The sequence below is a fragment of the Rhodococcus mengyinensis genome (genome assembly GCF_048381435.1).
GTDB classification, from domain to species: Bacteria; Actinomycetota; Actinomycetes; order Mycobacteriales; family Mycobacteriaceae; genus Rhodococcus_F; species Rhodococcus_F opacus_D.
Genome location: NZ_JBLWIT010000145.1, coordinates 188,392 through 246,062 on the forward strand (window position 1 = coordinate 188,392; position 57,671 = coordinate 246,062).

The 57,671-nt window shown below is 68.0% G+C and carries 46 protein-coding genes and 1 tRNA gene (2 of these 47 only partly in view); 16 read left to right on the forward strand and 31 right to left on the reverse strand.

Translation table 11 applies throughout. The features are described from left to right. The 4 genes from ACNJ7E_RS37330 to ACNJ7E_RS37345 form a co-directional block, all read right to left on the reverse strand. A protein-coding gene (locus ACNJ7E_RS37330; RefSeq protein ID WP_280781467.1) for a DUF501 domain-containing protein crosses the window boundary here: on the reverse strand, positions 1-261 show its start. The gene continues 294 nt to the left of window position 1, outside the view; the window shows 261 of its 555 coding nt (coding positions 1-261); its start codon is at positions 259-261; the stop codon falls past the left edge of the window. After that, the gene (locus tag ACNJ7E_RS37335) at positions 258-983 is read right to left on the reverse strand and encodes an FtsB family cell division protein (protein ID WP_418342205.1); all 726 of its coding nucleotides are present in this window, start codon (positions 981-983) and stop codon (positions 258-260) included. Before ACNJ7E_RS37335 ends, ACNJ7E_RS37330 begins: the two co-directional genes overlap by 4 nt. A gap of 33 nt (positions 984-1,016) precedes the next feature. Further along, the gene (gene eno / locus ACNJ7E_RS37340) at positions 1,017-2,303 is read right to left on the reverse strand and encodes a phosphopyruvate hydratase (RefSeq protein ID WP_280781465.1); all 1,287 of its coding nucleotides are present in this window, start codon (positions 2,301-2,303) and stop codon (positions 1,017-1,019) included. Between the two features lie 196 nt (positions 2,304-2,499). After that, on the reverse strand, positions 2,500-3,270 hold the full coding sequence (locus ACNJ7E_RS37345; protein WP_418342206.1) for a lytic murein transglycosylase: 771 nt from the start codon (positions 3,268-3,270) through the stop codon (positions 2,500-2,502). 244 nt (positions 3,271-3,514) lie between these two features. On the opposite strand from ACNJ7E_RS37345, the gene efeU reads away from it, so the two are divergent. From efeU to efeB, 3 genes are read left to right on the forward strand one after another with little or no spacing between them, the layout of a single operon-like run. Next, positions 3,515-4,441, forward strand: coding sequence for an iron uptake transporter permease EfeU (gene efeU / locus ACNJ7E_RS37350; RefSeq protein ID WP_280781463.1), 927 nt, complete (start codon positions 3,515-3,517; stop codon positions 4,439-4,441). A 16-nt stretch (positions 4,442-4,457) separates the two neighbouring features. Further along, a complete protein-coding gene (efeO, locus tag ACNJ7E_RS37355) occupies positions 4,458-5,597 on the forward strand; it encodes an iron uptake system protein EfeO (protein ID WP_418342207.1) in 1,140 nt (379 codons plus the stop codon). A gap of 2 nt (positions 5,598-5,599) precedes the next feature. Next, positions 5,600-6,880: an iron uptake transporter deferrochelatase/peroxidase subunit gene (gene efeB / locus ACNJ7E_RS37360; RefSeq protein WP_418342208.1), complete on the forward strand. Its 1,281-nt coding sequence runs from the start codon at positions 5,600-5,602 to the stop codon at positions 6,878-6,880. A 37-nt stretch (positions 6,881-6,917) separates the two neighbouring features. On the opposite strand, the gene ACNJ7E_RS37365 is transcribed toward efeB, so the two are convergent. The 26 genes from ACNJ7E_RS37365 to ACNJ7E_RS37490 all read right to left on the reverse strand — a co-directional run bounded on the left by ACNJ7E_RS37365 (position 6,918) and on the right by ACNJ7E_RS37490 (position 42,240). Next, entirely contained in the window at positions 6,918-10,874 is a 3,957-nt protein-coding gene (locus tag ACNJ7E_RS37365; RefSeq protein WP_418342209.1) for a diguanylate cyclase domain-containing protein, read from the reverse strand. 395 nt (positions 10,875-11,269) lie between these two features. Beyond that, entirely contained in the window at positions 11,270-12,109 is an 840-nt protein-coding gene (locus ACNJ7E_RS37370) for a glycoside hydrolase family 16 protein (RefSeq protein WP_418342210.1), read from the reverse strand. A gap of 55 nt (positions 12,110-12,164) precedes the next feature. Beyond that, positions 12,165-14,273, reverse strand: coding sequence for a hypothetical protein (locus tag ACNJ7E_RS37375; RefSeq protein ID WP_280781458.1), 2,109 nt, complete (start codon positions 14,271-14,273; stop codon positions 12,165-12,167). Continuing rightward, complete coding sequence (locus tag ACNJ7E_RS37380) at positions 14,266-15,063, reverse strand: glycoside hydrolase family 16 protein (protein WP_283331439.1); 798 nt, start codon at positions 15,061-15,063, stop codon at positions 14,266-14,268. The genes ACNJ7E_RS37375 and ACNJ7E_RS37380 overlap by 8 nt, the downstream gene beginning before the upstream one ends. Positions 15,064-15,094: 31 nt before the next feature. Beyond that, entirely contained in the window at positions 15,095-15,766 is a 672-nt protein-coding gene (locus ACNJ7E_RS37385; RefSeq protein WP_280781456.1) for a DUF998 domain-containing protein, read from the reverse strand. 2 nt (positions 15,767-15,768) lie between these two features. Next, complete coding sequence (locus ACNJ7E_RS37390) at positions 15,769-17,013, reverse strand: hypothetical protein (RefSeq protein WP_418342211.1); 1,245 nt, start codon at positions 17,011-17,013, stop codon at positions 15,769-15,771. After that, entirely contained in the window at positions 17,000-18,373 is a 1,374-nt protein-coding gene (locus tag ACNJ7E_RS37395; RefSeq protein ID WP_280781454.1) for a lipopolysaccharide biosynthesis protein, read from the reverse strand. The genes ACNJ7E_RS37390 and ACNJ7E_RS37395 overlap by 14 nt, the downstream gene beginning before the upstream one ends. Before the next feature lie 2 nt (positions 18,374-18,375). Next, on the reverse strand, positions 18,376-20,151 hold the full coding sequence (locus tag ACNJ7E_RS37400; protein WP_418342212.1) for an alpha/beta fold hydrolase: 1,776 nt from the start codon (positions 20,149-20,151) through the stop codon (positions 18,376-18,378). After that, a complete protein-coding gene (locus ACNJ7E_RS37405; protein WP_283354521.1) occupies positions 20,135-21,445 on the reverse strand; it encodes a glycosyltransferase family 2 protein in 1,311 nt (436 codons plus the stop codon). Before ACNJ7E_RS37405 ends, ACNJ7E_RS37400 begins: the two co-directional genes overlap by 17 nt. Continuing rightward, positions 21,442-22,392 carry a glycosyltransferase family 2 protein gene (locus tag ACNJ7E_RS37410; RefSeq protein ID WP_280781451.1) on the reverse strand — a complete coding sequence of 317 codons (951 nt, stop codon included), beginning with the start codon at positions 22,390-22,392 and terminating at the stop codon, positions 21,442-21,444. Before ACNJ7E_RS37410 ends, ACNJ7E_RS37405 begins: the two co-directional genes overlap by 4 nt. A 6-nt stretch (positions 22,393-22,398) precedes the next feature. Continuing rightward, complete coding sequence (locus ACNJ7E_RS37415; protein ID WP_280781450.1) at positions 22,399-23,244, reverse strand: glycosyltransferase family 2 protein; 846 nt, start codon at positions 23,242-23,244, stop codon at positions 22,399-22,401. Between the two features lie 289 nt (positions 23,245-23,533). Next, complete coding sequence (locus tag ACNJ7E_RS37420; RefSeq protein WP_418342213.1) at positions 23,534-24,400, reverse strand: nucleoside triphosphate pyrophosphohydrolase; 867 nt, start codon at positions 24,398-24,400, stop codon at positions 23,534-23,536. 4 nt (positions 24,401-24,404) lie between these two features. Further along, positions 24,405-28,052, reverse strand: coding sequence for a transcription-repair coupling factor (gene mfd, locus ACNJ7E_RS37425; RefSeq protein WP_418342214.1), 3,648 nt, complete (start codon positions 28,050-28,052; stop codon positions 24,405-24,407). A gap of 119 nt (positions 28,053-28,171) precedes the next feature. Next, positions 28,172-30,607, reverse strand: a complete 2,436-nt coding sequence (locus ACNJ7E_RS37430; protein ID WP_418342215.1) for a glycosyl hydrolase — start codon at positions 30,605-30,607, stop codon at positions 28,172-28,174. A gap of 32 nt (positions 30,608-30,639) precedes the next feature. Continuing rightward, entirely contained in the window at positions 30,640-31,605 is a 966-nt protein-coding gene (locus ACNJ7E_RS37435) for a DUF1839 family protein (RefSeq protein ID WP_418342216.1), read from the reverse strand. Then, a complete protein-coding gene (locus ACNJ7E_RS37440; protein ID WP_283354516.1) occupies positions 31,602-32,552 on the reverse strand; it encodes an amino acid--[acyl-carrier-protein] ligase in 951 nt (316 codons plus the stop codon). The genes ACNJ7E_RS37435 and ACNJ7E_RS37440 overlap by 4 nt, the downstream gene beginning before the upstream one ends. Continuing rightward, positions 32,549-33,757 (reverse strand): acyl-CoA dehydrogenase family protein, encoded by a 1,209-nt coding sequence (locus ACNJ7E_RS37445; RefSeq protein ID WP_418342217.1) that lies wholly within the window; start codon positions 33,755-33,757, stop codon positions 32,549-32,551. The genes ACNJ7E_RS37440 and ACNJ7E_RS37445 overlap by 4 nt, the downstream gene beginning before the upstream one ends. Beyond that, positions 33,754-33,996 carry an acyl carrier protein gene (locus tag ACNJ7E_RS37450; RefSeq protein ID WP_418342218.1) on the reverse strand — a complete coding sequence of 81 codons (243 nt, stop codon included), beginning with the start codon at positions 33,994-33,996 and terminating at the stop codon, positions 33,754-33,756. The genes ACNJ7E_RS37445 and ACNJ7E_RS37450 overlap by 4 nt, the downstream gene beginning before the upstream one ends. Then, positions 33,993-34,430, reverse strand: coding sequence for a holo-ACP synthase (acpS, locus tag ACNJ7E_RS37455; protein ID WP_280781442.1), 438 nt, complete (start codon positions 34,428-34,430; stop codon positions 33,993-33,995). The genes ACNJ7E_RS37450 and acpS overlap by 4 nt, the downstream gene beginning before the upstream one ends. Positions 34,431-34,669: 239 nt before the next feature. After that, positions 34,670-36,514, reverse strand: a complete 1,845-nt coding sequence (locus ACNJ7E_RS37460) for a putative bifunctional diguanylate cyclase/phosphodiesterase (RefSeq protein WP_280781441.1) — start codon at positions 36,512-36,514, stop codon at positions 34,670-34,672. Positions 36,515-36,528: 14 nt separating this feature from the next. Next, complete coding sequence (locus ACNJ7E_RS37465; protein ID WP_317568131.1) at positions 36,529-38,658, reverse strand: Rv1355c family protein; 2,130 nt, start codon at positions 38,656-38,658, stop codon at positions 36,529-36,531. Further along, the gene (locus ACNJ7E_RS37470) at positions 38,655-39,431 is read right to left on the reverse strand and encodes a hypothetical protein (RefSeq protein WP_418342219.1); all 777 of its coding nucleotides are present in this window, start codon (positions 39,429-39,431) and stop codon (positions 38,655-38,657) included. The genes ACNJ7E_RS37465 and ACNJ7E_RS37470 overlap by 4 nt, the downstream gene beginning before the upstream one ends. Before the next feature lie 194 nt (positions 39,432-39,625). Next, entirely contained in the window at positions 39,626-40,051 is a 426-nt protein-coding gene (locus tag ACNJ7E_RS37475) for a hypothetical protein (RefSeq protein ID WP_418342220.1), read from the reverse strand. After that, positions 40,048-40,512: a GyrI-like domain-containing protein gene (locus tag ACNJ7E_RS37480; RefSeq protein ID WP_378470549.1), complete on the reverse strand. Its 465-nt coding sequence runs from the start codon at positions 40,510-40,512 to the stop codon at positions 40,048-40,050. The genes ACNJ7E_RS37475 and ACNJ7E_RS37480 overlap by 4 nt, the downstream gene beginning before the upstream one ends. Before the next feature lie 357 nt (positions 40,513-40,869). After that, positions 40,870-41,511 carry a ScbR family autoregulator-binding transcription factor gene (locus tag ACNJ7E_RS37485; protein ID WP_105413256.1) on the reverse strand — a complete coding sequence of 214 codons (642 nt, stop codon included), beginning with the start codon at positions 41,509-41,511 and terminating at the stop codon, positions 40,870-40,872. 114 nt (positions 41,512-41,625) lie between these two features. Then, entirely contained in the window at positions 41,626-42,240 is a 615-nt protein-coding gene (locus tag ACNJ7E_RS37490; protein ID WP_241961821.1) for a TetR/AcrR family transcriptional regulator, read from the reverse strand. Positions 42,241-42,478: 238 nt separating this feature from the next. On the opposite strand from ACNJ7E_RS37490, the gene ACNJ7E_RS37495 reads away from it, so the two are divergent. The 8 genes from ACNJ7E_RS37495 to ACNJ7E_RS37530 all read left to right on the forward strand — a co-directional run bounded on the left by ACNJ7E_RS37495 (position 42,479) and on the right by ACNJ7E_RS37530 (position 48,918). Then, positions 42,479-42,549: transfer RNA gene (locus ACNJ7E_RS37495), tRNA-Gln, on the forward strand. Between the two features lie 75 nt (positions 42,550-42,624). Continuing rightward, complete coding sequence (gene glmU / locus ACNJ7E_RS37500) at positions 42,625-44,127, forward strand: bifunctional UDP-N-acetylglucosamine diphosphorylase/glucosamine-1-phosphate N-acetyltransferase GlmU (protein WP_418342221.1); 1,503 nt, start codon at positions 42,625-42,627, stop codon at positions 44,125-44,127. Then, the gene (locus ACNJ7E_RS37505) at positions 44,124-45,104 is read left to right on the forward strand and encodes a ribose-phosphate diphosphokinase (RefSeq protein WP_005255561.1); all 981 of its coding nucleotides are present in this window, start codon (positions 44,124-44,126) and stop codon (positions 45,102-45,104) included. Before glmU ends, ACNJ7E_RS37505 begins: the two co-directional genes overlap by 4 nt. Positions 45,105-45,174: 70 nt before the next feature. Then, positions 45,175-45,810, forward strand: a complete 636-nt coding sequence (locus ACNJ7E_RS37510; protein ID WP_105413259.1) for a DUF2461 domain-containing protein — start codon at positions 45,175-45,177, stop codon at positions 45,808-45,810. A 264-nt stretch (positions 45,811-46,074) separates the two neighbouring features. Then, the gene (locus ACNJ7E_RS37515; protein ID WP_283331461.1) at positions 46,075-46,638 is read left to right on the forward strand and encodes a hypothetical protein; all 564 of its coding nucleotides are present in this window, start codon (positions 46,075-46,077) and stop codon (positions 46,636-46,638) included. Positions 46,639-46,681: 43 nt separating this feature from the next. Beyond that, the gene (locus ACNJ7E_RS37520) at positions 46,682-47,068 is read left to right on the forward strand and encodes a hypothetical protein (protein WP_105413260.1); all 387 of its coding nucleotides are present in this window, start codon (positions 46,682-46,684) and stop codon (positions 47,066-47,068) included. A gap of 54 nt (positions 47,069-47,122) precedes the next feature. After that, a complete protein-coding gene (locus ACNJ7E_RS37525; protein WP_280781417.1) occupies positions 47,123-48,343 on the forward strand; it encodes a cytochrome P450 in 1,221 nt (406 codons plus the stop codon). Further along, positions 48,340-48,918, forward strand: a complete 579-nt coding sequence (locus tag ACNJ7E_RS37530; RefSeq protein ID WP_280781416.1) for a TetR/AcrR family transcriptional regulator — start codon at positions 48,340-48,342, stop codon at positions 48,916-48,918. The genes ACNJ7E_RS37525 and ACNJ7E_RS37530 overlap by 4 nt, the downstream gene beginning before the upstream one ends. Before the next feature lie 89 nt (positions 48,919-49,007). Here the strand turns inward: ACNJ7E_RS37530 and ACNJ7E_RS37535 are convergent, their stop codons facing one another. Further along, positions 49,008-50,498 carry an APC family permease gene (locus ACNJ7E_RS37535; protein WP_418342222.1) on the reverse strand — a complete coding sequence of 497 codons (1,491 nt, stop codon included), beginning with the start codon at positions 50,496-50,498 and terminating at the stop codon, positions 49,008-49,010. A gap of 241 nt (positions 50,499-50,739) precedes the next feature. On the opposite strand from ACNJ7E_RS37535, the gene ACNJ7E_RS37540 reads away from it, so the two are divergent. From ACNJ7E_RS37540 to ACNJ7E_RS37560, 5 genes are all read left to right on the forward strand, one after another. Further along, positions 50,740-52,803 carry an acetate--CoA ligase family protein gene (locus tag ACNJ7E_RS37540; RefSeq protein WP_418342223.1) on the forward strand — a complete coding sequence of 688 codons (2,064 nt, stop codon included), beginning with the start codon at positions 50,740-50,742 and terminating at the stop codon, positions 52,801-52,803. A 34-nt stretch (positions 52,804-52,837) separates the two neighbouring features. Next, positions 52,838-53,668 carry an SDR family oxidoreductase gene (locus ACNJ7E_RS37545; protein WP_418342224.1) on the forward strand — a complete coding sequence of 277 codons (831 nt, stop codon included), beginning with the start codon at positions 52,838-52,840 and terminating at the stop codon, positions 53,666-53,668. Beyond that, positions 53,665-55,098: an aldehyde dehydrogenase family protein gene (locus ACNJ7E_RS37550; protein ID WP_418342225.1), complete on the forward strand. Its 1,434-nt coding sequence runs from the start codon at positions 53,665-53,667 to the stop codon at positions 55,096-55,098. Before ACNJ7E_RS37545 ends, ACNJ7E_RS37550 begins: the two co-directional genes overlap by 4 nt. Positions 55,099-55,163: 65 nt before the next feature. Then, positions 55,164-56,324, forward strand: coding sequence for an acyl-CoA dehydrogenase family protein (locus ACNJ7E_RS37555; protein ID WP_378470559.1), 1,161 nt, complete (start codon positions 55,164-55,166; stop codon positions 56,322-56,324). 102 nt (positions 56,325-56,426) lie between these two features. Continuing rightward, positions 56,427-57,671, forward strand: partial view of a thiamine pyrophosphate-binding protein gene (locus tag ACNJ7E_RS37560; protein ID WP_418342226.1) — the 5' portion only. Its footprint extends 357 nt past the window's final position; only the first 1,245 of its 1,602 coding nucleotides appear in the window; its start codon is at positions 56,427-56,429; its stop codon lies beyond the right edge, outside the window.

Genomic DNA, 57,671 nt, shown 5'->3' on the forward strand with positions numbered 1-57,671 from the left:
ACGCTCGGTCATCTCACGCATCACCCCGGCAGACTCCTGCCGGCTGGCCTCCGCGGTCAGTCGCGGATCGGTCAGGTAGTACAGCGTCGGAAACGGTGTTCCGTCGGGAAGTTTGGGCGCGGTCTTCACGACGCCGGGCGTGCCGTCGGGACTGCGGTACGCGATCTCGAGCACTCCCCGCGGTTCGCGGCCCAGCTGGGCGGCGACGGCGTCGAGGTCTTCCTGCGGCACGGGGCTGGACGGGTCGGACGAATTAGTCACCCGGTGGGTTCTCCTGGTTCTGGCGGTACGGGCGGCGGCACCACGGGGGGCGCCGGAGCCGGTGCCGGCTGCACCTCGGGCGCGGCCGGCGGTTCTGAAATGGTCTTCCACAGGTCGGAGTACCAGGGGCCTGCCATCTCGGCGTCCTTCTCCTCCGGCTTCTCCGGCTCCTTGTAGTCGCCGGGCAACTGCACCTGGAACGGGGTGTCGCCGGGCTTCACCCACCGGAGCCGGCCGCGTGCCTGCGCCTCGATGTAGGCGGGGTCGGAGTAGCGCTCCTCGAGTATCCGCAGCTCCTGAAGATCCTTCTCGAGCTGAACCTGTTCCGCCGCAATACGATCCGCTTCCCCACGCTGGGTGAGGTAGTTGCGCAGCGGGACCGCGAGGGTGAGCGCGAGAAGCAGCACGACCATGACGAGGACGAGCGCCTTGCCCGTCGACAGTCCGAGGATCGTGTGCTCGGAGCGAATTGCGCGGGCGGCCCCGGCCGCACCTACCCGTCTCGGGCGGGCGCGACCGGGGAGCACCTTGCCGGTGTCGGAGCCGTCGACGGCGTCCGGTTTGCCGTCGGCCTGCCCCGGCGTCGTCGACTTGGTGGTGCGGGGGCGCCGCGCTCCGCCGGGAGTGCCGGCCGCCCGGTTTCCGCGGGCCCGTTCACCACGCCCGGAGCCCCGGCCGCCCGGACTTGCTCCGGACGACCGCGGCCTGCCGCGCTGTGCCACCTACTCCAACACCCCTTACTCGACTGTCGAACGTCAGCCTTCGAACGCGAACCGCGGGAACGCGACCTCGCCGGCGTAGCGGGCGGCGTCGCCCAGGTTCTCCTCGATGCGCAGCAGCTGGTTGTACTTGGCGACGCGCTCGCTGCGGGCGGGAGCACCGGTCTTGATCTGACCACTGCCCACGGCGACCGCGAGGTCGGCGATGGTGGTGTCCTCGGTCTCACCGGACCGGTGGCTCATCATCGTCTTGTAGCCGTTGCGGTGCGCGAGGTCGACGGCGTCGAGGGTCTCGGTCAGCGTGCCGATCTGGTTGACCTTCACCAGCAAAGCGTTCGCGGCACCCTTGACGATGCCCTCTTCCAGACGCTCCGGGTTGGTGACGAACAGGTCGTCACCGACGAGCTGGACCTTGTTGCCGATCTGATCGGTCAGGGCGACCCAGCCGTCCCAGTCGTCCTCGTCCAGCGGATCCTCGATGGACACGATCGGGTACGCGTCGACCAGCTCGGCGTAGAACGCCGACATCTCGGCCGCGGTCCGGTTGCTGCCCTCGAACTTGTAGCCGGTGCCGTCGGTGTAGAACTCGGTGGCGGCGACGTCGAGTGCCAGTGCCACGTCCGTGCCCAGGACCAGGCCCGTCTTGCCGATGGCGACGCTGATCAGGTCCAGTGCTTCCTTGGTGCCCGCGACGTCGGGGGCGAAGCCGCCCTCGTCACCGAGACCGGTGGCCAGGCCCTTCTCCTTCAGCACCGCCTTGAGGGCGTGGTACACCTCGGCGCCCCAGCGCAGCGACTCCTTGAACGTGGCGGCACCGATCGGGGCGACCATGAACTCCTGGACGTCGACACCGGTGTCGGCGTGCGCGCCACCGTTGAGGATGTTCATCATCGGGACGGGAAGGACGTGGGCGTTGGGGCCGCCGACGTAACGGAAGAGATCCAGACCCGACGACTCGGCGGCCGCGCGGGCCACCGCCAGCGACGCACCCAGGAGCGCGTTGGCGCCCAGACGCGACTTGTCCGGGGTGCCGTCGGCGTCCAGCAGGGCCTGGTCGACGGTCCGCTGCTCGGTGGCGTCGATTCCGATGATGGCCGGAGCGATCTCGCTCAGGACGGCCTCGACGGCCTTCTCGACACCCTTGCCGCCGTACCGGTCGCCGCCGTCTCGCAATTCGACGGCCTCGTGCTCACCGGTCGATGCGCCCGACGGAACCGCGGCGCGAGCGAAACTTCCGTCGTCGAGCAGCACCTCGACCTCCACCGTGGGGTTTCCACGGGAATCGAGGATCTCACGGGCTCCGACCTGCTCAATGATGGCCACTTGCTGATTCTCCTTATATGGGCTTCGCACTGTGCACCGACCGGTCCGATCGTGCCAGGGACACCAGATCGTGCCAGCACACAGCGTAACGGCACACCGAAACCGGCGCGGGATGGCGCGCCCCGCGGACGGCGAGCCGCCCGCGGGGCGCCTACCGATGTGGCGTCGATCACGTCACGAACCGGTGTCGGAAGGATTACGGGCGCACTCCGACCGAGTAGGCGGACGCACGGTCGCGTACCAGCGTGAGGTACTCGCCCGACAGGTTGTAGGCCATCAGCGCCGACTGCCAGCCCTCCGCAGCGGTGAGGTCGCCGCCCCGCTCGCAGAGGTAGCGGGCGGCGGTCAGCGCTGCGTCGTCGATGTTGTCGGCGTCGGCCACGTCGTCACCGTTGGCGTCGACCCCCCACCGCTTCCAGGTCTCGGGAATGAACTGCAGGGGTCCCATCGCGCGGTCGTGCACCGGGTCGCCGTCCATCGCCCCGCCGTCGGTGTCGGGGATTTCGGCGACACCGGGTCCCCCGTCGAGGGGGATGCCCCGGATCTCGGGCGTCACCTGACCGGTGGGCCCGACCGCCGAACCGGCGTGGGTGCCGTGCCGGCTCTCCACACTCGCGATTCCGGCGAGGGTGGTCCACCCGATTCCGCATTCCGGCTTCGTCTCGGCCATCACCGTCGCCGCGTAGCCGTACGCCTCGAGCGCGGTACTCCCGACGCCGATCGAGTCAGCCAGCCCGGCAGACCATCCGTGCAGCTGATCCGCCGAACGCCCGGGTGCGTTGATGTCGATCGGCGGGGTCGCCGCGCCGGGCCCGGGTGGGATGCCTTCCGGAATCGCGATCCTCGGTTGCTGCTCCCGCGAGCATGCGCCGTAGGCGAGAACCACGACCACCGTCGCCGCGAGAAGAGCGAACAGCGGTCCGGGCCATCGGGAACGACGTTTCGGACGCACGGGATATCGGTTCACGTCTCCATCATCCACACGAAACTCGTCGATCCCGGCCACCCGAGACCGCTCCCACACCGAGCCGGGTCACGGCGTGACAACACACCAAAGGTAAAGGGTTGTAAAAGTGCTGGTGAGGGCTTCTTCGGACAAGGAGGCGCGGTGTATGTTTTCCACAGGCCTAAGGTTCGCCTTGCCTATCGCAAGGTTGCCTACCCAACCTTGCGGACCACTCGGCTCGACCCCGCCTCGCCCAGGAGTGTGCATGTCCGTCCTCGCCGCAGGGACCGCGCCGTCGATCGCCACACAGCTGTTCGGCAGTGGATTGATCGGTCTGCGCGAGGGCCTCGAGGCAGGCATCGTCGTCATGATCCTTGCCGCGTTCCTCGTGAAAGCGGAGCGCAAGGACGCACTCAAGTGGGTCTGGCTCGGCGTCGGCATCGCCGTCGCGATGGTGGCCGCGATCTTCCTCGTCATCCACTACGGAACGTCCACCGTCACCGGACTCACCGCGGAGGTCATCGCCGGCGTCGCGTCCCTCGTCGCGGTCGCGATCGTCACCGTCATGGTGCTGTGGATGCGCAAGGCCGCGCGGACCATCTCCCACGATCTCAAGGCGGGCATGGAGAAAGCATTGGTCGCGGGGCCCATCGCGGTGCTCACCCTCGCGTTCTTCGCCGTCGGCCGGGAAGGCGTCGAGACGGCGCTGCTGATGGTCGGGTACGCCGAGAACACAGCGGGTAGCGCCTGGCCTCTCGTCGGCCTCCTGCTCGGTATCGTCGCCGCCGCGATAGTGACGGTGCTGTTGTACTTCGGCGCCGTCCGGCTCGACTTCGCGAAATTCTTCAAGTACACCGGCATCTTCCTGATCATCGTCGCCGCCGGAATCCTCGGGTACGGCATTCATGCCCTGCAGATCGGCGGCGTCCTGCCCGGCGGCTCGGCACTCGCCTTCGACATCTCGGACGGCTACGACGCGTCCAGCTGGTACGGCACCGTCCTGGCCGGGATCTTCAACTTCCGGCCCGACCCGACGGTCCTGCAGGCCGTCGCCTGGGTCGTGTACGTCGTCGTGGTCCTGTTCCTGTTCCTCCGGCCCGTTTCCGCACCCACACCGGCCCCCGCGGCTCCTGCAACCGATACGGCACCCGAGCGCACCGCCTCCCCCACCCCCGACGAGACCGTTTCATGAAAGGCACCTTCCGCCCATGAAGACCACGCGCCGAACCACCTTCGCCCTCGCCTCGGCCGCCCTGCTGCCGCTGGCGCTCGCAGGCTGCACCGAGAAGTCGACCGCGAGCAGCGACGACATCACCGTCACCGCGAACGACGACACGTGTGACGTCAGCGCCGACTCCGGAACCACCGGGAACAGCACGTTCCAAGTCACGAACAACGGCAGCAAGGTCACCGAGTTCTACGTATTCGCCGAGGGCGACCGGGCGATGGGTGAGGTCGAGAACATCGGTCCCGGGCTCACCCGCCAGCTGATCGTGTCGCTGCCCGACGCAGGCACCTACCAGCTCGCGTGCAAGCCCGGCATGGTCGGCAACGGCATCCGTCAGGACTTCACCGTCACCGGCGACTCGATGAGCGCGTCCGACGAGAGCGGACAGCTCGCCGAGGCCGCCGACGGCTACCGCCGCTACATCCGCAGCCAGGTCGTCGCCCTGCAGGACACGACGCAGCAGTTCGTCGACGCCGTCAAGGCGGGCAACGTCGAGCAGGCCAAGGCCCTCTTCCCCGTCTCCCGCACCTACTACGAGCGCATCGAGCCCGAGGCGGAGAGCTTCGGCGAACTCGACCCCAAGCTCGACCTGCGGGAGGCCGACCTCGAACCCGGGCAGGAATGGACGGGCTTCCACCGGCTCGAGAAGGATCTGTGGGTCACCGGTCCCCAACCCGACACCAACGCGATCGCCGACCAACTCGTCGTCGACGTCCAGTACCTCGCCGACCAGGTGAACGCCGAGGACTACACGATCGACCCCACCAAGATCGCCGGCGACGCGCAGGGGCTGCTCGACGAGATCTCGACGTCGAAGATCACCGGTGAGGAAGACATCTTCTCGCACACCGACCTGTGGGACTTCCAGGCCAACGTCGACGGCTCGCAGGCTGCGGTCGCCGCACTGCAGCCGATCATCGACGAACGCAATCCCGAACTGGCCGCGAACATCACCCAGCGTTTCGCGGACCTCGATGCCGAACTCGCTCAGTACCGACAGGGCGACGGGTTCGTCTTCTACGACACTGTCAACGAACAACAGCGCCAGGAACTGTCGCGCAAGATCGACGCCCTCTCGGCCGAGGTCAGCCAGGTTCAAGGCGTGGTAGCAGGCGCATAATCATGACTGATCCGACCGGTACGACCGACATGACTACCTCGGCGGACGAGCGCAAGGGAATGTCCCGACGACGTCTGTTCGGCGCCGTCGGGGCGGGAGCCGCCCTCGCCGGCGCCGGTGCACTCGTCGGGCGCGCCACCGCCGCCGAACCCCCGTTCTCGCACGCCGACGTCGTCGCCTTCCGGGGCGAACACCAGGCGGGCATCGTGACGCCCGCGCAGGACCGGATGCACTTCGTGGCGTTCGACGTCACCACGAAGTCCCGTGAGGAACTCGAAGCGCTGCTGAAGAAGTGGACCGTGATGGCCGAGCGGATGACCGCCGGCGAGGAGGCCACTCCAGACGGTGCCATCGGCGACGGCATCTACGTTCCGCCCAGCGACACCGGGGAGGCGCTCGGCCTGCCGGCGTCCCAGCTGACCCTCACCATAGGATTCGGGCCCTCACTGTTCGACGACCGGCTCGGCTTCGCGGCCAAGAAGCCTGCCGCGCTCGTCGACCTTCCGCACTTCCGGGCGGACAACCTCGATCCGGCGCGCAGCGGCGGCGACATCGCGATCCAGGCGTGTGCCAACGACCCGCAGGTAGCCGTCCACGCCATCCGCAACCTGGCGCGCGTCGCGTTCGGCACGGCCTCGGTCCGGTGGTCGCAGCTGGGGTTCGGCCGCACCTCGTCGACGTCGACCACTCAGGACACACCGCGAAACCTGTTCGGGTTCAAGGACGGAACGAACAACATCAAGGCCGAGGAACCCGGCGTCCTCGACCAGCACGTCTGGGTGGGCTCCGGCGACGACCAGGCGTGGATGGGCGGCGGCGCGTACCTCGTGGCGCGGCGGATCCGCATGCTCATCGAGCAGTGGGACCGCACCGTGCTCGGCGAGCAGGAACGAGTGATCGGACGGTCCAAGGGCACCGGCGCCCCCCTGAGCGGCGAGGCCGAATTCGACGAACTCGACTTCGATTCCAAGAAGGGTCACGACCCGGTGATCGACGTCGACGCGCACGTGCGACTGGCGTCCGCTCAGGAACTCGGCGGCATCCAGATCCTGCGTCGCGGATACAACTTCACCGACGGCTCCGATGGCTTCGGCCACCTCGACGCCGGACTCTTCTTCATCGCCTACTGCCGCAACCCGCAGGAACAGTTCGTGCCGATGCAGCTCAACCTGTCCAGGACCGACGCGATGAACGAGTACATCCAGCACGTCGGGTCCGCCCTCTTCGCCTGCCCGCCCGGCCTCGCCGAGGGGCAGTACTGGGGTCAGGGCCTGTTCACGTAGAGCCTCCCGATCCCGCGCACCTGACACCGCGTATGCATCAACGGTGTCGGCCGAGCAACCGAAGGTCGAGCTGGTCGGGGGGCAGCGGGCGGCCGTGGTAATGCCCCTGGGTGACGTCGCAGCCGTATCGACGCAAGGCACGCAGGGTGTCTTCGTCTTCGACGCCTTCCGCGACCAGAGACGCGCCCAGGCTGTGTGCGAGCTCCACGGTCGATCGGACGATCGCGACCGATCGAGGATCGCTGGCGAGGCGGGCGACGAAGACCCTGTCGAGTTTGAGCTCATCGACGGCGAGGTCCTGCAGATAGGCAAGAGAGGACCAGCCGGTGCCGTAGTCGTCGATCGACAATCCGATTCCCAGACCCTGCAGCGCCTCGACCACCCTTCTGGCGCGCCGGTAGTCGGTCATCAGGACGCTTTCGGTGATCTCGAGGATCAACGTGTCGGCGGGTAACCGAAGGTCGTCCAGGAGTCGGTCGATCTCCGCGACCAGGTCTGCGTCGAGCAGATTCGTGACCGACAGGTTCACTGCGACGGTCAGCGATATACCGTGATCGAGCCAGCTCCGCGCCTGACCCAGCGCAAGCTCCAGCACTCTCGCTGTCAGTGGACGCATCAATCCTGACTGCTCGGCCTGAGGAAGGAATTGATCGGGTAGGAGTAAGCCGCGGAGGGGATGCTCCCACCGAACGAGAGCCTCGACGCCGTGCACCTGGTCGTCGCAGGCACTGACCTTCGGCTGGTAGTAGCACGTGAGCTCGCCACCATCGATCGCCGTGCGCAGCTCGTCGATGGTCTGCCTCTCCTCGATGCTGCGCTGGTACTCGGCGGTGTCGTACACCGCGATCGTGCGGCGGGTGGACTTGGCGCGATACACAGCCACTCCGGCGCACTGCAGCAGATCCTGAGGGTTTGTGCAGTGTTGGGGGCAGAGGGCGATCCCGATCCGCGCCTCGACGCGCACCGTGACCTCGTCGAGGTCGAAAGGCTCGTTTACTGCCTCGAGGAGCTGACCGGCCAGTGCCCGGGCGTCCGTGAGGTCGATCCCTGCCGGCAGCAGGACCGCGAAGGCGTCTCCGTCGAGGCGTGCCGGCAGATCACCCGGTCGCACCGACCGAGCCAGCCGGTCGGCAATCTGGCACAGCAATTGATCGCCCACGTTACGTCCGAACGAGTCGTTGATCTCCTTGAAGCGGTCCACATCCATCAGCAGCAGGCCCGGCCCCGGCCCCTGCCCCGTCCCAGGCTGTGCCGCCTGGTCGAAGTATGCGGCCGTCAGCGCCGCCATGATCGCCCGACGATTGGCCAGGTCGGTGAGGTCATCGGTGCTCGCCTGGCGGTGGCTGTCGGCCAGGACGACGACTTCCCGGAACGTCACCGCGAATCGGGCTGCGACCGTGACGAGGCTGAGCGCGGCGAGCACCACCGCGAGCCCAGGCAACCGTGCATCGTGGTCGAGGACCAGCAGCCCCACCGAAGCGGCAGTGCACACCAGTGGAGGTACCCAGATACCCAGTCCCGGTAGCTGACCGGACTGTCTTCGGCCGGGGGCTCGCCAACTGGCCACGGCCACGAGCATCGCGGCGGCGTACGGGAGCGCATCGATCCACGTGACCTCCACGTGACCGGCAGCAGTGCGGAACAGGTTGACAGTGTCGGCCACCGCGAACAGCACGAACCCCGCGACCAGCAGCACCCACCGCGGCTCGGCCCGCCACCCCAGCACCGCGAGTGCCCCGACCGCGAGTGCCAACAGCAGCACGTCTCCCGCCGGGTAGGCCAACCCGACGATCACCGCCGCGGGTGATCTTTCGGCGGCCGAGTCGATCGGACCGAATGCGACGGCCGTTGCCAGCGCCGCCAGCGTCAACCCTGCGGTGATGGCGTCCAACCAGATCTCGGTCGGCAACCGCCGCACTCGCGAGCGCAGGAGCACCACCAACCCGGCGTACACAAGTGGGTAGAACGCCAGTTTCAGCAGATCGGCCACCGATGGTGACTGGCCGTCAGGCAGCCACGACATCGACACGACATCGCCCACACACCAGCTGGTCATTCCCAGCGCGATCAGCCACCACGCCCGCCGCTCGGTCGGAATACACCACGCGCGAGCCGCAACCAGAAAGGCGGCCGACAAAGCCAGTCCGTTGTAGAGCACTCCGTGCAGCACGATCCAACCCGCTTGATCACCTGCCCCCAGCACGATCCCGAACAGGACCACACCGATCAGCAGAATCCCCAGCCCCGCCATGACGCCACGCCGCGCCCGATCGGATGGCGACACCCAGCTCACCCGAGCCGGTCGGTGTCGGTTGTGTGCAGACCTCGCCACCGACACGACGTCCCCTCCCGCTACAACCTGATCCGTCACGGGTCGTGCGTGTCGCGGTGTGTTCGTGGCTTCCCCGGGTCCGAGGCTGTGAGTCGGATTGTCGTCGCAGGTCAGCGCGTCCTTCGCGTCGGAGTCGGCCGGGTCCGGCACGTAACTGCGCAGGCAACCACCACCGCAGCGCTTGGCCGCATACATTGCCAGATCTGCCTGTTTGAGCAGGCTCTCGGTCGTCGCGCCGGCGACAGTGGAAATGGTGAGCCCGATGCTGGGGCGGATGGAGAGCACGACACCGTCGATGATGAACGGCGGGGTGAATGCCTCCAGTACCCGATCCGCGGCCGACAGGGCATCTTGGACGCTGCCTTCGACCAGTGCCGCGAACTCGTCGCCTCCGAGCCGGGCGACGGTGTCGGTGCTCCGCATGCACCCGGTGAGCCGTTCGGCGACGCGGATCAACAGCTCGTCCCCGGCGGGATGGCCGAGGCTGTCGTTGACAGTTTTGAAATCGTCGAGATCCACACAGAGCACCACGATCGGGGTGAGTTCCCGGCGCTGGCGCTGCACTGCTTGGTCGAGCCGATCGAGAAACAAGGCACGGTTCGCCAGTCCGGTCAGTCGGTCGCGGAAGGCCTGCCGGGCCACGGTGAGCAACAACCGTCGGTTCTCGGCCAGGACGATGAACTGCCGTGCCAGCAAGGCGATCACCAGGACGATGATCGCAGCGGGAATCGGCCCGGAGCCCAGGCTGGGCAGCTCCTGCTGTAGGCCGACGGCGGCGGCCAGCAGCAACGGAAGGTACGGCAACCACAACCGTGTTCGAGACGGAATCTGGGCCGGAACCGGTTCGGGTGACGGCTCGCGGGTGCTCGACAGCGCCGCCAGACCAATCGCGGCGAAGGCGGCCACCCAGCCCAGGTCGGTAACGCCGCCGTTGTGATACGTGCCCAGCGCGGTCAGGTACGAGACTGCGCTGGCCGACAACGCCATCAGAATGATCCCGATGCACAGCAGTCCCATGGTCAAGCGTTGCCCGGCCCGCGCTCGGGTCAGCACCACAATTGCCATCGTCGCAATCACCAGGTCCGCGACAGGATAGGCGAGGGATAACACGAGGGAGACCGGTGTGGCGCTCCCCGCGCGGTAGACGCTGCCGAGCACGCTCACCCACGACATCACGAACAGTGAACCGGCCACGATGATTCCGTCCAGAATCAGCCGGGTACGGGACTGTCCGCTGTCGCCGGTCGGGAACAGCAACAGCGCCGCGCATGCGCCGACCGGAAACAGCAGGTACGCAGCAGCCGCCGAGGAAGGAAACGGTATCTGATCACTTCCCTGCCACACCACGTAGTAGCACCAGATGGCTTGGCCGACCGACCAGGCCGCCAGCCCACCCGCCAACGCCAGCCAGCTGCGGCGGCGGCTGCCGCGTCCTCTCCAGGCAGCCCACGCGGTACACCCGGTCGCGACGAGAGCGAACACCAGCAGGCCCACGTCGACAACCACCGTGGTCGTAAACGTGCCACCCCACCCTCGCCACAGCGCCAGCGCGAACAGCAGCGCTGGGACGATGAATACGACCGCGATCGCCCACAGACCGCCTTTCCAGAGGGCCTCGGCGTTTGACGACGTCCCCACCCGCGCGGCTGTCCGATGTTCCATCGCCACCACCCGAACTGCCGCCTGCCGTCAGGAAGAATTGGATTCAAAGTTTCCAGAAGTCCATCTTTGCACGACATGCATACTGAAATATAGCCCATAAACAAACCTATGGTTTGTTTATGGGCTGCCCTATGTCGGTACTCGTCACTCCGCACGCACGTTCAACGCTGCCGAATCCCGAACTCCAGCCGGCGCGCGTTCGAGATCGGTCAGCGGCCCACGAGTTTCCGGATCAACCGGGGAAGGCGCCGCCGAAACCGCGGACAGTCGCAGAGAGCACAGGACGTGCCCTGGCGGTAATGCTCGTGAGCGGCGAATGGGTGGCCGCAGCGGCACTCTGACTTCGACACGGCCATGAACCTGATTCTATTCACACCCGAAACTCGTCCCGGACGTCACTGGGAGAACCTCACCCAGTCCACCAGCATGGTGGCCGGAAAGCGTGTCGACGACGTGATCGGGCCTGGCCAGTTCCCGCCGACGGCCACATCGAGCAGCAGGTACGCCGGGGAGTCGAACACCCAGCGTTCCTCGGGTCGCAGATCCGCTGTGGTGACCGTGCCGACGATGTTCCCGTCGATGCCCACCGAGATGCGGCCGGGCGCTTTGATCAGGGCGTAGTCGTGGAAACCCGCGCTGAGGTTCGCACCGATCGAGCCGTCCGTCGAGCGTTCCCAGTGTCCGCCGCCGACGGTCGGGCCGTGCACTCCCGCGTGGTATCGGGAACCGTCCCCGACCACCTCGAGGATGTCGATCTCGCCGCAGGCAGGCCACCCGACGCTCGTGATGTTGCTCCCGAGCGTCCAGAACGCGGGATGGATTCCCGGGCCGGACGGTACCTGAATCCGTGCCTCGATCACCCCGTACGTGAATTCGAACTTTCCGCGCGTCACGAGCCGAGCCGACGTGAAGCCGCCACCGTTTCTGCGGGCCTCGACGACGAGACGACCGTTACCGTCGAGACGCGAATTTTGGCGGGAGTCGGTGTACACCTGCTTCTCGTTGTTGCCCCACCCACCGCCGCCGAGGTCGTAGCCCCACAACAATGGATTGGGCGCCGCGTTCGCGGGTCCGTCGAATTCGTCGCTGCCGATCACGGTGTGTCCGGGGTAGGCGGTCCGGACGCCTCCACCGCCGGGCGCGGCAGCGGCAGCAGCCGGGGTGAGGGACAGCGCGCACAGCGCCACCGAGCACGTCAACGCAATCTCGACCAGGGCCGAGCGCATCCGCTGCATGTGCCGATACTAAGTGTCGCCGCGATCGGTCGTGACCGAATACGCGACGTGGCCGTTACCGGCGCGGCCCCGTGTAACGGAAGATCGTGCTGTTGTCGTCCTGCGCGTACACGGACCAGTCGGGGCCGGACCGCATCTGGTCCTCGAAGTTCTCGACGGATCCGTCCGGCAGATAACCGTAATAGCGGATGGCGGCAGTGCCCTGCGTGTTGAACACGAGATACGTGTCGCCGTCTCGTTCCGCCGCATCCGCGGTGAGCATCTCGATCTGGCCGCCGTGCGGGAAGCCCTCCAGCACGGCCGGGGGCAAGGCCAGCAAGGGCTGATCGAAATCCTTGTCGACGACGGCGAATTTGATGTAGTCGGCGCTGATCCGAGTGGGGAGGCCGGCGGGATAGAGGGACATGATCGTCGCCGACGGCTTCTCGTTCGCGAGGATGTCCTTCGCGAACGTCACCTGGGACTGATATCCGATGACGAGCGACCACAACCCGAAATAGCCTTGCAAGCCGGCGAACGTCACGTAGGCCAGTCCGCTTGCGAGTCCGACCGGGACGACTCGGCGAAGCACTCCGGACCGGAACCTGACGGTGAGCGCGTCCACGAGGATCGGCGCGATGAGAATCGCGCAGCCGGGCACGGCGTAGAGATAGACCCGGAAGATCGCCTCACCGCCGTAGCTCTGACCGGCCAGCAGGGCAAACGAGCTGAACGCCATGACGGTCCCGACCCAAGCGGGACGTGCGCGACGCCAGAGAAGGATCGCACAGACCACGGCGAGCAGGATGATGCCCGCGGACAGGGAACGGCACACGGCGGAGGTGAAGATCTTCCCGAACGTGCCGACGGCGGTCACGTTGCTGGCGGCGTTGTCGACCGGGTTGAATCCGGACAGCAACCCGTACGGTGCCACGATGTCCAGCCGGGGAACGAGATAGGCCACGAGGATCGCGAAGTAGGGAACGGGGAGCCACCACGGGCGGATCTTCCGCGTCACCGCCAGGGCAACCGTCACGCCGAACAGCCAGTACGGGGTCAGCTGATGGGTGGGCACCAGGGCAGCAAACACGAGGATCGACAGGTACGCCGCAGAGCGGTGCTCCGTCGACACCACGAGCAGTGCCACCACACCCAATGCCATGACGAGGGCGACAGCCTGCGGCGAGAAGTAGTCCTGCCCCACCCAGTTGGCGAGTTCCGCCACCATCGCGGCCGTCAGTGCCACCCGCATGCCGAACCCGAGGAGCCGGGCGATCGCGGCGATCACGACGGCCAGCAGCACGTGGATCACCGGCGCGAACCAGTGGGCGATCGACATCATGTCCACGGATGTGATGTCGCCGAACCACGCGAATGCGGTGAAGAAGCCCGGCCACTCGCCGTAGATGTCGACGCCCTTCGGCGGCAGTGTCTGGAACTGCTGGATGTAGTCGACCACGCCGAGGTGCTTGTACGTCCACCCGTAGATGGGAACGTCGGTGACGAGGGTCGGGGTGAGCCGTTCCACCGCGATCACGCCCAGCACGGCAACGGCAGCGGTCCCGACAGCCCTCTCGCGAAGAGCCCAGACGAACGCGCCGAGCATCATCACGGCGCACACCACGAGGCCGGGCCCACTTCCGACGAACAGCAGACCGAACTGTGAATACGCGGTGGAGCCGAGACCGAAGAGCACCACCACCCACGCGGCAAGGGCCACGGCAACGAGGATCAGCGGCCGGTTTCGGCGAGCGGCATACCACCATTGCGACAGACGGAACGACACCTGCTGCACGGTCACCGCGCGAACCGGCTCTGCGCCGGTGTCCTGCCAGCGATGCCGCAGCGCGGACGCGACGACGGCCAGGACCATCACCAGCAGCAGACCCGTCGCGGGCCATCGGTAGAACCAGGCCAGGACGGTCGTGGCCGCAGTCACCACAGACAGCCCGAGAACGGGGACGGCCGCGACGGCTGCGGCAAGCGGTATCCGCAACCACGTCACGATCGCGAGCCCCGGTCCGATCAACACGAATACCGTCAGCAGTACCGCATTCACCGACGACGGAAGCGGCGCCAGGGACGTCAGTCCCGCGACCGCCGAGGCCAGCGCGGCGACGTCGTAGTACCGGGTCAGCTCCGGAGCCCTCGCGTCGAGTCGCTCCGCAGTGAGGAGATCACTCATCGGTCACCCGCACCCAGTCGACGAGCATCGCGGCCGGAAACGTTGTGTCGGCTCCGACGTCGCCCGGCCACCGTCCACCGACGGCGACATTCAGCAACAGGAAGAACGGCTTGTCGAACACCCACTCCTGCCCCGGGTCCACGTCGGCACGCGAGAACTCGCCCGTCACCGCGTCGTCGATGCCGAACGTGATCCGGTCCGGCGACCGCTCCACCCAGTAGTCGTGGAAATCGTCCGACATGGTTCCGCTGCCTTCGGCTTTCACCTCCCAGGGTGTGCCGTCCGCGGACGGGCCGTGCAGCGCACTGTGATAGAACGACGCGTCGTTGATGGTCTCGATCACGTCGATCTCCCCCGACTGCGGCCAGCCCACACGGTTGACGTCCGTGCCCATCAACCAGAACGCCGGGTGCAGGCCCTGTCCGCTCGGCAGCTTGATGCGGGCCTCGGCCCGTCCGTACTGGAATGCGAAGCGGTCGAGGGTGACAAGCCGGGCGGACGTGTACCCCGATCCGTCGGGACGGGCTTCGATCACGAGGTTGCCCTCACCGTCGAGCCTGGAATTGACGGGATCGTCCGTGTACACCTGCGCCTCGTCGTTACCCCAGCCGCCTCCCCCGACCGCGTGTCCCCAGTAGCGGGGGTCGGGCGAGGTTCCGGCGGGCCCGACGAAATCGTCGAACATGAGCACCGACTCACCCTTCCTCGACGCCTGCGCGACATCGCTCGACGCGTACCACCCGGTGGCGCCGATGCAGACGAGCGCGAGGAACACCGTCACCGCAGACACGGCGCGGGTCCTGCGTGGACGGTTCAGCTGCCTATGCACCGGCACCGTCTCCGACCGGGACGACAGCCGAACGTCGAACCGACTGCAGCTGCGTCACGAGGTGGACGCACACGACGAACCCGAGGATCGCCGAGTAGGCCGCAACCCGTTCGATACCGCCCACGCCGAGACCGACGTCCCAGGAGTAGGTGAAGCAGAAGTACCCCACCAGTCCGAGCACCCCCAGTGCGAGGGCGACGTACGTTGCCGGTCCGGACATCTGAGGCCAGACGGTGAGTGCCGTCGTGAGCGTGAAGAGACTGCCGAAGATCAGGAACAGCGTGGCACCGAGCGAATGCACTTCCCAGTGCGTGTTCGACGGCGCGAGACCGACCACTATTCCGCCGATCCCGGCCACCACCAGGAAGACGACGGGGGCCGGCGGCAGCACCCGTTCGATGCGGTGCCACAGGACGGCGGCCACCAAATACGCGAGTCCGGTCACCACGAACGACGCGTCCATCAGCAGGGATGTCTTGCTGCACGGCGCGTTTCCGTCCGTCCCGCAGAACGGGACGCCGAGGTCGCTGACGAAATTGGCAGAGTAGCTGTAGTGACCGCGCCACGTGCCGGCGACGAGGAATTCGACGACGAAGAACTGCAGTACGGCAACGGTGAGGTACAGCGGAGTCCGCTTCGAGGTCTCGAGGACGTGTGAGGGCATGGTCAGAACATCCTTCGAGACAGTAGAGACAGTGGGTCGCACAGTGCGTCCGAGAGGGCGCTGCGGACGAGTTCGGGGTCGAAGACGTTGTCGTGCAGCGACGCCGACACGTCCAGGTCGGGACCGTGGCGCACCGCGGTGAAGACGATCGACGCAGGGTCGGCCGGTTCGCTCAGCGCGGTGACGAGACGCCGGCCGGGCCCGTCGGTCCAGTCGAGATCGGCCAGCAGCGCGGCCTGTCCCATGTCGGAGTACACGAGCCTCGCCCGGGGGTCCGCGGCGACGTGAGTGGCCCGCGCGTGCGCAACACCGGCACGCACCCGCCTGCGGAACGTGGCGGTGCTGAGTGCGAGCGAAGCGAGCGGTCGGCCCGACGCCGTGGCCTGCGCGATCGCCGCACTCATCTCGGCGGCATCACCCGGGTCCGACAGTGAGAACCGCACCAGGGCAGCGAAGTTGCCGTTCACCGTCGCCGCCTCCGGGAGGTACCGGCGGCAGTCGAAGAGAACGTCGACCTCGTCGTCGATCGCCAGGCCACAACTGCGCATCGCCCGCGAGACGGCCGCGAACAGCAACGACGACACCGACGCCCGGGGCATTTCCCGATCCCGCCAGCGACGCAGTTCTGCGGTGGTGCCGGGCGCTGTCGACGCGATGACCGCGGTGGGCGCGCCGTGCCACGGCACGACCACCTCGGCCGATCCGGAACCGTGCGCGGCAGCGGGCCGGGATTCGAGGAGCCTCGCGACACGCGTGGGGGACGACGCGAAGGTCCGGGCGAGGGCGCACGCGAGCGGCAGAGCGCTGTCGCGTGTCCGCGCCCATTCCGGAACCGGCGTCCCCATGCGTCCACCGGCAACGGCACGGACGAGAGACAGCGCGAGCCTGCCGTCGCCGAGTCCGTGGGAAATGTCGAGCAGGAGAAAATCGCCCGCGACCGCGACGTTCAGCGGGTATGCGGACGCACCCGACCGTGCCAGCCGGGTCAGCAGCTGCGGCACCTCCTCCCGGGTACAGGGTCCGAGTTCCCGTACCTGCCCGAGGAAGTCCTGCGGTCGGTGCTCCCACCGGCGTGACTCGGTGGTCGGGACGAGGCCGATCGGGGTGTGCCGCCCGCCCGCGTGCGCGAGCAGCGTCAGCGTGTCCCGGATCTCGCCGACGCTCGGCAGTCGGACGGGACCGATCGCGGTGATCATCCGGCTCCCGCTGCGCATCAGGTCGCGGGAACTTGCTCTATGCATCGACATCGGACACCTGCCACATCGGTTTCTGGTTCATGCTCTTCTTCGCCAGCCACCGCTCCCACTTGGAACGGTTCTGGAGTCGGCGGAGCCAGGAGATGAGCGGTCCGGCGAGGATCACGGCGGTGAGCGTCTCCGCGGCGAGATACGCCCAGCCCACCCCCGCGACCCCGATCGACGCGCTGAAGACCAGGCTGCCGACGATGATGACCACCGTGGCCAGGCACTGGGTGACGACGGCGAGTGTCAGTCGGCGGTACACCCGCGCGAGACCGTCGTAGACGGCACCGATGACGGTGAGAGGCACGAACACCGCGGCGAGATGGAGCAGAGGCGTTCCTTCCGCACGGTATTCGTCGCCGATGAATCCGAGCGCCGGCGGCGCGACGAAGGCCAGCCCGAATCCGCCCACCACCGCGACCACGGCAATGGTGCGGACGAACCGGCGGGACAGGCTGACGATCTTGTCCGGATGCGCGGCGGCTTCGGCGACGAACGGGCCCACCATGAGGTTCACCATGATGTAGAGGGCGCTGACGACCGACCACGTCACTGCGAAGTACGCGTTCGCCGCGGTGCCGACCCGGGTGACGACGATCAGCGGGACGACGAGCGGGGCGATGGCCCCGAGCGCCGAAATGCCGTACGAGGAACCGAAGTACACACCGAGTTCCTTGTTGGAGGGCAGAGCGGGCACCTGCCGGTATCGAGGGTCGGACCGGATGCGCAGGCCCATCGACGTCAACACGACCACAACGGCGATCGCCGCGGTGACCCCCCAGGACGCGACGATGGCGAGCGCCGACCCCGACGCCGCGAGCACCACGACCGCGAGAAGTTTGGCCAGCGCGTGGAAGACGTTCTTCGACGCCGCCCAGCGGGCCACACCCAGCCCGGAGACGGTCTGATCCTGCAGGGCGAAGAGCGCGAGCACGACGACGAACACCGGATAGATCGCGATTTCCAGGTTGTTATCGAACAGCGTGTCCCGCGGACCGAGGACGATGAGTCCGACTGACGACACGAAGGCCAGCGTAGCCACGGCGGCGAAACCCTTGACCAGCAACGGTCCCGCGCGGTGGCCCGCCACGGGCAGGAAGCGCTCGAACATCGAGCCCAGGCTGAGATTCGACAGCGTCGACAGCATGATCGCCGTCGAGATGAGTGCGGACGCCACGCCCACCTGATCGGCGGGGAACAATCGCGCGGCCGCACCCCAGAACGCGAGGCCGAGTACACCGGTGACGACACTCGACAGCATCAGTGCCATCGAGTTGAGCTGCAGATTCCGCCCCGCGGAGCGCGGTGCCTGCTCGGCACGGTGCTTCGCGCGTAGGTGCGACTGCGTCGCTGTCGGGGATCCCATGATTACCCGACCAACTCCGGCCGGGAATCGTCACGGGCGTCGTCGACGCTGTCCACGGTCAATTCACCGAGCGCGGTGGCGAGGACGTCCCGCAGGACCCTGTCCCGCAGGGCGGTGCTGTACAGCGAGTGATCGCCGGACGGGTATGTCACCAGGCGTCCCTTCCACCCGGCGCGCCGGAGCCGGCGAAGGCTGCGCTCTCCCTGGTTCTCGACGAACGCGGCGTAGTCGATCGGTGAGAGGAGGACGGTGGCGTGCACGCCACGGTCGTTCAGCGGAGCGAGCATGACCTCCGGCACCTGCAGCAACCCGGCCCGGCCCAGCCACAACCAGCCGCGGTACGGCATCCACACCCGCAGGTACTGTTTCGCCGTCGCCGCGTGCCGGTGGAGTAGCGCGAGCGCGGCACCCTTCAGGGAACCCTGGCCGGCGTCCATCGTCGACTGCTTCACGAAGGCTTTACGGGTAATGGTCCAGTCCGCCATGTTGACCAGGACCACCGCCCGGACCGGACTCCGGAGGGCGGCGTAACTCGAGTTCCACGCCCCCGAACACATGCCCACGAGCACAGCCGATTCGGGCTGCGCACCGCTGACGGAGATGATGTCGACGGCGTCGTCCCGGGATTCGTCCGTGTAGATGGTGGTGGATTCTCCGTGCTGCACCGTGCCGGTGTCGCCGGTGCCGCGGCGATCGAAGCGAACGCTGACGATCCCGTGGGCCGCGAGTTCGCGGGCAGTCTCGGCCCACAGCCGGACGGGCCCGACGCGGTGCTCGCCGGCGGTGCCGTGGAAGATCACCGTCGGCGCCGCAGGGGTGTGCACCGCATCCCGCTCGGCCGCGACGGACGTGCGGATCGTGAAGAGTTCGGACGCCCCCTCGAAGCCCAGAGTCTCGATGACCTGCCTGCCGTCGACGGTCCGATCCACGACGGCGGTGGTGCGGAGATCGAGTGTGGCACCGGTGTGGTGGTTGCCGAAGGACGCGGACATCCAGTCGGCGATCCGGTCGATGTCGCCGAACGGGAGCCGGACCACGAAGTCCGCCGGCTCGAGGAACGATTCGTAGTCGTGAGCCGTGAAGTGCTCGGCGGTCCAGGCCGCGACGGCCTCACGCATCCCGACGGAGTCGACCTCGCTGTCCCGCAACGCCATCAGGACCTTCGCGCCCGGCGGCGGAGTGGCGGTTCGCAGACTCATCGCCGACAGGGCCGTAGCCGCGGCCGGTGCGAGCACCGCACCGATGAGGGTGACCCGCGGATCGTCCGCGTCCTCGGGACCGACCACCATCTGGTGGAGCGCGGTCTGCTTGCGCAGGTAGGCGCGGCCGCGCACCACTGGATCCCACAGGGTCACGGCCCGCACCGGACCGCACGTCGCGGCGACCTGCGCGGCGAGCAGGGCGCCGACTCGGAGGCCGACCAGCCCGATGTCGGTGATGCCGCAGGTGCGCACGAAGTCGACGGCCGTCCGGATGCTGTCGAGCCATCCGGCGACCGCGTCGGACTCGTCCTGGGCGCCCGGCGAGTCACCGGTGCCGCGGTAGTCGAACCGCAACACCAGAAGCCCCCGGGCCCGCAATTGCTGGGCGAGGTACACCATTCCGCGATACGAGTCGACCTGTTCCTTGCCGATGGGCGGGCACAGGACGACGGCCCCGCGGCAGCGGCCGTCGGCTGGAAGGTCGACGACGCCGAACAGCGGCGCGTCCTCCGGTCCGAACCAGGTGGCGAACCGGGTGCCGTCGCTGCGGCCTGCGAGATCAGGATGGGCTGTCATGGGTCATCCCTCTCATCGGCGCCGGATCCCGGCCCTCCACGCGGGCCTTCAGATAGGCGAACGGGCCACGCGCGATGGACCGCAGTTCGGTGGCCCCGATCCCCACGGGAAGGTCGTCGGCGAGACCGTCCGGAGGGGTGGCGACGCGGGACATCTTCCGCGACAGATGAAGAAACGTAGGAGCCTGCCGCACGGCGATGCGCGCGGCGAGCCAGGCGGTGCGGGGGTCGACGGCGATCTTGGCCAGCCACGCGCCGAGTCCGAGCCCGTAGCCGCGCGCCTGGACGGCGAGCGCCTCGTTGTCCGCCCGGTGCCGATGCCACACGACCGCCCCGGGCCGGTACGCCAGCTGCCGCCCGGAGTGCAGCACGCGGAAGAACATGTCGAGGTCTTCGCCACCGTCGGTAGGGGCTCCCGCCCCGAGCGCCTCGTCGAAACCACCCAGCGCGAACACGGCCTGCCGATCGACCGCGAAATTCGCACCGGTGCCGTAGACGCCGACCTGGAACGGGAAGAGCGGCACGTCGGCGGGCGGGTGCGCGAGGTCGAACAACCGTGGGACACAGGAACTCGCCCATCCCACCCGCTGATCGAAGTAGGCCTGTGCGGGTGTGCGGATCTCCCCGCTCGGGACGATTCCGCACACGCACGCCACCGCATTGCCGGCGCCGAAGCCGGCGACGAGTTCGGTGAGCCAGTGCGGGTCGACGACGACGTCGTCGTCGGTGAACGCGACGATCTCCGTGTTCGCCGCGCGGACGCCCGCATTGCGCGCCCGGGACAGGCCCGGGCGGGGCTCGGTCACGACGCGTACACGGGGGTCACCGAGTTCGGCGACGAACCGCTGCGTGGCGTCCGTTCGGGATGCGTTGTCGACCACGATCACCTGGTAGTCGGGATGGTCGAGCGACAGGATCGATTCGAGGGCGACCTTCAGGCTGTCGACCCGGTCCCGGGTGCACACCACCACGGTGACGGACGGGCCGGATTCGTCGGTGGCGGCAGCGCTTTCGGCCGCCGCTCCCGGCAGGAGCCCGTCCAGTGCGCGCCGCAGTGCGCCGGCCTCGAGTCGGCCGTCGTCGATGTCCACTTCGACGAATCCCAGCAGGGTGCGGTCTTCCCGCACGAGCAGCCGGGCACGCTGATACCCCTCGGCACGCTCCAGCCGGTATTCGGTGTCGTCTCGCACGGGACCGCGTAGTTCGCCGACCCAGACGGCCCCGTCCCACGTCGGCGCGTGATCGCTCACGAGAGCAGGCACCAGGTCGATCCGGCGATCGAGTGTTCCGGTCATGCCGTCACCCGCTTCGATCGCAGACCGACGAGACCGCGGACGTAGCCGGCCGTGGTCGCCGTGAGCCCCGCGATCACGGCACCGGCCCGGGCCAGCCCGCCGTGCCGCGGGGATGCGATCCCCGTGACGACAGCTCGCGGGAGAACGCGTGCGGTGTACGCCCGCTCGCTGCTGAGCGCGTCGCCGGCCCCGACGAGATCGGAGACCAGCGCTTTCGACACGCCCTCGTGGAAGCACCGCGAGAGGAAGTAGCGGAACGTGGCGCGGTCGTCGCTGACGCGGTGCTCCACCCTCATCGCGGGGTCGAACAGCAGTTGCGCAGAGGGCTGGTGGGCGCGGATCCGGATGCAGAGTTCGGTCTCCTCGCACCCGACCGGTGTCTTGCCGACCCGGCCGATCCCGTCGCTGAATCCGTCGACGGCGTCGAACACCGTGCGCCGCAAAGACATGTTGCAGCCGATGAAGTTCCGCACCGGCTCGATCCGTGTCGGTTGGCCGACGTAGCTGCAGCCGACCACCCAGTCGAACTCGGCGGGCATCCATACGGGGCGGTCCGCGGGCCACACGGGACTGGCGAATCCCCCCACGCCGAGCACGTCGGGGTCGGAATAGTGGGCGGCGGACACGCGGTACCAGTCGGGTTCGGCGCGCGCATCGTCGTCGAGGAACGCGATCATGTCGCCACGCGCCGCGTGCACGCCCGTGTTGCGGGCTCCGGAGAGCCCCTTCGATCCGGAGTTATGCAGCACGGTCACCCGGGTCTGCTCGGCGAAGTGCCGTTCGGCGCGCGAGAACAGCTCCTCGGAGTGGTCGATCACCACCAGCACCTCGAGCACGGGCACGTTCTGGGTGAGCACCGAGTCGACGGCGGCGCACAGGTCGGTCCACCGTTCGGTGGTGTAGGCGCAGATCACGACGGAGCAGGACACGAGGGTGGACACCGTCATGGTTGCTCAACCTCGCGCGACGGGAGTCGGGGACACGTCCGGTGCGGAGGTGCGCTGTTCGCTCCTGATGGTGCGCAGCACCCGGAGCCCGTCACGTACCGCGTTGAGGTTGCTCTCGCCATGGATGCGGTCCTGTTCGAAACTCGGCACCTCGGTGATCTTCAGGCCCGCGTTGGCGACCCGCACGTTGATGAGTGTCTCGATCTCGAAGCCGTCGCCCCACTGCGCCTCGGTCGCGTCGACGGACGGCAGTGCCATCACCGGGACGTGGCGGCGCCAGAATGCGTTGTAGCCGTAGCACAAATCGCTGAACGACGCCCCGAACTTGAGGTTGACGATGGCGTTCAACGCCTTGTTTCCGAGCTTCCTGCTGAACGTGATGTCCGAGCTTCCGCCGCCGGCGGCGAAGCGCGTTCCCTTCGCGAAGTCCGCGCCTGCCACGAGTGCCCCGACGAACAGCGGGATCTCGGCCGGGTCCGTGGATCCGTCGGCGTCGATCATCACGATGATGTCCGACGTGGAAGCGAGGAACCCGCAGGCCAAGGCATTGCCCTTGCCTTTTCGGCTTTGCGTCACGACCGTGGCGTCGGGCCAGAGACTCTTGGCCACCTCGACCGTGTCGTCGACGGAATGTCCGTCGACGAAGACGATCTCGTCGATGTCGGCCGGCATCCGCGCGGCAACGTGCGGGAGGTTCTTGGCTTCGTTCATGGCAGGCACGACGACCGTGACCGTCGGCCGCTGCGACCCGTCCCCGTCGCTGCGACCGTTGTCTTCGCCTTTGCGTTGGTCGACGCCCACGACGTCGGTACCGTCGGAGGGTTCCAGGCGATCAGGCGTGTAGAGGCTCATTTGTCCGTCTTTCCTCGTCGGGCGAATGGCCCGGCAGCATCACAGTCGTCCCATGCGAGCACTGACCACCCCGTGTCTGGAGTGATGTCCTCACCACGTGCAGCGTGCAAAGGAAGCAGAGACCGTTCGAACCCCCGCAGTTCAGAAAACATCAATGTTTTCGACCATCGGTCTTCTTTGCAGGGGTAAACCTATCTCAAGTTTGTTTCTTGCGCACCAGTTAACGCGAAGTGATTTAAAACTCAGTTACATTTCGGCAAACCGAAGCGATCGCGCGGACCAGACGTTCTCACGACGGCCAGTGACGCGCCCAGTCCGCTGCTCCGAGCGCGGACTTGCCCTGTGCACGCGCCGCATTCTCGGCTGCCCGGATCCGGGTGACGAACGCCTGCGCCGCCGCCCGGAGTCTCGTCTCGGCTTCCGCCTCAGCTACCAGCCCGGACTCGATCTCCACGGGCACGAGCTCCGGCGGCAGGCCGGCCTTGCTCGCGCGGGCGATCACCTTCGCCGCGAGGGACGCCGCGGGCTGACTCATCGCGACGCCGTCGAGGCAGGAACTCCGCGCCTTCTCCGCCGCCTTCCGGATCTCCCATGCCCGTTCCTGCTCCGAGATGTCGATCGGTCCCACGACGTCCTCCCCGAGGTGGGGACTGCGGTGCACGAGTTTGGCCACCAGGGTCGCGGCCACGTCGTCGACGTCGAAATTACCCGACGCCGAGGCGATGCGTGAATGGAAAAGGACCTGCAGCAGCAGGTCTCCGAGCTCTTCACGCAGGTCAGCGGGTTCGGACGACTCGATCGCGTCGAGAACCTCGTACGTCTCCTCGACGAGGTAGTGCGACAGGGTGCGGTGCGTCTGCGTCACTTCCCAGCCGCCGTAACTCCACAATCGGTCCATCACCTCGGCGGCCTCGACGAGATTGTCGCCCGGGACCTTCGGTGCCGCGATGACGCGTGACCCCGACGCGACCCACTCGCGCACCGTGGGGTGGTCGGGGTCGGTACTGACCAGGACGGCGGCCCCGGGTGCTTCGGTCAGCAGGGTCCGCACGCCGTCGGGTACCTCGTCGGTGAACTCCACCCCGTCACCGACCACCCCGACGGCCTCCATCGGGATCGTTGTGGGCCGCAACGGGTCGAGCAGGACCACCGTCATCGGGTCAGGCCTCCATCACCACGGACCCGGCGGCCTTGCCGTCCAGCGCGACCACGAAGTCGGCGATGTACTGCAGCAACTCCACGTCACGCACCCGCTCCGCGCCGATTCCGCCGGACCCCGCCCGGGGCAGCGGCAGCTGCACCATTCCGGTGGTGGCACGGTACTGCGCGCTCGGGTAGATCCGCTTGAGGCGCAACTGCTTCGAGTCGGGCAGGGCCATCGGCGCGATCTTCAGCTGCGTCCCGACCACGGCAATCTCTTCGAGTCCGTACTCGCGGGCAAGCAGGCGCAGCTTGGCCACCGAGACCAGTCGGCGGACCTCCTCGGGCAGCGGTCCGTACCGGTCGACGAGTTCGTCGACCACGGCCGTGATGCCGTCGAGTTCGGTGGCCGCCGCGAGCTTGCGGTACCCCTCGAGCCGGAGGCGGTCGCTGGTGACGTAGTCGGGAGGGATGTGCGCGTCGACGGGCAGGTCGATACGGACCTCCTTCGGGGCGTCCTCCGTCGTGATCGGCCTGCCGTCGGCTGCCGCCCGGAACGCCTCGACGGCCTCCCCCACCAGCCGCACGTACAGGTCGAACCCGACACCCGCGACGTGACCGGACTGCTCGGCGCCCAGCACGTTTCCCGCGCCGCGGATCTCGAGGTCCTTCATCGCGACCGCCATGCCGGCACCGAGGTCGGAGTTCTGCGAGATGGTCGCGAGGCGGTCGTAGGCCGTCTCGGTGAGCGGCTTCTCCGGCGGGTACAGGAAGTACGCGTAGCCGCGTTCCCGGCTCCGCCCGACGCGCCCGCGCAACTGGTGCAGCTGCGACAGGCCGAGGGAATCGGCGCGTTCGACGATGAGCGTGTTGGCGTTGGAGATGTCGAGACCCGTCTCGATGATGGTGGTGCACACCAGCACGTCGTAGTCGCGTTCCCAGAAGCCCTGCACGGTCCGCTCCAGGGTGTCCTCGTTCATCTGCCCGTGCGCCACCACGACCCGCGCCTCGGGGACGAGTTCGCGGATCCGCTGGGCCGACTTGTCGATCGAGCTGACCCGGTTGTGGACGTAGAACACCTGCCCGTCGCGGAGCAGTTCCCGTCGGATGGCCGCCGCCACCTGCTTGTCGGCATACGCGCCGACATAGGTGAGGATGGGGTGCCGCTCCTCCGGCGGCGTGAGGATCGTGGACATCTCGCGGATGCCGGCCATGCTCATCTCCAGCGTTCGCGGGATCGGCGTGGCCGACATCGTGAGAACGTCCACATGGGTGCGCAGGGCCTTGATGTGCTCCTTGTGTTCCACACCGAAGCGCTGTTCCTCGTCGACGATGACCAGGCCCAGGTCCTTCCACCGGATCCCGGTCTGCAGCAGCCGGTGCGTGCCGACCACGACGTCGATCTCGCCGTCGGCCATACCGGCGATGATCTCCTTGGAGTCCCCCGCATCCGTGAAGCGGGAAAGCCCGCCCACCGTCACCGGGAACGCTGCCATGCGCTCGGTGAACGTCTGCAGATGCTGCTGAGCGAGCAGCGTCGTCGGCACCAGGACGGCCACCTGCTTGCCGTCCTGCACGGCCTTGAACGCCGCCCGCACCGCGATCTCGGTCTTGCCGTAGCCGACGTCGCCGATGACGACGCGGTCCATCGGGACCGCCTTCTCCATGTCGGCCTTGACCTCGCTGATGACCGTCAGCTGGTCGTGGGTCTCGGTGAACGCGAAGGCGTCCTCCATCTCCTTCTGCCACGGGGTGTCCGGGCCGAACGCGTGTCCGGGTGCGGCCTGCCGCGCCGCGTACAGCTGGACGAGCTCACCGGCGATCTCACGAACCGCCTTGCGCGCCTTGCGTTTGGTGTTGGCCCAGTCGGAACCGCCGAGCTTGCTGAGCGCGGGCAGCTCGCCACCGACGTACCGCGACAGCTGGTCGAGCGACTCCATCGGAACGAACAGACGGTCGCCCGGGTGTCCGCGCTTGCTGGCGGCGTACTCGATCACGAGGTACTCGCGGCGGGCGCCGCCGATGGTGCGTTCGACCATCTCGACGAATCGTCCGATGCCGTGCTGGTCGTGCACCACCATGTCCCCGGCGGTCAGGGCCAGCGGGTCCACCTGGTTGCGGCGCTTCGCCGGCAGCCTCTTGCCGTCGCCGACCGCGGCCACCCGGTTGCCGGTGAGATCGGCCTCCGTGACGATGACGAGTCCGGCGGTGGAGTCGTCGCCGGGGAAGACCAGACCGTCGTGGAGCGAACCGCGCAGCACCCCGACCTGGCCCCGCGGGGGCTCGGTACCGGGCGCGAGTTCCGCCGCCGGCACCTCGGCCTCGCGCAGACGCTCGAGCACGCGATGCGCGGTGCCGGCGCCCGCGACCACGATGGCGGCGCGCCCGCCGGTGGTGACGTGGGCGCGCAGGCTCACGAACAGTTCCGACAGCAGGTCGTCGGAACCGCGGACCTGCGGCGCCGGCGTGACCGCCAGCTCCAGTTCCTCACCGTTGCCCGACGCGAGCGGGCTCAGCGTCCACCACGGCAGGCCCGTGGTCTCCGCGGATTCGCGGACCTGGCTGAGCGAGCGGTAGGCGGAGGCGCCGAGGTCGATGCCATCACCCTTCAGCACCGACGTGTCGAGCGGGGCGGCGCCGCCGATCGAGGCCGCCGTCCACGATGCCTCGAGGAACTCCTGACCGGTGCGCACCAGGTCGGTGGCGCGCGTCCGGATCTTCTCCGGATCGCACAGCAGCACGTGTGCGCTCTCGGGCAGCACGTCGGTGAGCAGCTGCAGTTGCCCCGGCCGCAGCACGGGCAGCAGTGCCTCCATGCCTTCCACCGGGATGCCGGCCGACATCTTGTCGAGCATCTCGACGAGCGCGGCGTCTGCCTGGTTGTCGACCGCGAGTTGCGCGGCCCGGTCGCGGACGTCCTCGGTGAGGAGCAGTTCGCGGCACGGCGGGGCGATCACGGCGTCGATGTCGAGTTCGGGCAGCGACCTCTGGTCCGCGACGGAGAACGCGCGCAGTTCGGTGACCTCGTCGCCCCAGAACTCGACGCGCACGGGATGATCCGCGGTGGGCGAGAACAGGTCCAGGATGCCGCCGCGGACGGCGAACTCGCCGCGCTTGCCCACCATGTCGACGCGCGTGTACGCCATTTCGACGAGCCGCTGGATCAGCCCGTCGAAGTCGTGCTCGACGCCCACGCGCAGCGTGACGGGTTCGATCTCACCGAGCCCCGGCGCCATGGGCTGCACCAGGGAACGGACGGTGGTGACGATGACCTGGAGCGGCGCCCCGTACGAGCGGTCGTCCGGCCGCGCGAGTCTGCGGAGCACCTCCACGCGCCGACCGACCGTGTCGGCGCTCGGCGACAGCCGTTCGTGCGGCAGCGTCTCCCACGACGGGAACTGGGCGACGGCGTCGCCGATCATCTCCTGCAGTTCGGCGGTGAGGTCGTCGGCCTCGCGGCCGGTCGCGGTGACCAGCAGCAGATGGGTGCGCTCGGCGAGGGCCGCGGCCACGAACGGCCGGGCGGGTGCGGGCGCGACGATGTCGAGGTGATGGCGTCCGAGAGCCTCGGTCACCTGCGCGATGACTGCGTCGCCCAGCGCGATCTTCGCCAGACCGGCGAGCGGGGTGTCGGACGAGGGCTCGGCAGCGATGAGCGGGGAAGACAACGACGCACTCCTGAGCAGTGATGACGAACTGCCGGCGAACAGCTCGGGCCGGGACGAGCGGCCAGTTGCGGACTGAGCCAGCCTAGTCGATATCGCACAAGGACGGACCGGGGTCCGTATCAGGTGGAGGCCTGCACGACCGGTGCGACGGTCATCGAGTTCAGCGCCCGCACGTGCCCGGTCACCGCGTCCGCTGTCCCGGTCCTGCGCACCGGCACGATCCGTGCTCCGCCGGGCGGCAGGTGGAACCAGGAGTCCTCCGGTTCGAAGCCGCGGAGTTCGAGGTGCACGTACTGCGCAGCGCCGTCGGTGCCGACGTCGACGACCCAGTTCCCGGACGCCGTCTGCCGCGCCACCGCAGTCAGGCCGACGGTGCGTTCGAGGGCGCGCGCCGGTCCGCCGACGAGGTGAACGGACTCGGCGGCGACACCGTCCTCACTCGACAGGGTGACGGTCACGCTCTCGTAGCCGCGGGGGCCGAAGCGGTGGACGTGGGTCGCGTCGGTGAAGCGCCCGAGCACCGTGTCGAGCGACCACCGGCGGGCCGCGTGCGCGGCGACGGTCACCGGTTCGGTGACGTCGAACGCCCGGGCACCGGTGCGGGTGTGCACCTGCACCCGCAACTCCCCCGCGACCTCGTGGTCGGAGTCGTTGACCGCGTCGATCCGCAGTCCGTCCAATCCGTCCTCGGCGAGGAGGACCGCGACCGGCAGCGACATCCGCCGCATCACGAACCACGGGGCCTTCGGCCTGCCGTCGGAGTCGAGCAGCCCCCACCCGGCGCCGGGTTCGAGGTCGCGGAGCGCAAGCACCAGCGCGCCGTCGCATCCCGAATCGGGCCGCCGCCAGTATCCGAGAGTCGCCGCGAACGCCTCGCAGACGGCGGCCCGGCCGAGGGCGAGGTACCGCTCGGGGTCGCTCCACCGGACCGTCGACGGCTCCTCGCCGAACAGCGTCCGCACGTAGTGATCGCGGACGTCCTCGAAGTCCCAGGGCGCCCCGTTGTCCCGCGGCACCGCCGCCTTCCACCGTGGGTGGTGGCCCGCGACCGCGAGGCTGCCGAACTCGGCCTCGATCGCCGCGTCCGACGGGGGGATCGAGAACGCGAGGCATTCGGCGGCGAACCGCACCCGGGCCCGGCGGACGTCGGACGGCGGAAGCCGATAGCCCCCGACCCCGAAGTAGTGCGCGATACCCGTCCCCATGTGGGTCGCGAGCGCGTCGCAGCCCGGCGGCGAGGTCGGTGACGACGACACCCGCACCACCCCCGGCGCCGTCCGACCGACCACCGCCGGAATCACGTCGTGCACCGCCGTCATGTGCGGCGAAGCGAGTCCGAGCATCGCCGGTTGCTGTTCGGTCTCGCTGCCTCCGCTGAACACGGTGAGCGCGGGGTTCCCGGACAGCGGTCGCAGCACCGCCTCGACCTCCGCGGTCAGCAGGTCCAGGAACGGCTGGTCGTCGGGCGGGTCGAACGTCGACAGCATGGCGTCCTGCCACACCATGACACCGAGTTCGGCACAGTCGTCCCAGAACGCGGCGTCCTCGTACACCGCCGTGCCCGGCACGCGGACCATGTTGAGGCCGGCCTCGACCGCCCGCTCGAGGGTGGCCCGAGTCTGATCCCGGCCGCCCAGCCCCACCGGATCCACGGGCGTCCAGACGGCGCCGCGGCAGTACACGTCGACGCCGTTGACCGACAGCCGGAATCCGCCGTCGCTTTGCGCCGGGCGCACGGTGCGGAATCCGACCGCACCCAGGTCGACGACGTGCTCCCCCAGGACGATGCTCAGCGAATACGTCGCGGGGGTGCCGTGGGTGTGGGGCCACCACAACCGGACGTCGGGGACGCGCAGGTGGGCGCGGACCTGCTGCGCGCCCGGCCCGGAGCCCACGATCGTCGCGTCCACGGTGAGGTCGCCGAGCCGCACGACGGGGGCCGGTCCGGCCGAACGATGCACGCGCACGACCAGGTCCAGCACGCCCGTGCCGTCCTCCACGGCGGTGACCACGTGAGCGTCCGACAGGACGGGCGCGGTGCGGTCGTGCAGTCGCACCGCCCGCCACGGGCCCACCGGGGCCGGCACACCACCGAAGACCGGGGCGCGGCCGAGCAGGCTCGTGCGAACCCAGCGCAGGCCCTGCGCTCTGACCAGCGACGACCGCCAGCGTCCGCGCGGCCGCCGGCGGCGCAGCGCGGCATCGAGCGACGGAAAGCGGATCGCCAGCGTGACCGCGCCGGGGCGGGAGGCGAGTTCGACCGAGGCCGGCAGGAACATCGACTCCGAGGACAGGACGAGGTCGTCGCCCGCCCACACCTGCGCGTGCGAGGCGAGGCCGTCGAACTCGAGCCGCCACGGCCCCGGGCCGCCGCCGGACACGTCGGTGACGAACCACCAGTCCACCGCATCGGTCTTCGTCGCCCGCGCCGCCGCAGCTCCGTCGGTCGCCCGGATCGCGCCTGCCGCGGTACCCGGCACCTGCGCGGGATACCACGGGCCCGGCACCCCCTTCAGACCCGACGGATCGGTGACCGAGCCCGGTTCCGTTGCCACGCAACGCCACCGCGCGCCGGCGAGGAGATCCACTACGCGCGTCCGACCACTCGCGCCACACCGCCCACCGACCGTTCCCACGCCTCGGCCATGCCGTCGAGTTGCGCCGACGGGTCGACACTGCGTCCACGAGCGGCCCGCGCCATCTGGAACTGCACACTCTTCGCGCCCTGCGCCACCGCCCGGAAGCCTGGCGCGAACGCCGCCGCCCCGGCGAACCCGTTGCGCTCGAGGTACTCGCAGACGTCGGCGGCCAGTTCCGCGGTGGCACCGCACTGCCGCAACACCCCGAACGTCCACAGGTGAAAGGTGTCGATGCCGGCCTCGCGGATCCAGGGCACGTCGGCGACCACCCGTTCGCCGAGATCGCGCACCGGATTTCCGTCCGGCCGGGTGGCGAGATGATGGCGCAACACCGCCTCGAAGCGCGCCGGACGGTACCCCGGGTCCCCGTCGAACCGGACCTGCTCCACGTAGGGGGTGAAGGTCGCCGACCCGGTGACGTCGAGCCCGAACAACCCGCGAAAGTCGTCACCGGCCAACCGGTGATACCCGCTGTTGTGGAAATACTCGAGCACACCGGCCTCCCGGTCGATGTAGTTCGCGACGATCGTCGTCTTGGTGTGACTCTCGCGGTACCCGGTGCCCACCGTGTCCGGGAGCCAGTGCGCATCCACCTCGACGGTCGACAGCATTCCCGCAGCGAGATTGTCCTGGACGTGGTCGAGGACCCGGCGCCAGACGTTCATCTCCCCCACGTCGATCCCGTACAGCGCGAACAGATCCTCCGGCTTGAACTTCAGGAACGTCCACTGCGACCCGTCGAACCGGGCGCCGAACGCGCACGCGGCGGCGGGCACCGGATCGAGCCCGAGCGAGTGGAGCACCTCCACCCACAGGTCGAGGTAGCAGTTGGTCTCGGTCCACGTCCGCTCGTCGGAGTGGATGGTGTGCGGTTCGTATCCGTCCGGCGAGATGTCGATCAGCCGGGATGTCACAGCGACATCCGGGATTTCACCGCACTCGGCCAGCGCGACGGATCCATGCCGTGGGTCCGCAGCATCGCGAGCGCGATGCGTTCCATCCCGAATCCCACGCACGCGCTGTGGGCGATGCCGCCGTCCGCGGTGGCGATGTCGAACGTGACACCGAAGTGGTCCTGATGGCAGTTGCACGAGACGACGGCGGTGCCCTCGTCGAGATCGCCGTACAGGCGCACCGTGAGCTCGGTCTTGAGGTTCTCCTCACGCTGGTTGGCGGCGAGCATGCGTCCGACCCTGCCGAAGAACGGGTCGTTGGCGATCACCGGCGTAGCGTCCAGCCACAGGTCCGACAGCACCTCGAGCCCACGCTCGATCCACGAATCACGGTGGGTCGCGGCCTGGTCCGCCGTACCGATCTGCACGAACTCGTGCATCCGGAACGCCTGCATGCGGGCGGGATCGAACGCCGGCTCGTGCCGGAAGCAGTAGCCGTACACGTCGAGCAGCGCACCGCCGTCCGGCAACACACCCGTGAACATCGGGTACGCGGGGTGGCACGCCGCCGACACCAGCATCGTGTCGGTCGGTTCGAGCCACTTGTCCCAGCTCTCGCCGTCGGCTCGCGCCGCCAGCAGTTGGGCGTGCTCGGCGTTGGTGCCGGTGAACGTGTTGATCGCCCCGGTCAGGTCGGGGAACGACGCGATGTAGTCGGTGCGCTCGAAACTGGTGCGCGGGAACACCGGAGGAAACCGGAATCGGGCCGCGGACGCGCCCGGCCCTGCTGCGCGCACGACCGCGTCGATGCCGTCGACGATGTCCTCGAACAACCCCGACCGTCCGTAGAGGCCGGCGACGGACGTGTCCACCAGGAGTCCGGCGTCCAGCAGTTCCGCCCGGAAGGCACGCCGGGCCCGCTCGAGTTCGCTCGTCTCTTCCCGTTCCACTGCTGTATCCGTACTCATATCGTCCCCCGGTATGCCGTGGCCATCTGCGCAGAGTTGGCCATGATTCGATCGTTGTTGATCATGACGGCCGCTCCGTGCGCATCGCGCAGGTGCCGGCCGAGCGAGTACTCCGTGTCTTCCCGGTAACCGGCGATCCCGCAGATCAGCAGGGCTCTGCCGACCAGGTCGACGGCCAGGGTCGACGCCGTCACCTTCAGGTTGTTCATCGCCAGCGAATAGCCCACTCCACCCGCGACTTCGGCCTCCGGCGAACCGGCGGGCGCCGCATCGGCGTCGTCGAACCGGCGGGCCGCCGCGAACACGACATCCGAGAACTGCTGGTGCACAGCGGCCGCCTCGGCGAGACGCGACGCCGCGGGTGAGGCCACGCCCGGCTGCTTACGCGCTGCCGCTCGCACGTACCGCCGCGCCTTCTCCACCGCCGCGTCGGCGATGCCGAGCCACACGGCCGACCACACCGAGTGCGACACCGGGAGCATCGTCGCCGCCGAGATCTCCGCGTAGGAGTCGGCGACGACGAGATCGGGGGTGGTGGTGGCACGCAGCACGAAACCGGGACTGCAGGTTCCGCGCAGTCCCAGCGTGTTCCAGTCACCGGTGCGCTCGAGCGTCACGTCGGCACGCCGGCAGACGACGAGCACCTGGTCGCTCGGCGGGCTGTCGGGGGCGCGCCGCGCGGTCGCGAGGATCGCATCGGCGTACTCGCCGTAGGAGATCACGGGGGCATTCTTGACCAGCGACACCACCCCGCCGGACTGCTCCACCGCGCACGTGCTGCGCCGGACGTCGCCCCCGATGCCCAGTTCCGTCGTCGCCGATGCCAGCAGGAACTGCCCGGCGACCACGTCACGCAGGAAGGCGGTGACGCCGTCGCCACCCGGATGTCGTACGAGCGAGAGGATCTGGGTCTGGTGCATCGCGAACACCATCGCCGTCGCGGCGCAGTGGCGCCCGAGGGCCCGGGCGATCGTGCACAGTTCGCGAAGCGTCGCGCCTTCGCCACCCAGTTCCGGGGGAACGGCACACGAGAGCAACCGCTGGTCCCGGAGTGCGTCGATCGCTTCCTGCGGGAAACGCGCGTCCCGATCGACGTCGACGGCCCAGCGCGCGGCCACCCCGGCCACGACCCTCTCGGCCCGCGCCGCCGGTCCCCACGACTGCGCGGACTCGATCCCGGCGTCGCTCACCAGGGCGATGCTCATGCCACTCCGAGTTTGACGAGTGCGCCCCGAATGGAATCCACACTCGCGAACGTGCTCTTGCGCAGGAGCTCGTCGGGGAACTCGATGTCGAACGAATCCTCCAGCGCCAGCATGACGTTGACGCTCGCGTGCGACGTCAAACCCAGTTCGTAGAGATCGGCTCCGAGGGCGATGCTCGCGGCATCGACGGACAGCCGGGCGTGGTCGCCGAGAACCTTGCGGATGGTCTGCTCGCTCATGGGTGGCGTTCTCCTTGGTGATGGGGTGGGGTGCCGAGCCGGGACGCGGTGACCATCGCGATCGCGACGTCGGCCTCGTGCGAGATCGAGACGTCGAATCCGCCGAGCCCCTGCCGCTCGGCGAGGGCCGATGCGTTGCCGGACAGGCGCACTCCGCATCCGCCCCAGCTCTCGCGCCGGATCTCGATGGACTGCCACGGCAAGGCGACGTCCCCGGGTCGCAACACCTTGACCACGGCCTCCTTGGCCGCGAACCGGGCAGCCAGCCGTTGGGCCCGCGCAGGACCCTCGCAGGTTTCCAGTTCGTGGGGTGTGAAGATTCTCGTCAGGTAGCGGTCGCCGAACCGCTCGACGCTGCTTCTCACGTGCCCCACCGTCATCACGTCGCACCCGATACGGGACTCGGGGATCGACAAGACAGAACCACCAGACATCGATCCCCCTGCTCCAGTCTTCGACAGTCCCACGTTCTGCACCGGAAGCCGCGCTCAGCGACTCTCCAGCAAACCCTTCGGAAAGTTACCGCACACCGGCAATTCAAGACAAGAGGTACTGCGGTGTGGGCATAAACATACCCTGAGTCTGTAACGGTGTCCTGGCAACGCGATCAAGCAGCAAATCCGACGCACGCGATTCGTCCGGAACTCACCGACACGCCGGGCTCGTAGTCGAGCTACAACCCGACCTCGATGGCTCCGGCCGCCAGCAACGTACCGATCTTCTCCGCCGAGACCGGCCGGCTGAACAGGAAGCCCTGCGCCCGATGGCATCCCATGTCGAGAAGTTGCCGGGCCGACTCGACGTTCTCGACGCCCTCCGCGACCAACTCCAGGCCGAACGATTCGGCGAGCCCGATGATGGACTTCACGATCGCCCGATCCTCGGGGTTGGTGTCCAGGTTCATCACGAAGCCTTTGTCGATCTTCAGCGTCCCCACCGGCAGCGCCTTGAGGTGGCTGAGGGAGCTGAACCCGGTGCCGAAGTCGTCGATCGCGACCTCCACGTCCATCGCGTGCAAACCTTCGAGCGCTTCACGCGTCCAGGTCAGATCACTGAGCACTGCGTTCTCGGTGATCTCCAGGCACAGCGCGCCCTTCCGAAGATCGAATTCCGTCAACGCACTGGCAACGACGTCGAGGAAGTCCAGACCGGCCAACTGTCCCGGCGAGACGTTGACGCGCAGATCCAGATCCAGCTCGGGTACCTGCGACCGCCAGTCTGCCCACTGCCGGCAGGCCTTCCGGATCACCCAGCGCCCGAGCTCTCCGGCCACATTCGTCGCCTCGGCGACGTCGATGAACGACGCCGGCTGCAGCAACCCGAGCAGCGGGTGATTCCACCGCACCAGGGCCTCCACGCCGATGATCCGGCCGGTCCGCAGGTCGACCTCGGGCTGGTACTCGAGGAACAGCGACTCGTCCGCGATGGCCGCACGCAGACTGAGCTCGATCACGTTGCGTTTCTCGCTCTCCTCCTGCATCTCGTCGGTGAACACGCTGATCGCATTACCGCCCTTGGTCTTCGCGACCATGACGGCCTGGTCGGCCTGGCTGAGGAGCGAACTGGTGGTGGCCTTGCCCGGAATTCCGGCCGCGACGCCGATACTGACACTGCGGCTGACCACCTCGCGGCCGAGACGCACCCGTTCGGTGACGACGTCGCGGATGTGCTGCGCCCGCACCTCCGCCTCCTCCAGGCCCACCGACCCGCCGAGCACGAGCACGAATTCGTCGCCGCCCAGCCGGGAGACGAGGTCGTCGGTCTCGCTGGTCGATCTGAGCCGGTCCGCGATCGTCGAGATGAACCCGTCACCCGCTCCGTGACCGAAGAAGTCGTTGAGAGGCTTCAACCGGTCCAGGTCGAGGAACAGGATCGCGACCGGCCCGGCTTCGGACTCGGCGAGGCGAGTGTCCAGGTGGTGGTAGAGCGCGCGCCGGTTGCTGAGACCGGTGAGGGAATCGTGGTCGGCCGAGTAGCGCAACTGCTCCTCGACGACGATGCGCGCCTGGACCTGGGCGAGCAGGGCGGCGATCGCCTTGAGGACGTCGACCTCCGGGGGCGTCCAGTCGCGGTCGCCGAACTTGATGAATCCGAGCGTGCCCGTCGTCGTGTCACCGGACAGCAGTGGAACGGCTGCGAGCGACACCTGCGGCACCCCGGACGCCTCGCGGACCCGCTCGTTGTAATCCGGACCGGACACCTCCGGACGGAAGATGGCCACTTCCTTCTGGTGCTCGATCTGGGCGAACGTCGAGTCGGCGTCCTTGAAGTAGACGACGCCGAGCGGGTCGGGGTCGGGGATGAATGGTCGGAGCGGGTATTCGGCGACCAGGACCGTCGCCGCAATCTCGTGGTCGGTGAACCGGAGGAAGCTGGTGTCGACCTCGAAGTGCTCCACGAGATCCTGCAGCACGCGGGTGGCCACGGGCTTGAACGAGACCGCATCGACAGGCGTGAGCCGGGACGCCACGGTTGTCACCAGGGTCTCGAGCTTTTCGGTTTGCTTCTCGGTGTTCACGGGCCCTCCTGTCGTTACGATATCCGCCTGCGAAGCCGGTCGGCGAGGCGCTCGCTCCGAACCGACGGGCCAGGCGCGTGGCTGAGCCGTAACACCATGGCGAGCGCTTCACCTGCCTTCGCGCCGACGACGTCGAACAGTTCCTCCCGCAGCCTCTCCAATGGTGCCGCATACCGTGGTGAGAGTTGTTCGAGTTCCGCACTTTCCACACCGTAGAGAAACACCGGCGAAATCGGTTGAACGGCGAGCCCGAGAGCCTGGGCGTGGATCCACACGCTCTCGGTCGCCTCACCGCCGCGCACGTAGTCCCGAGGGGTGCTGCCCGGAATGGCGACGACCGCGACAGCCGAGCTCGACGCCACACGGTCCGCGGTCGACTTGCCCAGCGCGCGTCCCGCGTCCAGTTCGCCGAGTCGTTCCATGACGTCGGGTCTTCGCAGCAGCGCGAGGGTCGACAGTTCCGCCGAATCAAGTTCCAGTGCGCGAACGTCGATGCCGGTCTCGACCGAATCCAGCGGCGGCCACCGCAACTCGCCGATCATTTCGCGGTGCAGGGTCGGTGTGAGGAATCGGATGCGGTCCGACTCCGCGAGAATCGCTCCGATCGTCGCGATGTCGTCCCGGTCGGTCACCAGGCAGAGGCGTGCGCCCTCGCGCGAGGCCGCCTCCGCGAGAAGTCCCGCCTGCGTGTCGTCCAAGGGCCGGGGCACGCCCGGCCTGCGATTGGTGGTCCGGTCGAGCATGTGCTCGTAGCGGTCGGTGAGTTCGCGGGCGTTCCCGCTGCCGAACGTCATCGTGGCGACGGGAAGTCCTTCGTCGCCGTCGTGGACCGTCACGGCGCCGAGCAGTCCGGCGGCCGACGCGGCGATCCGGGCGTTGTGCAGCGCGGCGCCGACGGCGACACAACTGCCGCGGTACCCGACGTCCATCGCTGTCGTGTGCTCCGGGGCCACGGAGATGGTCAGCCCCGCGTCATCCGCCGCTATCGTCCACGGCTGGACGTTGCCGCCGGACGGCGCGCGGGCTGCGGCATGCACGACGGCGTCGACGGCGTCGTGCGAGACCGGTGCGGGCACCGCACGATCCGCGGGCTCCTCCGGCAGATCGTGCGGTCTCGGCGGATCGGTGAGGGCATCGAGATGCTGGTCCAGATCCATGCGGCACCGACCTGGTGCGAGCGGCTGTCCGAGCCCGATGCGCCGCACCGCCGCCGCGACCTGCGCACCGCCGAGCAGCACCTCGCCCCCGAGCTGAGGCCAGGTGGAGATGGTTTCGTCCACTTCCACCAACGACGCGGCCATCGTCGCCGACAGCTCACCGGCGTCGAGAATCCGAAGGACGAGCGGAATCTTGTCCCGCGAGCCGAGCCCCGTCAGCGACTCCACGTCGACGTCACCGATTACTCCGTGGAAGACGGGCCGGTCGGGTTCGAGGTCGAATCGCTCGACGTCCAGCAGACCCCGGTCACTGGTCGCCATCAGCACCGGCAATCCCCTTCGCTTGGCCTCCCGTCGCAGGGACACCTTGACGTCGAGGGAGTCGCATTCGTCGATCACCACGTCCGTGCCGTCCAGGAATTCGGCCACCGACTCGACGTCGAGACCGTCCTCCCACAACGTCACAGTGACGTAGGGGTCGATCTCCGCGATACGGCGGGCGGCGACCACGGCCTTGTTCACGCCGAGGTCGAGAACGGTGCCGGGAACCCGGTTCAAGTTGGACAGTTCGAGGGTGTCGAAGTCCGCGAGCCGCAGGCCGCCACACGCACCTTCCAGCGTAAGAGCCAACGCGACCGCGTGACCGACGCTCAGTCCGACGATCCCCACGGTCACGTTCCTGAGGCGTTCCTGTTCCTGCGCGGTGATCTTGTTCCGATTCCGGTCCAGCCGCAGCAACCGGAACGATGCGGGTCCGAGCAGACGCACCACGGTCCGTCGCCACGAGTAGTACGCCCACACCGGAGCCTCGTCCAGCGCACCAGGTCCCGGTGTGGGGACGAGGGAACGGAGGCTCTCGATCTGTTGGTCGAGCCGATCGACGAAGACCACCGCGGGGTCGCGGCGGAGACGGTCCAGTACCGCCGCGTCCCCGGAGTGGCCCTCGTCGAGCAGCAGTGCGGTGTACTCACCGTGGGTTTCGGTCACGAGACGCTCCGCATCGGCCGGACGACGTTTCCTCCCGTCCCCGTCGCGATGCCTGCCGACGGCGTCGGTCGGGACGTCGTGAGTAACAGTTGGGCCAGCTGCATGGATTCGGCGCGGCCCCTGCGCCTACTCCGATCCCACCACATCAGCCGGGTCTCGTAGCGGTCATCCGGATAGGGCACGGGAGCAATGTGGTCGGCCACCACGCCACCGGTGGTTCGCCACGTGTCCAGGACGTGGGATGCGGCCGTCGCGAGCATGAACTGGACGTCGAGCAGATCCATCGAGAAGGTGGCGATGCGACCCAGTGCGCCGACGAGTTCACCTCGCCGTGCGGCCGCGTCCGCCACCCATGCGCCCTTCGCTTCCACGACACCGAACGGCAGCCGGTCCTCGATCATCCGGCGGACGGCGGGAGCTCCGGGATCCGTTCCCCATTCCGTGATCGCATGCGCCTGATCAGCGACAAGATATGGCCCCTGGGCGCGGACGCCGGCTGCGACAGAACCGTTCGGATCGATGGCGACGAAGAACAGTGCGGTGGTGTCGCCGGCCTGAATCCGGCGGTACTCGAGCGCCTTCTCGGCGCCGTACTTGCGATAGCCCGCGAGTGCTCCCTCGAGATACTCTTCCCAGAGCGTCGGCTCGTCGGAGGGCCGGGCGACAACGAAGCGACACTCCGACCGCGGATCCCACACACTCAGAGTTCGATCGAGTATGGTCTCCGTCGACCGTACGTCTATCTGCGGATTCGTCAGCTGTTCAACAGACATTGGTATTCCCATCGGGCGTCGGTGCGGCAATTCCGGGGACTCACGGGTTACGTAAAGACCCCAAGAACTGGACACACGAACACCCGGTCACAGCCCCGCGGCTACCTATTTTCCGCGTTTACTCCGGATTTGTCACCTGTGATGCCACTAATGGGCCCAAAAACAAACTTCAGGTCGGTACTTTCCGCCTGCAATTAGGTGAGGGAAATGAACAGCTCGACGCTGCTCGGTGCGCGGAAGACCTCGATCTCCTCCGCGTAGGCTCGCTCGATGCGCCCTTCCTTCTCGGCCAGCTCGGCCTGAATCCACACGTCCTCGATCGGGTCGGACGACCGCCCGTCGGGTGTGAACTTGGCGAAATACCCGGACGGGACACGCACCAGCACGTCGCCGATCTCGAGGTGATCGAGGTCGATACAGCGGTATCCGATCACCGCAGTCCACCCGAGATCGGGGACCGCGACGTAGACGGTGGTCAGTTCCTCGACACCTCGCTGCTGGACACGCTCACGTGTGAACTTCATCAGGTCGGTGGCGTGCGCCGAGGGACCCAGTTCAATACGCGGGAGAACGAGTCCCCCGAAGTCGGCGGACTCACGCTTGACGATCTCGAAACTCATTGCTGCCCCTGCCTGGTGGCGGGTGGCACTATCGCCACGTACAGATCGATGCCGAATGCGTGCGGATAGAACTCGAAATCGCCGGTGTAGGACCGCTGAATTTGATGCGATTCCTCCGCGTCACGAATCTGCCCCCAGAGGGCGTCGAAGAGATCGGGAAACGTTCCGACCGAGGAGAATTTGGCATACGTCCCCGCAGGTATCCGCGACACCAGGTGCCCGCGTCCGACCTGGTCGATGGAGGAGCACTCGTAGCCCACGATTTGCGTGTAGTACGAATTGATCTCGGGCGCGTGGTCGACATAAGCGGACGCCAGAGGCCGATCCACGTTCTGCGCGAGAAGAGTCGACCACGTCTTTTCGAGAGCCTTGTCGCGGGCTTCTCCGAGCGCCCGCTTTGGGCTACGGACGGCCAGTCCAGCGACCAGCGTCTCTTCGCGTTCGACAATGACGAACGGCATCGGGCACCCTCCGATGTCATCGGCTCATTGGGTTTGCAATGGCAGTTATCTTTCGACCACCCGGTAATTCAGGGGACGAGATTTCACAATACATCCTTCGGTAACCGGAGACGGGGTCATTGGTGTCGCAAAGCGCAGCGTCGAACTGGGCAAACCCTGACCGTGCCGTCGCATTCCATTCAACTCGGGTCCGAAACAGTTTTGTCTGGCAAAGTACATACTCAAAGTCTTTTTTAAGGGATTTTCTTAGATTCGAGGTGTGTTAACACGAAGCCTCGACTTCAGACCGTCATACACCTAACAATGTGGCGTCGATCGAGCAGTTATCGCGGAAACCTCTTCCGCGGAGGCGGTTTTCTAGCGCAGAAGACGCCGCGAGGCGAACTGGCGGAAATACACCAGCTTCGACGGCTCGACGAGTCCGGGAAGAATGAAGTACCACACCCGTTCCATGCGACGCGGAAGATCGTCGAAGGCGCCGGTCGCGGTCGCGACCACGTGGGCCCCCAGCAGCGACCCGAGCAGGAACGTGGACAGAGTTCCCGTGGAGACATCGTCTTCCGCGAGGACGTCGCCCTCCTCGACCGCACGTGCGACGAGTCGTTCGAAACCCTGCTGCCACGAGGACACCACGTTGCCGTGCGTCCCTTGATAGTCACCGATCTCGTGCTGCAGTCGCAGCATGGCCGCGACGATCGGATCGGAACTCGCCGCCTCGATCGCCACGTAGGACAGGGCGACGAGCGCTTCCAGTGCCGGCGTCGGCCCGTCACTGACGGACGTCATTCCGGCCGTGAGCCGGATCTGCCCCTCGTCGATGACACCGCGGGCCAGGTCTTCCTTCGAACTGAAGTGGAAGTACAACGCACCTTTGGTCACACCGGACTGCTCGATGATCTCGTTGAGCCCCGCGTTGGCGTAGCCGAGCCGCAAAAATACGTCGGCCGCCGCCATCAGGACCGACGCCCGAGTTACCTCTGCTCGAACCTGTCTCGCCATCGACTGCCTCCCGAACAACCCCCCCGACGGGGCGCGCAAACTCCAGCGAACCCTAGCACTTGACAGGCGCAGCCCTCCGGATGTTGGACCGCGAGTCGGAAAACGAGAACACGTTCACTGAGGTGGTGTGCGGGGCCGATCGGTGCCCAGCTGCGGATCCGCCTCGAGATTGGTCAACCCGTTCCAGCACAGGTTGACGAGATGTGCGGCGACGACTTCCTTCGGCGGCGTCCGCTCGTCCAGCCACCACGTCGCGGTGGTGGACACCATTCCGACCAGCGCCTGCGCGTACAGCAGTGCCAGGTCAGGATTGAAACCACGCCGCGAGAAGTCGCCGGCGAGGATGTGCCCGACCTGACCGATGGCCTCGTTGAGCAGGCTCGAGTACGTGCCGTCCGGTGCCGCCACCGGAGAGTCGCGGACCAGGATGCGGAATCCGTCGGTGTGCTCCTCCACATAGGTCAGCAGCGCCAGTGCCACCCGCTCGACCCGGACCCGGGAGCGGTTCTGCTTCAGCGACGACGTCACCATCTCCAGCAGCCGCGACATCTCCCGATCCACGACCACGGCGTAGAGGCCCTCCTTGCCGCCGAAATGTTCGTAGACGACGGGCTTGGAGACGTGCGCCCGCTGTGCGATCTCCTCGATCGACGTCGCCTCGTAGCCTCGCTCGGCGAACAGCGCACGGCCGATCTCGATCAACTGCTCCCGGCGTTGCGTACCGGTCATCCGGGTGCGGACCGCCCTCTCGGGGGTCGCGTCCACGTCCGTGGGTCGGGGCACCGAGGCACCATCCTTTCCTGACACTCGCGACGACCAAGCGCCGCGGGCAGCGTCGAAACACTGCAGGTAGCACCCACTCTATCGGGGCGTTCGGGACAAATTTCCGCAGCGGTTCGACGGGCGGCGGGTCGGCATGCGAGGATTCTCTCGCGCAAACGGGCGTGACACCCCGTGTGTGTGGCAATCCGCCGTAGTGTAATGGCAGCACCTCTGATTTTGGTTCAGATAGTTCAGGTTCGAGTCCTGGCGGCGGAGCGGAGCCTGCGGAGCGAATTCCTGCAGGTGGAGCTGTCGAGAACAGCAAGAGCAGAACGACCCAGAGGGAGCTTCATGCCAGTGCAGACCGCCGTGGTCGTCCTCGCCGCCGGCGCGGGAACTCGGATGCGGTCGAAGACCCCCAAGGTGTTGCACGCACTGGGCGGACGCACGATGCTGGCGCATTCCCTGCACGCCGCCGCGGAGATCGATCCGACGCACCTCGTCACCGTCGTCGGGCACGACAAGGAACGCGTCGGGGTCGCCGTCAGCGCCCTCGAGACCGAACTTGGCCGCCCGATCGCGGTCGCCATCCAGGAAGAGCAGAACGGCACCGGGCACGCCGTCGAATGCGGCCTGTCCGCTCTGCCCGCCGACTTCCGCGGGACCGTGCTGGTCACCGCCGCGGACGTCCCGCTCCTCGACGGCCACACCCTGCACGCTCTCGTCGACGAGCACCGCAGCGAACCCACCCCCGCGGCGGTCACGGTCCTGACGTTCACCGCTCCCGAGCCCCGCGGCTACGGGCGGATCGTGCGCCAACCCCACGACGGTGAGATCGCCGAGATCGTGGAAGAGGCCGACGCCACCGAGGAGCAGGCGGCCATCACCGAGGTCAACGCCGGCGTGTACGCGTTCGACGCCGAGTTCCTGCGCTCCGCGCTCGGGCAGCTCAATGCGAACAACGCGCAGGGCGAGCTGTACCTGACCGACGTCGTCAAGATCGCCCGCGAGGCCGGCGCACCCGTCTTCGCAGCCCACCTGTCCGACTCCGCGAAGGTCGCAGGCGCCAACGATCGCGTCCAGCTGTCGAAGCTGGCCGCCGAACTCAACCGCCGCACCGTCGAGAACTGGATGCGGGCCGGAGTCACCGTCGTCGATCCGTCGACCACCTGGATCGACGTCGGCGTCACGCTCGCTCGCGACGTCACCATCCATCCGGGAGTGCAACTGCTCGGCACCACCGCCGTCGGCGAGGACGCCGTGATCGGTCCCGACACCACCCTCACCGACGTGACGGTCGGCGAAGGCGCCAGCGTGGTGCGCACCCACGGCTCGGAATCGACGATCGGCGCAGGCGCCACCGTCGGCCCGTTCTCCTACCTACGTCCCGGCACCGTCCTCGGTGCGTCCGGCAAGCTCGGCGCATTCGTCGAGACGAAGAACGCCGACATCGGGGCGCACTCCAAAGTTCCTCACCTGACCTACGTGGGCGACGCCACGATCGGCGAGCACAGCAACATCGGTGCGTCGAGCGTGTTCGTCAATTACGACGGCGTCGCCAAGAGCCGTACGGTGGTGGGGTCACACGTCCGGACCGGGTCGGACACCATGTTCGTCGCTCCGGTACAGGTCGGTGACGGTGCTTACACCGGCGCCGGCACGGTGCTGCGTTTCGACGTACCACCGGGGGCACTCGCGGTCTCCGGCGGGAAGCAGCGCAATATTGACGGCTGGGTGCAACGAAATCGGCCCGGTACCGCCGCCGCCGAGGCGGCAGCCGCCGCGGGACTGCACCACAGTTCAGATCTGCACGAAACCGAGAAGCAAGATTTAAAGGATGGCATAGAGCAGTGACCGCGAATTGGATCGACAACCAGAAGAACCTCATGCTTTTTTCTGGTCGCGCGCATCCGGAGCTGGCCGAACAGGTAGCGAAGGAACTCGACGTGCGGGTCACCCCGCAGACTGCCCGTGACTTCGCGAACGGCGAGATCTTCGTCCGTTTCGAGGAGTCGGTCCGCGGCTCCGACGCCTTCGTGCTGCAGAGCCACCCGGCCCCGCTGAACACGTGGGTGATGGAACAGCTGATCATGATCGACGCACTCAAGCGCGGATCGGCCAAGCGCATCACCGCGGTCCTGCCGTTCTACCCGTACGCACGCCAGGACAAGAAGCACCGCGGCCGTGAGCCCATCTCGGCTCGCCTTATCGCCGACCTCCTCAAGACGGCAGGCGCCGACCGCATCATCACGGTCGACCTCCACACCGACCAGATCCAGGGCTTCTTCGACGGCCCCGTCGACCACATGCACGCCCAGGGTCAGCTCGCCGAGTACATCCGCGGCAACTACGGCACCGAGAACATCGCCGTCGTCTCCCCCGACTCCGGTCGCGTCCGGGTCGCCGAGAAGTGGGCCGACACCCTCGGTGGCGCGCCGCTGGCATTCATCCACAAGACACGCGACCCGCTGGTGCCCAACCAGGTGAAGTCCAACCGCGTCGTCGGTGACGTCGAAGGCCACACCTGCATCCTGATCGACGACATGATCGACACCGGTGGAACCATCGCCGGCGCCGTGAAGATCCTCAAGGAGGCCGGCGCGGGCGACGTGATCATCGCCGCCACCCACGGTGTCCTGTCCGATCCGGCGGCCGAGCGTCTCGCCGCGTGTGGTGCCAAGGAAGTCATCGTCACCAACACCCTCCCGATCGACGAGTCGAAGAAGTTCCCGACCCTCACGGTTCTGTCCATCGCGCCGCTGCTGGCTCGCACCATCAAGGAAGTTTTCGAGAACGGCTCGGTCACGTCGCTGTTCAACGGCAACGCCTAGGCGCTTCGCACCCGTGCGCCTTTCTGGTCGCTTCAGCTACCAGAAAGGCGCACAGGCGTAGCCTTTCCCTGTGTTCACCGGGATCCCCACCGCTGCTCTCGACTTCTACGAGGACCTCGAGGCAGACAACAGTAAGAGCTTCTGGACCGCGCACAAATCCGTCTACGACGACTCCGTGCGCGCACCCATGACCGCCCTGCTCGCGGAACTCGAATCGGAGTTCGGCGCGGGCAAGGTGTTTCGCCCCTACCGCGACGTCCGGTTCTCGAAGGACAAGACGCCTTACAAGACCCATCAGGGTGGATTCGTCGAAACTCGCCCCGGCGTGGGCTACTACGTGCAGATCGATGCCGCCGGGCTGTTCGTGGCGGGTGGCTTCTACTCGCATACCCCGCTGCAGGTCGGGCGTTTCCGTGACGCCGTCGACGACGACCGCAAGGGCCGCGAACTCGTCCGGCTCGTGAAGAAGGTCCGGTCGTCGGGATTCGAGATCGGCGGCGACACACTCAAGACCCGTCCTCGCGGCGTCGCCGAGGACCACCCGCGACTCGACTTGATGCGTCACAAGTCGCTCACGGCCAGCCGGAGCTACCTCTCCCCCGACTGGATCGAAACTCCCCGCGCCGCTGACGAAGTGCGCACCGCCTGGCGTTCGATGCGGCCGCTCGTGGAGTGGCTGACCACCGTCATCGGTGCCGGAGAATGAAACTTACCGGTCGGGAAAACAGGTGTGGCACACAGCGTTTGCGGAGCAGTTTGCGCGCCTCGGCATGATCTTCGTCACGCTCGGCCGCAGAACCGCAGGTCGTACTTACGGCGATGTGACTCGCACGCCCGAATTCCCCTACTGTGGCTCGTCGTGATCGACGCGCAGACTCTCTCCGGCCCTATCGATATCGCTGCAATTCGAAACGTCCGGCGTTGGTCGCCGGGGGCGTGCGTGTGGTGCGGAGACGACAACGCCGTCGAGATGTTCCGTAACGAACCTCGCTGTGGCACTTGCCGCGAGAAGGAATCGGTCATCGACGAGGCCCGCCGCTTCCTGGGCATGTACGGTCTGCGTCCGCTCGGCGGAACGTTGCAGTCGGACGACGACGAGGAGCGTGAGCACCGGGTCAACGCCCGCGATGCCCGCCGCGAACTCAACGAGATGAAGCTCGCGGAACTCCCGGACCCGGCCGCGGTGCGCAAGGCCCTTCGTCCCCGGGCGGCCAGTGTGGTGTCGGAGCCGCGCAGCACCGCTCATTCCGGAACGTCGTCGGCCGCCGCGTCGACCCGCCCGAGTGCGTCCCGCACGTCGGCCACCCCGCCGGTGGCACCGGTGCGCACCGATGTCGTCGACGTCGCCGCACTCGAATCGCGTGTCACGGGCTTGCTGGATCAGCTCTCGGCCATCGACGCCCAGATGAACCTGATCGGTGAGCCCGCCGGCCTCGCCGCGCGTGCTCGAATCAGCGACCTCGAGAAGCAGCGCGCCACGGTGCTCCGCACCCTCGCGGCTCTGGAGAAGGCCCGGATCGCAGCCGGCCAGTAGGCCATACTTTTCGGGCAGCAGCCGGGTGATACTCTCGCCCTTCATGCAGCCCGCCTCCTCACCCACCGCGCTCGTCATCGACGCGAAGAAGCCGCCGATGGGCCCGATGCTGGTGACCCCCAATGCCCGCATCAATGGCCATCCCGTGCCGCTTCGGTGGGGACACAACGAAATTCCGGCACCGCCGGGCGTGCACCACATCCAGATCTCGGTCCCGTGGATCTGGGAGCAGGGCAGGGCGCAGATCACCGTCGACAACCGGTACCACCCGGCTCCCCCGGTGTACTACGCGTCGCCGTTCAGCAGTTTCAGCAAGGGCGCCATCGACCATCGGCCAGTGAAGAATCCCGGGCTGCTCGGGTTGCTGCTCATCCTCACCCCGGTACTCGTGCTGGTCCTCGCTGTCGTGGCGTTCGCCCTGTTCGGCTAGAGAGGCCACAGCCGCACTATTGACACAATGAGCAATGTGTCTCACCATCGATACATGACCGCACATGTGTCGAGTGTCTCGTTCGTGCCGAGGTCCGGACAGTCGTGGCGCGCCCCGTGGCCGATGTACGCAGGCCTGCGCGACCACGACCCCGTCCATCACGTCGTCCCCGAGGGCGCACCCGGCGACGACTACTGGGTGTTGTCCCGGCACGCCGACGTCTACGCGGCGGCCAGGGACGCCGAGACCTTCTCCTCCGCAGCCGGCCTCACCACGACATACGGCGAGCTGGAGAAGATCGGCCTGCAGGACAATCCGCCGCTGGTGATGCTCGACCCGCCCGACCACACCGCGTTCCGCCGTCAAGTGTCGAAGGGATTCACCCCTCGGCAGGTCACCGCCGTCGAGCCGGACGTCCGGGCGTTCGTGGTGGAGCGCATCGAACGACTGCGGGAGGCAGGTGAGGGCGATGTGGTGAAGGAACTGTTCAAGCCGCTGCCGAGCATGGTCGTCGCCCACTACCTCGGTGTCCCCGACGAGGACCGGGCGCAGTTCGACGGGTGGACCGAGGCCATCGTCGCGGCCAATGCGCAGGGCGACACGCTGCAGGCGACGGGTGCGGTCACCGAACTGATGGGCTACTTCACCGGACTGATCGAGCGGCGGCGCACCGACCCCGGAGACGACACGATCTCGCACCTCGTCGCGGGCGGGATGGGAGCCGACGGCGACATCACCGGCCTGCTCTCCATCCTCGGTTTCGCGTTCACGATGGTCACCGGCGGCAACGACACCACCACCGGGATGCTCGGCGGCGCAGTCCAGTTGCTCACCGAACACCGGGATCAGCGCCGCGATCTGATCGAACATCCGGAGCTCGTCGGCGACGCCGTCGAAGAATTGCTCCGGCTCACCGCCCCCGTCCAGGGCCTCGCCCGCACGGTGACCCGCGACGTCGAGATCGACGGCACCGTCGTTCCCGAGGGACGGAAGGTACTCCTGCTGTACGGCTCCGCGAACCGCGATCCGCGCCGGTTCGGACCGGATTCCGAGGTCCTGGACGTGCGTCGCAGTCCGAAGCAGATCCTCACGTTCAGCCACGGGGCCCACCACTGCCTGGGTGCGGCCGCGGCACGGATGCAGGCGCGGATCGCGCTCGAGGAACTGCTGGCCCGGTGCCCCGACTTCACCGTCGACATCGACGCCGTCGTCTACGCGGACGGCAATTACGTGCGCCGCCCGACGAGCGTTCCGTTCCGGGTGCGCGAAGCATGACCGCCGACTGGATGCGGGACGAGCGCCCCCGCCTCGCCGCCGAGCGAATCCTCGACGTCGCGGCCCAGCTGTACGTCGAGAACGGCATCGCCGCCGTCGGTATGGCCGAGGTCGCCCGGGCGGCCGGATGTTCCCGGGCCACGCTGTACCGCTACTTCGACAGCAGGCAGTCGTTGCAGCTGGCATTCGTTCACCGCGAGGCCCGGCGCATCGGCGCGCTGGTCGCGGAGGAGGTGTCCGCGGCCGGCGACCCGAAGGACGTGATCGTGGAGGCGATGCTGGCCGCGATCCGGCTGGTGCGCGCCGACCCGATTCTGGCCGCCTGGTTCCAGCTCGGCGACTCCGGCCTCGCCGCGCAGATCGCGCACTCGTCGGACGTCATCGAATCGCTGGGCGCCGCCTTCCTGGGGCAGGCGGGGTTCTCCGGGGAGGAGACGTCCCGGAAGGCACGGTGGCTCGTCCGGATCATCGTCTCTCTGCTCACCGTCCCGGGCGTCGACGACACCGACGAACGCACGATGCTCGAGCAGTTCGTCGCGCCGGCACTCGCCGAGCACGACCCCGGACGCGCCTGACACCTGCCACCGCCCGGACGAACGGGACGCTCGTTCGATCTGACACAACGAGCGTCCCGTTCGTCCGGGGAAGGTCCGGGGAAGCAACGTCAGCGCACCGCGCCCGCGTGCTCGTCGGCATCGACCTCGAGAGTCGTCTTCCGGTCGGACTCACCGATCCGCGCGAAGACGAGCGGCTTGCGGAGCCGCAGGTAGCAGTACAGGGCGATGTAGCCGAGCACGGTCGCGAAGAAGATCCACGCGACCACACCTCGCGCTCCGGACGGGAACGGGTTGAAGCTGTACCAGTACACGAGCACGGACCCGAGCGCGGCGAGGACGGTCGCCAGTCCGATACCCAGGCGCAGCGACCGCGACCGGATCGCGCAGTAGCCGGCCGCCAGTGCTGTGAGTCCGTAGGCGGCGATCAGCATGTAGCCGGCGTACGTCCCGAGCAGGCCGTACGACGTCTCCGCCGCGGTCACCACCACGCCGAGGAGCCCGGCCACCAGGTAGATGACGCCGAGGGTGGTCACCGCACCGACGGGAGTTCCGTGGCGGGCGCTGACCTTGCCGAGGCGAGCGGGCAGCAGACCGTCGCGGGCCAGGGTGTACACGGTCCGGCTGGTGCCTGCCATGACTCCGAGAGTGGATCCGAAGAAGCTGATGGCGACACCGATGTCGATCAGGTAGCCGAGCCATCCGACGCCGTTGTGCTCGGCCAGGGTGTCGAGGGGTGCGTTCATGTTGTCGATCGGCAACCCGCGGAAGCCGAGCACGATGATGTAGGTGGCGACGATGTAGAGCACCCCGCAGGCCAGGACCGACCCGACAACGGCGAAGCTGATGGCCCGCTTGGGATGACGCGCCTCCCGACCCAAGGTGGCGGCGTGGTCGAATCCGGCGAGGGAGAACACGGAGAAGCCCGCGGTCGCGAGTATCGCTGTGGCACTGAAGCCGTGGAAGTCGAACTGCCTGCTGTCGATCGGACCGGTGTCCGAATTCGCGAGGACCACGATCAGGAGCACGACGATCACTGCCACCGTGAAGAATTCGATCACCAGCAGCAGCTTCGCGGACAGCTTCACCTCACGAAGGTTCAGGGCGGTCACCGCGACCGCGACGGCCCCGGCGCAGATGCCCAGCGTCCACGTGCTCGCGGGCAGACCCACCTTCTGGAGGAATGCGTCGAGGTAGATCGCCGAGCCGATCACGCACGCGGGTCCCGCGACGAGTGACGACGCGAGGTGGGTGACCATGACGAAGAATCCGGCCGGTTTGCCCGCCGCGCGAGCCGCGAGTCCGTACGTTCCGCCGGTGGTGGTGAAGCGTTTGGCCAGCCAGCCGATGCCCCCGGCGAACCCGAGGACCAGCACCGAGGTCACGGCCCAGGTGATCCAGCTGAGGTTGCCGGCGATCGTGACGACGACACCGATCGCGAGGGCAAGCGTGGACGCGGGCGCCAGAATGCCGAGCGATACGCCGAACACTGCCCACGTCGGGAGGATTCCGCGCGGCAGCTGACCGTCCTCGGCGTCGGTGCTTCCCGCCGAGGACATCATCGTGTCCTCCGTGGTCGATCCATCGTGCACAGTCTTCATGAACGCTCCTCGCGGATGACAGGACAGAGGGTGTCGGATAGTTGGCTGGTGGGCCAGTTATGAATCATCGTGAGGGCGATCACACTCGATGTCAAGAGCGCATCGCCTCCCGAGCGGCACCCGCCGCGACAGCGACGAGTGGGTTGACAGCCCCTGTGAGTGCCGCCACAATCTAAATTGACTGATGCGCCAGTTATCTATTTTCCGATCGACAGCACCACGAGATCGAGGAGAGTCCCCTATGACCACTGTGGTGGCCGAGTCCGTCACACAACTGAGCCTGTTCTCCGACCCCGCCTCGGTGGCCGTCGTCGGAGCCTCCGCCGATCCCGCGAAGTGGGGTTACTGGCTGGCGAGTGGCGCCCTGACCGGCGAGCACCGCCGCCGAGTCCATCTGGTCAACAGGAGAACCGACACCCTGCTCGAACGCCAGTGCCACCCGAGCCTGTCGGCCCTCCCCGAGGTCCCCGACCTGGTCGCTCTCTGTGTGCCTGCGCCGTTCGTCTCGGACGTGGTGGACGAGGCCCTCGCACTCGGCGTCCGCGGGTTCCTCGGCATCACCGCAGGCGTTCCCGGCGAAACCGAACTCGCGGCCCGGATCCGAAGTGCCGGAGCACGACTCGTCGGCACCAACAGTCTCGGCATCTACGACAGCGCCACCGACCTCTCGCTGGCGTGGGGACGGTTCACACCGGGGCCGCTCGCGATCATCTCGCAGAGCGGGCAGCTCGGCTCCGAACTCGCCGCGCTCGGCGCCCGGCACGGCGTGGGCGTCTCCCGGTTCGTCTCCATCGGTAACCAGTCCGACGTCACCGCCGCCGAACTGCTCGCCGATCTCGGCGGCCACGACCCGACGCGCGTGATCGCCCTGTACCTCGAAAGCTTCAGCGACGGTGAATCCCTGTTCCGGACGTTGCGCGCCCTGCGCGACACCGGACGACCGACCCTGCTGCTGACGGTCGGCGCCAGCGCCGCGAGCACGCGTCTGGCGCGCTCCCACACGGGCTCGCTCACCTCTGCCCTGGATGTCGTCGACGCCGCGTGCCGCGCAGCGGGAGTGCTCCGCGTGAGCACCCCCGACGAGTTGATCACCGTCGCCCGGGCATTCCTCTCCACCACCGTTCCCGCCGGCAACCGCGTCGCCATCGTCGGCGACAGCGGCGGGCAGTGCGCGATCGCCGCGGACGTGACGAGCGCGAGCGCCTTGACCGTTCCCGACTTCTCCCCCGCGCTCGCCGATTCCGTTGCCCTGCAACTACCGAACGGTGCGGCCAGCAACAACCCGGTGGACCTCGCCGGGGCGGGCGAGCAGGATCTGGGAAGTTACGCGAGCGTCGTCGAACATCTCCTCCGTGCCGACGAGTCGGACGCCGTGGTGCTCACCGGGTATTTCGGCTGCTACGCGCGGGACGCGCCCACTCTCGCCGAACCCGAAGCGGCCGTGGCCGAACGGATCGGCCGGGCGTCCGCGGAGACCGGCAAACCCGTCGTCGTCCACACCATGGCTCCGGAATCGAGCACCGCACAGGCGTTGTGGCGGCACGGCGTCCCCGTGTTCGACACGGTCGACTCCGCGGTCCGCGCCCTGTCCGGGCTGTCCCGCCTGCAACCGCCGCAACCGTCGAATCACGTCCTCTCCTGGCCCGTTCCACGGGGCGGACTCCGGCCCGGATACTGGGCCGCGCGTGAACTCCTCACCGAACTCGGTGTCGCTTTCCCCGACGGCGGCATCGTGCACACCCGCGAGGAGGCGATCGAAGTGGCCGGCCGTCTGCGGGCCCCGTTCGTCCTCAAGGCGAGTTGGCTCGAGCACAAGAGCGAGGCGGGCGGCGTCGCGGTCGGCATCGACGGACCCGAACAACTGGCGCGCACCTTCGCGAACATGCACTCACGACTCGGCGACGGCGACTACGTGCTCGAGGAGCAGGACACCCGGGCGGGCACCGTGGAGATCTTGGTCGGCGCGCGCCGTGATCCCGACCTCGGTCCGGTGATCGTGGTGGGCGCCGGTGGCACCGAAACCGAAGTGCTCCAAGACATCTGTCTCGAATCGGCCCCCGTCGGACCTGGCGATGCCCTCGCGATGCTCGAACGCCTCCGCTGCATGCCGCTTCTCCGCGGGTGGCGGGGACGCCCCGCGGTGTCCGTCGACGGCGTGGTCGACGTGATCACGCGGGTGTCCCGGTTGATCGCGGAACGGTCCGACATCGCCGAGATCGAATTGAATCCGGTCCGCGTCGCCCCGGACGGAGCGCTCACCGTCGACGCGCTCGTCGTGGCCGCCGAACCGGCCCCAGCCCCGTGAACCCGCATCCCGAGACAGCACAGGAGAACATGCGATGACCGAGACCCACTCCCCCGGCCTCGTCCCGAACACCGCCGACGAATTCCAGGACCGCGTCGCCGTCGTCACGGGTGGCGGCTCCGGAATCGGACGCGCCGTCGCGATGCGGTGGGCGGCCGCAGGCGGCACCGTCGTCGTCTTCGGCCGCAGGCAGAACGCGCTCGAGGACACCGTCCGGGCGGCCGAGCAGGTCGGCGGGAAAGCCCGGGCCGTGGTGTGCGACGTGCGGGATTCCGACGCCGTGGACGCCGCAATCGACGGAGTGGTCGATCGCTACGGCCGCCTCGACGCGCTCGTCAACAACGCCGCAGGCAACTTCGTGGTTCCCAGCGAGGACCTCTCGCCGGGCGGGTGGAAGGCCGTCGTGGACATCGTCCTGAACGGCACGTTCTACTGCACCCGCGCGGCGGGCCGCCACATGCTGGCGACCGGTCGCGGCACCATCCTCAACACCATCGCCAGCTACGCGTGGCACGGTCATCCCGGCACCGTCCACAGTGCGGCAGCCAAGGCGGGTGTCGTCGCGATGACGCGCACGCTGGCCGTGGAATGGGGCGGACGCGGCGTCCGGATCAACTGCATCGCACCGGGACCGACCGAAACCGAGGGAGCCGGGGCGGCCCTGTGGCCCACCGAGCAGGATCGCGCCCGAGTGCTGTCGAGTGTCCCGGCTGCACGCTTCACGATGCCGGAGGAAGTCGCCGAATCCGCGGCCTTCCTGCTCAGCGACCGCTCCGGCTACGTCACCGGCGAGGTCCTCGTCACCGACGGCGGCCAATGGCTCGGCAAGTCCGTGTACACGGACTCGCGAGCGGCGGCCCGATGACCACCACGATTCACACCACGTGGGACCGCAACTCGATCCTCGTCGGCGGGGACTGGATTCCCGTCACCGACTGCACGCAGGTGCACGACCCGGCCACCGAGTCCGTGATCGGCCGGTCGGCGTCGGCCGGTGCCGACCACGTCGACGCGGCCGTCTCGGCGGCACGTTCCGCCGGAACAGCGTGGGGTGCACGCGCTCCCGGGGATCGCGCCGACATCCTCGACGACCTGTGCACCCACCTGCGTGCGCGGAGGCAGCTCCTCGTCGACACCACCGTCGCGGAAGTGGGAGCCCCGGTGACCGTGGCCGAGGAAGCGCACATCGACCTCGGGATCGAGATCCTCGCGTCGTATGCCCGGCTCGCCAGGGACCTTCCCTTCCGGGAACGGCTGGGCCGGACGCTGCTGTTGCGCCGCCCCGCGGGTGTCGTCGCGTGCATCACGCCGTGGAACTACCCCTTCTACCAGCTCGCGGCCAAGGTGGGAGCGGCTCTCGCGGCGGGATGCACCACCGTCGTCAAGCCGGCCGAACTCACCCCACTGTCCACCTACCTGTTCGCCGACGCCGCACTCGATGCCGGCGTTCCGCCCGGGGTTCTGAACCTGGTTCCGGGCAGCGGTCGAACGGTGGGGGCCGCGCTGGCCGCGCATCCCGGGGTCGATGTGGTGTCCTTCACCGGCTCCACCGCCGTCGGCAGGGACGTCGCGCACGCCGCCGCCGAATCCCTGAAACGCGCGTGCCTCGAACTCGGCGGCAAGTCGGCCTCCGTGGTGCTCGGCGATGCCCCACTGCCGGCGGTGGTCACCGCGACCGTCGACGCCGCCATGCTCAACTCGGGTCAGACGTGCAGCGCGTGGACTCGTCTGCTCGTGCCGCGCACACGGTACGAGGAGGCGGTCGAACTCGCCGCCGTTCACGCCGGCACGTTGCGGGTGGGTGATCCCCGGGATCGCGCGACGCAACTCGGCCCGGTGATCTCGGCTGCGCAGCGACGATCGATCGCGGAGGCGGTCGACGCGGCGGTCGCCGGCGGGGCCCGTCTGGCAGCGGGAGGTTCCGGTGTGCCCGCAGGCCTCGAAACGGGCCACTACCTGCGGCCGACCGTGCTCGCCGACGTCGGACCGCACGACCCGATCGTGCGCAACGAGATCTTCGGGCCGGTGCTGGTCGTCCTCCCGCACGACGGCGACGAGGACGCGATCCGGCTCGCCAACGACAGCGACTACGGGCTCGGCGGCGCCGTGTGGTCGGCCGACCCGGAACGGGCCCTGAGCGTCGCGGCCCGGATGGACACCGGTCAGGTCGACATCAACGGCGCCCCGTTCAACCCCGAGGCCCCGTTCGGCGGCTGGAAGTCCTCCGGCCTGGGCCGGGAGCTCGGCCGGTTCGGCGTCGAGGAGTTCACCGAGCTGACGGCGGTGCAGCGCTGACCCGACGCACCCCACACCCCAGTCCCACACAGACACAACCGTATTCGAAGCGAAGGAACCGCGATATGACCACCACCAACATCCCCGCCTGGCCCCTGACCGACGAGCAGAAGCAGATCATCGAGCTGTGCCGGGACTTCGCGCAGAAGGAGATCCGGCCCCGCGGCCGGGAGGTCGACGAGGCGGATGTCGTGACGCCCGTCGACATCTTCGCCAAGGCCGCCGCGGTGGGCATCACCGACTTCATGATCCCCGAGGAGTTCGGCGGAGGCGGAATGGGCGACGTCTTCACCCAGTGCCTGGTGCAGGAGGAACTGTGCTGGGGTGACCCCGGCATCGGAAACCTCGTGTGCTCCAACGGCTTCTTCTCCGATCCGATCATGGTGCTCGGCACAGAGGAGCAGAAGAAGCAGTGGCTCGGCCCCCTCACCGGTCCGAACGCTCCGATGACCTCGCTGGCCACCACCGAACCGGGATCCGGCTCGGATGCGGCGTCGATCGTCACCACGGCCGAGCGTGTCGACGGCGGCTACCGGCTGGGCGGGCAGAAGGCGTGGATCTCCAACGCCGGCGCCGCCCAGTTCTACGTCGTGTTCGCCAAGACCGACCGCACGCAGCGGTCCGGTGGCGTCTCCGCGTTCCTCCTCGAGAAGGGCGCCGAGGGAATGACCTTCGGTGAGCCGATGAAGAAGATGGGACAGCGCGCGATCGTGTGCCGGGAGATCTTCTTCGACAACGTGTTCGTCCCCGAGGAGAATCGTCTCGGCGAGGAAGGACAGGGTTTCTACGGTCTGATGGGCACATTCGACATCTCCCGGGTCGTGCTCGGGGCGGCCGCCGTCGGCGCCGCCCGGGCCGCCTACGAGTACGCCCTCGACTACGCCAAGACACGGAAGCAGTTCGGGGTGCCGATCATCGAGCATCAGGCCGTCGCGTTCCGGCTGGCAGACATGGCGACGCGGATCGAATCCGCCCGGCTGCTCGTCCATCACGCCGCCCGCATCATCGACAGCGGCGGCAACGCCCGGGGCATCGCCGCCATGGCGAAACTGACCGCGTCCGAAACCGCCATGTTCGTCACGCACGCCGCGGTACAGACGCTCGGCGGTTGGGGCTATTCCCGCGAGTACCCCGTCGAGCAGTGGATGCGCGACGTGAAACTGGAGGAGATCGAGGAAGGCACGTCCGACATCATGAAGCTCGTCATTTCCCGGAACCTGGACTGAGCCGCGCGGGTGCGGGACGCGGAGACGCCTTCGCCCCGCACCCGCCCGGGTACCCGCGCACCATCCGCACACGAACACTGCACAGCCCATGGGAGGGCATCGATGACAAGCCAGAACGGCGGCCAGGCACTCGTCGCGGCTCTCGCCGCACACGGAGTCGACACGGTCTTCGGAATTCCGGGCACCCACAACCTCGCCGTCTACGCCGCCTTGGCCGACTCGCCGATCCGCTCCGTCCTGACCCGGCACGAGCAGGGAGCCGGCTACGCCGCCGACGGATATGCCCGCGTGACGGGCAAACCCGGCGTGTGCCTGACCACCACCGGCCCCGCCATCCTCAATGCCGCTGCCGCAGCGGCGCAGGCGTGGTCGGATTCGGTCCCGGTTCTCTTCATCTCACCGGCCCTGCCACTCACCCACCCGGGGAGGGGAAACGGCTACCTCCACGAGGTGAAGAATCAGCAGGCCGCGCTCGAGGCGATCGTGTCCTACAGCCACCGGGTCACCAGTGTCGCCGAGATCCCCCGCGCGATCACCTACGCCTTCGCCGCCATGAGCTCCGGCAGACCGCGACCGGTGCACATCGAGATCCCCGTCGACATCCTCGACGCGGAAGCCGACGTCCGGATCGTGGCACCGGTCCAGTCCGCTCCGCTCGCCGCTCCCCAGCACGCGGTGACCGACGCGGCACAGCGTCTCGCCGCCGCACAGTCTCCCGTGCTGGTCGTGGGCGGCGGGGCCCGCTCGGCGGCGCCGCAGGTCCGCGCGCTTGCCGAACGTCTGTCCGCTCCCGTGGTCACGACGACCAACGGGAAGGGAGTCTTCGACGAGGACCACCCACTGTCGGTGGGAGCCGGCGTTCACCATCCGACGGTCCGCGCCGTGCTCGAGGCCGCCGACTGCGTTCTCGCGATCGGGACGGAGTTCGCACCCTCCGATTTCTGGTACGGCCCGGTCGAACTGGACCACAAGCTGATTCGCATCGACGTCGACCCGACGTCGATGACCACGAACGCCGATCCCGCCATCCGCCTGCTGGGCGATGCCGGGACCACGGTGTCGCAACTGCTCGACGTCACGAAGATGCGGGAGGATCCCGGCGCCTGCGAGCGGGCCGCGTCGCTCCGACGGGGACTGCGTGCCGATGCCGCCGCCGAGGGCGCTCCGTGGCTGGACATGATGACCGCCATCGCACCGGTCGTCGACGAATCCACGGTGATCGCCGGGGACAGCACGATGGCCTGCTATTACGGTGCGCTGTCGAACCTCACCGTGCACCGCCCCGGCGGATTCCTGTACCCGACGGGACAGGGGACGCTGGGATACGGTCTGCCCGCGGCGATCGGC

Coding starts and splice junctions, on each gene's coding strand:
- ACNJ7E_RS37515 (WP_283331461.1), top strand. CDS start 46,075: ATGTTCCGTAACGAACCTCGCTGTGGCACTTGCCGCGAGAAGGAATCG.
- ACNJ7E_RS37390 (WP_418342211.1), bottom strand. CDS start 17,013: ATGTCGATGCATAGAGCAAGTTCCCGCGACCTGATGCGCAGCGGGAGC.
- ACNJ7E_RS37540 (WP_418342223.1), top strand. CDS start 50,740: ATGACCACTGTGGTGGCCGAGTCCGTCACACAACTGAGCCTGTTCTCC.
- ACNJ7E_RS37535 (WP_418342222.1), bottom strand. CDS start 50,498: ATGAAGACTGTGCACGATGGATCGACCACGGAGGACACGATGATGTCC.
- ACNJ7E_RS37545 (WP_418342224.1), top strand. CDS start 52,838: ATGACCGAGACCCACTCCCCCGGCCTCGTCCCGAACACCGCCGACGAA.
- ACNJ7E_RS37520 (WP_105413260.1), top strand. CDS start 46,682: ATGCAGCCCGCCTCCTCACCCACCGCGCTCGTCATCGACGCGAAGAAG.
- ACNJ7E_RS37450 (WP_418342218.1), bottom strand. CDS start 33,996: ATGAGCGAGCAGACCATCCGCAAGGTTCTCGGCGACCACGCCCGGCTG.
- ACNJ7E_RS37480 (WP_378470549.1), bottom strand. CDS start 40,512: ATGCCGTTCGTCATTGTCGAACGCGAAGAGACGCTGGTCGCTGGACTG.
- ACNJ7E_RS37525 (WP_280781417.1), top strand. CDS start 47,123: ATGACCGCACATGTGTCGAGTGTCTCGTTCGTGCCGAGGTCCGGACAG.
- acpS (WP_280781442.1), bottom strand. CDS start 34,430: ATGTCTGGTGGTTCTGTCTTGTCGATCCCCGAGTCCCGTATCGGGTGC.
- ACNJ7E_RS37365 (WP_418342209.1), bottom strand. CDS start 10,874: ATGGAACATCGGACAGCCGCGCGGGTGGGGACGTCGTCAAACGCCGAG.
- ACNJ7E_RS37415 (WP_280781450.1), bottom strand. CDS start 23,244: ATGAGCCTCTACACGCCTGATCGCCTGGAACCCTCCGACGGTACCGAC.
- ACNJ7E_RS37440 (WP_283354516.1), bottom strand. CDS start 32,552: ATGAGTACGGATACAGCAGTGGAACGGGAAGAGACGAGCGAACTCGAG.
- efeU (WP_280781463.1), top strand. CDS start 3,515: ATGTCCGTCCTCGCCGCAGGGACCGCGCCGTCGATCGCCACACAGCTG.
- ACNJ7E_RS37470 (WP_418342219.1), bottom strand. CDS start 39,431: ATGTCTGTTGAACAGCTGACGAATCCGCAGATAGACGTACGGTCGACG.
- ACNJ7E_RS37375 (WP_280781458.1), bottom strand. CDS start 14,273: ATGAGTGATCTCCTCACTGCGGAGCGACTCGACGCGAGGGCTCCGGAG.
- ACNJ7E_RS37485 (WP_105413256.1), bottom strand. CDS start 41,511: ATGGCGAGACAGGTTCGAGCAGAGGTAACTCGGGCGTCGGTCCTGATG.
- ACNJ7E_RS37555 (WP_378470559.1), top strand. CDS start 55,164: ATGACCACCACCAACATCCCCGCCTGGCCCCTGACCGACGAGCAGAAG.
- ACNJ7E_RS37530 (WP_280781416.1), top strand. CDS start 48,340: ATGACCGCCGACTGGATGCGGGACGAGCGCCCCCGCCTCGCCGCCGAG.
- ACNJ7E_RS37400 (WP_418342212.1), bottom strand. CDS start 20,151: ATGACAGCCCATCCTGATCTCGCAGGCCGCAGCGACGGCACCCGGTTC.
- efeB (WP_418342208.1), top strand. CDS start 5,600: ATGACTGATCCGACCGGTACGACCGACATGACTACCTCGGCGGACGAG.
- ACNJ7E_RS37445 (WP_418342217.1), bottom strand. CDS start 33,757: ATGAGCATCGCCCTGGTGAGCGACGCCGGGATCGAGTCCGCGCAGTCG.
- ACNJ7E_RS37395 (WP_280781454.1), bottom strand. CDS start 18,373: ATGGGATCCCCGACAGCGACGCAGTCGCACCTACGCGCGAAGCACCGT.
- ACNJ7E_RS37405 (WP_283354521.1), bottom strand. CDS start 21,445: ATGACCGGAACACTCGATCGCCGGATCGACCTGGTGCCTGCTCTCGTG.
- ACNJ7E_RS37475 (WP_418342220.1), bottom strand. CDS start 40,051: ATGAGTTTCGAGATCGTCAAGCGTGAGTCCGCCGACTTCGGGGGACTC.
- ACNJ7E_RS37550 (WP_418342225.1), top strand. CDS start 53,665: ATGACCACCACGATTCACACCACGTGGGACCGCAACTCGATCCTCGTC.
- glmU (WP_418342221.1), top strand. CDS start 42,625: ATGCCAGTGCAGACCGCCGTGGTCGTCCTCGCCGCCGGCGCGGGAACT.
- efeO (WP_418342207.1), top strand. CDS start 4,458: ATGAAGACCACGCGCCGAACCACCTTCGCCCTCGCCTCGGCCGCCCTG.
- ACNJ7E_RS37420 (WP_418342213.1), bottom strand. CDS start 24,400: ATGACGGTGGTCCTGCTCGACCCGTTGCGGCCCACAACGATCCCGATG.
- ACNJ7E_RS37370 (WP_418342210.1), bottom strand. CDS start 12,109: ATGCAGCGGATGCGCTCGGCCCTGGTCGAGATTGCGTTGACGTGCTCG.
- ACNJ7E_RS37385 (WP_280781456.1), bottom strand. CDS start 15,766: ATGCCCTCACACGTCCTCGAGACCTCGAAGCGGACTCCGCTGTACCTC.
- ACNJ7E_RS37410 (WP_280781451.1), bottom strand. CDS start 22,392: ATGACGGTGTCCACCCTCGTGTCCTGCTCCGTCGTGATCTGCGCCTAC.
- ACNJ7E_RS37490 (WP_241961821.1), bottom strand. CDS start 42,240: ATGACCGGTACGCAACGCCGGGAGCAGTTGATCGAGATCGGCCGTGCG.